This window comes from Empedobacter sp. GD03865 (assembly GCF_029840775.1).
Taxonomy (GTDB): Bacteria; Bacteroidota; Bacteroidia; order Flavobacteriales; family Weeksellaceae; genus Empedobacter; species Empedobacter falsenii_B.
This window is the reverse complement of sequence record NZ_JAOCDF010000023.1, coordinates 1-56,494: the sequence shown is the minus strand read 5'-3', so window position 1 is coordinate 56,494 and position 56,494 is coordinate 1. Positions and strand designations below refer to the sequence as shown.

Sequence of the window (56,494 nt, the reverse complement as noted above, 5' to 3'; positions counted from 1 at the left end):
AACATATATCATATTTAAGCAAATCTAAGTTATGTTTTTTTTAAGAAATATTAACAATTTTATAATATTCGTAGTTAATAATCTATTTTATTAATTTTATCTAAAAAAGACATCAATAAATGTATCAATTAATATGAATTCATAAAAAAAGCTTTCGAAATCCTCGAAAGCTTTTTTGTATTTTGACTTTATATTGTTTTAAACAAAAGGAGTTTTTACAACTTCTGCTAATACATTTTTATCACGAATTTGAATTCTAATTGTTGTTCCAACTTTAGCAAAATCTGTATGAACATATGCTAAACCAATTCCTTGTTTCAACATTGGAGACTGCGTTCCTGAAGTCACAATACCGATTGTATTCTCGTTGTCATCTACAACTTTATAATCGTGGCGAGGAATTCCTCTTTCGATCATTTTGAAACCAACTAATTTCTTCTCAACTCCAGCTTCTTTTTGAGCTTTTAAAATATCAGATGAAATAAAATTTGTGTCCAATTTCGTTACCCAACCAAGACCAGCTTCTAATGGAGTTGTATCATCATTGATATCATTTCCGTATAAGCAGTATCCTTTCTCTAAACGCAATGTGTCACGAGAAGCTAAACCGCAAGGCTCAATATCGAAAGATTTTCCAGCTTCCATTACTTTGTCCCACATTTCGTTTGCTTGCTCATTCGCGAAATAAATCTCGAAACCTCCAGAACCAGTGTAACCTGTTGCAGAAATAATTACATTTTCCATACCTGCAAACGTACCAATTGCGAAATGATAGAACGGAATTTCAGCTAAATTAACATCTGTCAACGCTTGCATTGCTTCAATTGCTTTTGGACCTTGGATTGCTAACAAAGACATCTCATCAGATTTGTTTGTTAATTCTGCACCAAACGTATTATGTTTGTTCATCCATTCCCAATCTTTATCGATGTTAGATGCATTTACAACTGCCATCCATTCATCATCAGAGATTTTATAAATGATTAAATCATCTACAATTCCTCCTTTTTCGTTTGGCATTGCATTATATTGAGCTTGACCAATGGCAACTTTCGTTACATCATTCGTCAATAAGTGTTGTAATAAGTCTGTTGCTTTTTCTCCTTTTACAAAAAATTGTCCCATGTGAGAAACGTCAAAAACACCAACTTTTTCGCGAACAGCAAAGTGTTCTTGGTTAACACCTGCGTATTGCACTGGCATTTCATATCCAGCAAAAGGAACCATTTTCGCACCTAAATCTTTGTGCTTTTGGTTTAATGCAGTTACTTTCATTGTTTGTTTGCTTTGATAAGTTTATAATTCTCCCAAAAATAAGGAATTAATTGTTAGGAAAATTTCTTAAATAGAAGATTATCTAATTTTGTGAATAATTTTTAAATTCCCTTCCGTCGCTTTATACGGCTCGAAACGCATAACCGATTTTCCTTTACCAAATTTGTTCATAAACTTTTCGTTTATTTTTCCTGATAATTTCAACGGTTGACAACCTTCGCAAGGAATAATCAAAATAGTATCGTTTGTTTTACCTTTTACTTTTACAATTTCGTACGAATAATCTGTATCCAAACGAGAATTAATAACATTTTCAATTGGTTTATCAAAGCTCTCAATAAAGAAAACACGTCGATCTTTGTTGCTTCCAATAATAATTGCAGCACCAACTAAAATCAATAAAACGACAATTGATATGGTCAAAATTTTTTTAAAATCCATCTTTTTGGTTAATTCGTGGATTAAAAGTAATAATTCATTCCGAATGAAAAAAATATTCGTTTTATTTCCTATCTTTTTACTTCTATTTACATTGACAATGAATAGTTGTACAAAATCAAAAATATTAAAAGAAAAACATACAATTTCATTACAAAATATTCAAAATGGAGATTTGATTTTTGTTGGTGCGCAAACAGAAGAACTTTCGGGCGCGATAAATAGAGTGACAAAAATAAATGACGAAACCAATTTTGATCATGTTGGATTGATTGAAAAAACGGCTGATTCTATTTTTGTTCTACATGCTGCACCAATGGGTGGATCACAACGAGAGGAAATTCATCATTTTTATATTTCTCAAACCGAAAAGAACAATAAAATTGTTATTTATCGTCTCAAAAAAGAATATCAATCTACGATTCCTCATGCAATTGAAAAAGCTAAAACAATGCTCGGAAAACCTTATAATTGGTTATATATTTTGAATGATGACGAATTATATTGTTCCGATTTTGTGGAAAGAGCCTTTCGTGATGATAACGTTTTTGAACTGATACCGATGAATTTTAAAAACAAAGGAACCGGAATTATTGATGATTTTTGGATTGATTTTTATCGTAAAAAAGGAAAAGAAGTTCCGCAAGATGAACCAGGAACAAATCCAAATCAGTTGGCAACTTCTGAGAAATTAGTTAGGATTGGAGAGTTGACTTTATGAAAAAGAAAAAAATAATAGGAATTGTATTTCTAATTCTATGTTGCATATTTCTCTATTTCAATTCTAACTATTATATAAATAATCAGAATTGGAAATATAGAAATGGATATCATATTGGAGATATCTTGGAAAAATCTAAAGAAGTTTCTAACAATGAAACTCAGTATTGTTTTGGATATATTTTAATTATAAAAAATAATCAAACCAATGAAAAAGGGTATTATATTAGAAAGTAATATGAGGCATTAACAAATATCTAGTTTCTAACCTTTACTTTTCATTAACCGCAAAAGAAACAAGTTTCGAAGTTCGAATTAGAGAGTTGAAGTTTTAAGACAATTTTAAAACAACCCTAAACATTATAAATTAATAAAATGTACATATTTAATATAACATTAATCATTATCATCAATATCTTGATAATACTTTGCTTTAAAAACTCTAAAATGTTTTTAAAAATAGGTTTAATAATTCTTCTAACTCTAATATTTTTAGGAATAAACATTTATCTAAAAACATTCGATAATCCAATCATCTTATTTATTATTCTAATATTTTCAAGTTCAATTATTTTCTTGAATTTATTCCTAAAGCTTAGTCCAATTAATGATAATATTGACAATTTTAAGATGATTAAAACAGTTCGTTTATTCATTTTTAAAATCATTTTTCCTACTTTAATTACTATATTCCAAATTATATTAATGAATGACACGAATCTACAAACTGAAATATTATCAACTAAGAAAAATAATACAATAAAAGCTGTTAACTAACTCTATCAATTATCATCCAATAATCCCTACTTTTACCACATGAAACAAAATATCATTTATAGTATCATTTTCTTTTTCGTGTTGTTTGGACTAAAATATCTGTTTGATAAAAGCGATGTACAAACAATGTTGGTTTATTCGGCAATTGGAACGGTTATCTTTTTTATTTATCGCGTTGTTGTAAGAAAAATGTTATACAAACAAAAAGACCAAGAAAACTAATTTTCTTGGTCTTTTTTTATTGCTTTCATCGCTTCCTCGATGTGCGTTTCGGCAACATTTGAAACAATGTGTTTGATTAATTTTCCTTGTTTATTGAATACAAAAGTTTCTCTCGGGGTGATTAAGCCAAATTTCTTTTTAATTCCTAACAATTTCGACAACTTTGCGCCTTTATCAGAAAGCAACGGAAAGTTTAGTTGATGTTTTGTATAAAACTTTTCGTGAGAAGATGTTGATTGTCCATTTATTCCAACAATCACAGCATCCAAAGCATTAAATTCTGCATTTACATCACGAAATTGACAGACTTCTTTTGTACACATTGGCGTAAAATCCATTGGATAAAAGAATAAAACAAAATATTTTTTGTACAAAAACTCGTCCGAATTAAACCAATTTCCTTTATTATCCTCCAACGAAAAAGTTGGAATGTGATCACCTAATTTCATTCGCCTGCGTATTCTACGAAATTACGTGGAGTTTCGTATAAGGTTACTTTCAATTCTAAATCAGTCGCTAATTTTGCTCTAATTTTATTCCAAATCAAAATCACAATATTTTCGGCAGTTGGATTGATAGTTTTAAATTCTTCAATATCAACATTCAGATTTTTATGATCCAAATAATCTTCAACTTCAACCGCGATAATTTTTCGTAATTCGTCCAAATTCATCACAAAACCTGTTTCTGGATCAACTTCACCTTTCACCGCGACAATAATTTCATAATTGTGTCCGTGATAATTTGGGTAAGAACATTTTCCGAAAACTTCAAAATTCTGTTCATCGCTCCAATTCTTGTTAAACAATCGGTGCGCAGCGTTAAAATGTGCTTTTCTGTTGACAGTAACTTTCATCTGTATAAATTTTTATTCTTCGATATACGAAACGTAATGTTCAAAAATTATTTTGAACCAAGCTGTATAATTCTGAGGATTTTTTTCCATATCTTTTTTCAAATCATCCAATTCTACCCAACGATAAGCCATCACTTCATCAGAATTTAGCTTTGGTTCGTTATCAAATGTTCCGATAAAAACATGGTCTAATTCATGCTCAATCAAATCATTTTCTAAATGCGCTTTGTAAATGAAATTAAATTTATATTCTAATTCGCAATCAAATCCCATTTCTTCTTCCAAACGTCTGTGCGCCGCTTGTTCGTATGTTTCGTTATCGCGCGGATGACTACAACATGTATTCGTCCACAACGTTGGCGAATGGTATTTGCTCGCAGCTCGTTGCTGAATCATCAATTCTCCTTTGGAATTGAATACAAAAACAGAAAATGCACGATGCAACAAACCAGCTACATGAGCCTGTTGCTTCTCCATCAATCCTAATTTTTGATCGTCCTGATCAACTAAAACTACAAATTCTTCCATAAAACAAAAATAACCATTTATGTAGGATTAAAAAAGAAGTTCGATTTCTTTGTGCTTAAATTCTCGCAATGCTTGATTGATTTCGATCAGTAAATTTCCCGCTTCATTTACATCTCTAATAATTCCGTCCACTTCTACTCCATCTAATTTAAATTGTGAGATTTCATCTTTTCTAAAAAGATTATCTAAATAAGTTTGATGAATTTGTTCGAAATTTTTCTGTTCTAAAATTGGATATTCATTTTCGAAATGATGCATTAAATCTGCCAAAATTTCCTCGATGTCATATTCTTTGTCAGTTACTTTATAAATAGATGTTGCTTTTGGTAAGTGATTAAAATCAGCTTGATTGACATTAATTCCAATTCCAATTACAGAATTCATTATTCCATTAGAACGATGATTCTCAATTAAAATTCCGCAAACCTTTTTATCATTTAAAATAATATCATTTGGCCATTTTACGTTAGATTTTGGATGAAATTGTTTTAAAAATAGACAAATAACATTCGAAATCCATTCGTTAAAATAAATTAATTCTTGAAAACTATAATCTGTTTTCAACAAAAAACTAAAGGTTAAATTTTCTCCAGCGACAACTTTCCACTCATTTCCTGCGTAACCTTTTCCTTTTGTTTGATTTTTAGCATGTATGACAGTCCAACTATTGGCATCTTTTTTGGACAAATCCACCAAGAACTCATTCGTATTAGGCAAAGAATCAAAACTAATTAAATACATTTTTTTTACTATTTTTATAGAGTGGTTAAAGTTATTTTAAAAAGTTTAAACTTTAATAAGGATTCACTAAATTTGCGAATTACAAAATAAAAGATGATAGATACTCAATATACAAAAGACTTGCTAGATAGCATTGTTGACGGAATTACAAATGTTAAAGGAGAAGAAATTACAATTCTAGATTTACGCGAAATTGAAAATGCATTTTGTCAATACTTCGTTATTTGTACCGGAAACTCGAATACACAAGTTAGTGCTTTAGCTGGTTCGATTGAAAGAACTGTAAAAACAGAAATGTCAGAAAGACCTTTTCATGTTGAAGGAACGCAAAATAATCAATGGGTTTTGTTGGACTACACTAATGTTATTGTCCATATTTTCCAAAAAGAATACAGAGAATATTACGATATCGAAAGTCTTTGGGGTGATGCCGTAGAGACGCGTATCGAAATGGAATATTAATCATAACTGAAACCAAAAAAAATTGAAAAAAAATAATTTTAAACCTTCGGGGTTTAATCCTACATGGATATATGCCATTATTGGATTATTGCTGATTGCCTTTCTATTATTTTCTGATAACATTGGAGGTGCCGGCGGAACTACTAAAAATATAGACCGTACGACTTTCCTTTCTTATGTAGAAAAAGGTTACGTAAAAGAAGCCAATCTAGAAAAAGAATCAGGACGTGTAAGTGTATATTTAACGGACGCAGCTCTGAATACTGAAGAATTTAAAAAGTTTAAAAAATCAAACGAAACTTTAAATCCTTTTGCTACAGGTACTCCAAACTTTATTTTCAATGTTGCTGATGCAGGAAATTTTGAAAAAGATTTTTATGCTAACGTAGAAAAGAGTCCAAATAAAACTGCCGTTCTTAACACACAAATTTCAAATGGTTTTGGAAGTTTGTTTATGAATCTTTTCATTTCATTAATTTTCTTCGGATTAATCTACTTCTTACTATTTAGACGAATGGGCGGAGGCGGATCTGCTGGAGGTGGCGGAGGAATTTTCTCTGTCGGAAAATCGAAAGCGAAATTATTTGAAGGTGATGATCATATCAAAACAACTTTCAAAGATGTTGCAGGTTTAGAAGGTGCAAAAGAAGAAATCGAAGAAATCGTTGAATTCTTGAAACACCCAGAAAAATTCACAAAATTAGGTGGACGTATCCCAAAAGGAGCCTTATTAGTAGGACCTCCGGGTACAGGTAAAACCTTATTAGCAAAAGCTGTTGCTGGAGAAGCGAAAGTGCCTTTCTTCTCATTATCAGGATCAGATTTCGTAGAAATGTTTGTGGGAGTTGGTGCATCTCGTGTACGTGACTTATTCAAAAATGCAAAAGAAAAATCTCCTTCAATTATCTTTATTGATGAGATTGATGCAATTGGTCGTGCGCGTGGAAAATCTAACTTTACAGGTTCTAATGACGAACGCGAAAATACATTAAACCAATTATTAACAGAAATGGATGGTTTCGGAACAGAATCTAACGTAATTGTGATTGCTGCAACAAACCGTGCTGATGTATTGGATAAAGCATTGATGCGTCCAGGTCGTTTTGACCGTATTATTCATGTTGATTTACCTGAATTAAACGAACGTAAAGAAATCTTCGCGGTTCACTTACGTCCATTAAAATTAGGTGAAGATGTTGAAATCGAATTTTTAGCAAAACAAACTCCAGGTTTCTCTGGTGCAGATATATTCAATGTTTGTAACGAAGCGGCTTTAGTTGCTGCTCGTAAAAACAAAGACGTCGTAGAAAAACAAGACTTTTTAGACGCTGTTGACCGTATTATTGGTGGGTTAGAGAAGAAAAGTAAAGTGATTAAACCTTCTGAGAAAAAACGTATCGCTTATCACGAAGCTGGTCACGCTACAATTGGTTGGTTAACAGAACACGCTGCTCCATTGGTTAAAGTAACTATCGTTCCTCGTGGACGTTCGTTAGGTGCCGCTTGGTATTTGCCAGAAGAAAGACAAATTACAACGACAGAACAATTGTTAGACGAAATGTGTATGACAATGGGTGGTCGTGCTGCTGAGGAAGTTGTTTTCAATAATATTTCTACTGGTGCATTAAGTGATTTGGAAAAAGTTACAAAACAAGCTTCTGCAATGGTTAGTATTTACGGATTGAACAAAGAAGTTGGTAATGTTTCTTATTACGATTCATCTGGACAAAATGAGTATGGCTTCAGCAAGCCTTATTCAGAACAAACTGCTCAGGTAATTGATAAAGAGGTAAAAACAATGATCGAAGCTCAATATGATAGAGCAAAAGATATTTTACGTGAACATCGCGATCAATTAGATGTTTTAGCTCAAAAATTAATTGAAAAAGAGGTGATCTTTAGAGAAGATTTGGAAGAAATTTTCGGTCCAAGAAAATTTGTAAACGAATTAGATCAAATCGAAGAAAAACAAGAAGAAGCTACAGAAGCTGGTTCAGAGCAAGTTGTTCAACCAGAATCTGGAAACGATATTTAATCAAAAAACATATAATTTTTCAAAAAAATCGCCTTAATAAGGCGATTTTTTTTTTACTTCTTATTATATTGTTAAAAATTATTACCTTTAGACTGAAATTGTATTAAACCGTACAAAAATCATAAGTTCCCATGTGGAAAGCAATTAAAAACCTACTTAAAAAAGCAACAGAGAAATCTGAGAATAAAGACGATGATAATCATATTGATTTATTTCATCCAAATTATTCTGAGGATAATATTTCTATGGATGAAGTTTTTGCGACAAACTTCAACGCTGGTGGTGGTCACTTTTTATTCTGCGATAACAATCAAGAAGCTTTTCAGAACTTAAAAGAAATTATCAATTACGAAAATGTGACCGAATTAATTTGTCCTGATCCGAATTTACAACAGGTTCTTAATTCAGTCAATATTCCTTTTGTCGAAAATCCATGCGATTCTCGTTATACGCTTAGTTTCCTTAGTTGCGAATTTCTGATTGCTTTTGATGGTAGTATTATGTTATCTGCACATCAAACTTGTGGAAGAAATATAGATGATTTTCCATCAAATTTTATTATCTATGCACGCCCATCGCAATTAGTAGAAAATGTGAGCGTGGCATTACAGAAATTACGAACATTAAAAAAAGACAACCTTCCATCTAAAATAACTTCTATTCGAGGGAAAAACATGCACAAATTTCCTAATATACAGAATGCGAAGAATATTTATTTGTTATTGGTTGAAGAATAGCTATGAAAAATTTAGCAATTAGAGCATTTTCGGGACTTATTTATGCACTTGTAATATTTTTCGGAACAACAATACATCCAAAAGGTTTAATCGTTTTAATGATGGTTTTTGGACTTTTTTGTTTGTACGAATTCTTTAAAATCACCAATCTTACCAATAAACTTTATCAATTAGGTTCACTTTTAGCTGCTTTAGTTGTATTTGGATATTATGGGAAAGAGTTTTTACAAGCCTTTGAAACTACAAATCACTACTATTTTTATTTACGAAGTTTATATTTCATTATACCTGTTTTATTTATTTTTAGTATTTATGTTATTTTCAAATCAACAAATGAGTTATTGAATGATTTTGGTAAAGCTACTTTAGGTTTAACCTACGTCATCGCTCCTTTCGCTATTGCACTTACTCTACCAAGTTTTGATTATAGTTTAGGTGAAAAAGTAATGCACTACGAAGTATTTTTTGTTTTCTTATTACTTTGGTGCAGCGATACATTTGCTTATTTAACAGGAAACTTAATCGGAAAACACAAATTAGCACCAAAAATTTCTGGAGCTAAAACGTGGGAAGGCTTTTTTGGTGGAATTATTTTCACTTTATTAACTGGATTTTTTATTCAGAAATATTTTGGAGAAAACTTACATGGTAATTGGATGATTATAGGTTTAATCGTTGCTGCATTAGGACCTTTAGGTGACTTAACAGAATCTAAATTGAAACGTTTTTTCAATGTAAAAGACAGCAGCAATTTAATTCCGGGTCATGGTGGTTTTTTAGATCGATTAGATAGTTTTATATTTGTCACACCATTTGTTTATTTATATTATTTATTAGTATATACTTTATGAAACTTCACAGAGAAGGAACTGCAATTTTGATAGGTTGCTTAATTTTATTTGCAATCGCTACAGGAGTATTACATTACTTTTTTCCTGTTTATGGTCTTTTATTCGCTTTACCATTATGGATTCTTTATGGATTTGTCGTTTGGTTTTTTAGAAATCCAATTCGTGAATCAGATTCATCTGAAAATTGTGTTATTGCGCCGGTAGATGGAAAAGTAGTTGTATTAGAAGAAGTATATGAAAGTGAATTTTTGAATCAAAAATGTATTCAATTATCTATTTTCATGACGCCACTTAATGTACACGTAACACGTTATCCTGTGAATGGTAAGGTTATTTATTCTAAATATCATCCAGGGAAATTTTTGGTAGCATTTCATCCTAAATCATCAGAGTTAAACGAAAGAACAACTGTTGTTGTAGAAAATACAGATCATACAAAAGTTCTTTTTAGACAAATTGCTGGTGCTGTTGCGAGAAGAATTGTTTGCTACAGTAAAGAGAATGATACAGCTGTTGCTGGTAAAGAATATGGTTTTATCAAATTCGGATCTCGTGTAGATATCTTTTTACCACTTGATACTGAAATCAATGTAAAGGTTGGAGATAAAACAAAAGGTGGAATTCAGAAAATTGCACAATTGAAATAAATCAGTTAGTTGAACTCAATGTTTTTAACTAATTTTGTCAAAACAATTATAACAATATATTCATACAATAAATTTTGTACGTCATGAAAAAATTAATTCTTTTAGTAGCTGTTGCTGCATTTGCTACATCTTGTAACTCTAAAGCAGGTGTAAACCATGGTGTACTTCCTGTAGTTCACGAACCAGCTACTGCTGAAGAAATGCACCACAAGTCTGAAGCTGCTCACGAAGGTCATGCAAAACATGAAGAAGCTGTTGAAGAAAAACATGAGGAAGTAAAAGATTCTACAAAAACTGTAGAAACTCCGAAAGTTGAGAAAAAAGATACTGTAAAAGCTGGTCATTAAGATTCAGCTTTTTTTGTTTTTATAGATTTATAATCAGTTTATCATCACCTATTAAATAATTTTTATTTTTAGGGCGAATATAAAATGAACGTGAAGAAGAGTTGTTTTCAGAAATGATTGATAATATCTCTTGATAAGTAAAAAAACTTGCATCAATTGCAATTTCATTATTTGATAAAGATTTGAAATCTGATTTCTTATCAATCCAAAATAAATTTTCTGCTTTTACTTCTATTTTAGAAGTATTATTAGGTGAATGTAAAGAAAATTTAAATAATTGAATTAAATATTTAATCAAAATTCCCGAACGTAAAAGTTGATAATGCAACCAATTTTTTTGATAATATTTTGCTAAGAAAATCATCATGGCTTCAAAAAAATGTTTATAATATTTTTTATCTTTTTTCGTACTTTCTCCCTTGTAATGTAAAACCGTTATATCTCCTTTATAATAATTTTTATAACCAGCCAATTCTGCACTAAAAGACAAATCTATATCTTCTCCATACATAAAATAACGTGGATCAAATCCTCCAATTTCCTGATAGATTTTCTTCGTGGTGAACATAAAAGCACCAACTAAAATTTCGCAAGGAGCAATTTCAAATTCATCAACTTCTAATTTGTAATAATTATTTTTCTTTGAATGATTAAATCGACTATACAACTTAGAAAATGAATTTTTAGCTGTCGGAATATTACGTTTTGATTCTGGATGAAAATTTCCGTTTGTATCTATCATTCGTACTCCCACAAAACCTATTTTTTCTTTTGACTGATGAAATTCAATCAAAGATTCGAATAAATTCTCTGGAATAATTGTATCTGGATTAAGAATCAGAATATATTCTCCCAAAGCATTCTCAACCCCAATATTATTCGCTTTTGCAAAACCAAGATTTTCATTCTGAAGTAAAAAATTTACAGTAGGAAAAGTTTTTTTTAGGAATATAAAATCAATTTCCGATGAGTCATTATCAATTACAATTATTTCTCCATCTACATTTTTTAAAGCTTCCTGACACGAATCAAGACAAAGCTCTAAATGTTTTGGCGCATTATAACTAACAATAATTATCGATAATTTCATTTTAAAATTTATTTTCTGAATATGGGATTCGATGTTGTATAGAACGAACCAACGTCGCTTCGTCTGCATATTCTAACTCATCTCCTACACCAAGACCTCGTGCAATGGTCGAAAAAATAATTTCGGCATTCTTTAATTGTCGATACAAGTAAAAAACAGTTGTATCTCCTTCCATTGTAGAACTTAAAGCAAAGATTATTTCCTTTACATTTTCATTTTGAACACGATCTACCAAAGTTTGAATATTCAATTGACCAGGTCCAATGCCTTCCATTGGAGAAATCTTTCCTCCTAAAACGTGATATTGTCCTTTAAATTGTCCTGTGTTTTCAATTGCCATCACATCGCGTACATCTTCTACCACACAAATTATAGTTTCTTCTCGCAATGGATTATTGCAAATATCACAAATCTCATCATCAGAAATCGTATGACAATGTTGACAATATTTAACATCATCCACCAAATGAGAAAGCGCTTCGGACAAAGCCGTCGTTTGAGATTTAGGACGATTTAGCATATGTAAAACAAGTCGCAAAGCTGTTCTCTTTCCTATTCCTGGCAAATTTGACATTTCTTCTACAGCTCGCTCTAAAACCTTGCTTGGGTAATTCATTCGTTCAAAAAATTATAGACAACAAATTTACAATTTTATCTTCGGAAAATTAATCTATCATCATTCACTCAAAAATATTAAATTTGGGCTTATTTACTAAATAAATTATGAACTCAACAATTTTACTACTTTGTGTTATCGTATACTTTGTAGGACTTTTAGTGATCTCTTACTTCACCAGTAGAAATTCTGACAATCAATCTTTTTTTAACGGAAACAAAAAAAGTAAATGGTGGTTGGTGGCTTTCGGAATGATTGGGACAAGCCTTAGTGGCGTTACTTTTATTTCGGTTCCGGGAACGGTCGGAAAATTAACTGGTTCTGAATATATTTATGGAGGATTCGAATACTATATGATGGTGATCGGATTTTTTCTTGGTTATTTTATTGTCGCGGGTGTATTACTTCCGCTCTATTACCGTATGAATCTGACCTCGATTTACACGTATTTAGGAAAACGTTTCAATGTTGAAGCACATAAAATGGGATCGGTTTTCTTTATTATTTCCCGTGGAATTGGCGCAACAGCACGTTTATATTTAGTTGTAAATGTGTTACAAATATTTTTATTAGACAATTTAGGCGTACCATTTTGGGCTACAACATTTGTCTTATTATTGATGATATTATTGTACACGTTTGAAGGTGGAGTAAAAACAATTGTCGTAACAGATACCTTGCAAACATCGTTTATGATCATTAGTTTGATTGCTTGTATTTGGTTTATCCTTTCGCATCTTAATTTATCTGTTGGTGAAGCTTACGATATGATGCAAGCCAAAAATTATACGCATTTCATTAACTTTGATCCAAATTCGAAAACATATTTCTTAAAAACTATTTTAGGCGGAATGTTTATCACAATTGCTATGACTGGTCTTGACCAAGAAATGATGCAAAAAAATATTTCGGTTGATAATCTTCAAAACTCAAAAAAGAATATGTTGACGTTTGCTGGAACATTATTGATTGTTAATTTAGCATTCCTATTTTTGGGTGGATTGCTTTATTTATACGCAATGAGTGAAGGTGGTTTTTATACTGCTGACGGTTTCTTTATGGAACAAGGCGGACAAAATATTATGGGTGATGATATGTTTCCTGCGCTTTCGCTTTTAGGACATCATTTCCCAATGATTATTTCTGTAATTTTTATTATCGGATTAATTTCTGCTTTATTTCCTTCTGCTGACGGAGCTTTAACAGCAGTTACAAGTTCATATTGTGTCGATTTATTAAACATCAACGAAGACAAAGAAAAATCAGAAAAAGAAAAGAAAAAGATTCGTATTCGTGTTCACTTAATTTTCACGGTAGTTTTCTTTATCTTGATTATGGTTTTCAAAGCGATTAACAACAAATCCATTGTTTATCTTGTGATGGAAATTGCAGGTTATACTTATGGACCATTATTGGGATTGTTTGCTTTCGGAATTTTAACGAAACGTAACATTTACAAAAAATATTCAATTATTACAGTTGCGATTTTAGCGCCTATTTTTACCTATATCATCAACGAATTAGTGATTAATTTTACCGATTACAAAATTGGTGTTGAATTAATCATTTTAAATGGTTTATTAACCTTCATCGGTTTATGGTTGGTAAGCTCTAATCGTCAAAAAGAAACAATTATTCATTCATAATCAGAACAATTAACACTCTACAACTATGAAAAAAATCGCCATTATTGGAGCAGGAAATTTAGGAATTTCTATAACAGAGGGTTTAATTAAGAATAAAGCATTCGATCCAAATCAAATTATCGCTACAAGAAATAATTTGAATCAAATTGAACATCTTAAAAAGCTTGGTGTAACGATTACAAATGATAATCATTTTGCTGTAAAAGAAGCTGATTATATTCTGTTGTGTGTAAAACCGTACAAAGTGGAAGAAGTTTTGACGCAATTAAAAGACGATTTTACGACCAATAAAATATTAATTTCAGTTGCAACAGGAATTTCATTGCAAACGTATCAAAATATTTTATCACAAGGTATGTCAATTTTTCGTGCAATGCCTAATACAGCTGCTTCTGTGGAAGAATCGATTACATGTATTTGTGGAAATTCGAAAGATGAAAACATTTTAAATGAAATCAAAACGATTTTCAATCCAATTGGCGAAACAGTTGTTATAAATGAGGAGTTGATGAATGCAGCGACTGTAATTGGCGCTTGCGGAATTGCTTATGTTTTACGATTTATAAGAGCAATGATTCAGGGTGGTATTGAAATTGGATTTGACACACAAACTGCAACAAAAATTGTAACACAAACTGTAAAAGGAGCTGCTGAATTATTAATAGAAAACGGTTTGCACCCAGAACAAGAAATTGATAAAGTGACGACACCAAAAGGTTGTACGATTGCTGGATTAAATGAAATGGAACATCAAGGATTTAGTTCAGCTTTAATAAAAGGAATTAAAACTTCTTTTGATAAAATATAAGTATGGAAAAGAAATTAAAATTAATCTGGGATTTTTATGGTCCCGATGCTATACCAACTGCAAAACATCATGCAATTCACCTGAAACAATACGCAGAAAAAGAAAAGTTACAAAGTACATTTTCTGAATTTGTAGAGGTTGAGCCAGAATATGCAGTTGCTTATTTGGTGGTAGTAGAATCTGAAATGATACAAGTTCGTGACGCTTTGATACCTCACCGTGGCGAATGGCATATGGAAGAAGAATAAATAAAAAAGACGAAGTTAAACTTCGTCTTTTTTATTTTAAATTTTCAAGTAATTTTCTCAATTCTTTATCTGTAACAGAAATCTGCTCGCTTTTATCATAGATTGAAAGTAGATAAACCTTTTCTTCTTCAATAACTACATGCGTAATAATTCTCGCTCCACCACTTTTTCCTTTTCCTTTAGATTTTATTGCAATTCTAATTTTGAAACAATTATTACTCAACAACGTTCCTTGTTCAGGATTTAACTCCAAATTATTTATAAAATCACGAAAATCATCTTTCAAAGAAGGATATTTTTTGATTAATCTTTTCAAAGATTTAACAAAACTTGGAACAGCAACTACATTATAATTCATCCAATAAATCTTTCGCAGAAATACCTTTCAGTTTTTTTTCTTTAATCAATTTATATTCCTCAACAGCTTCTTCCAAATTCAAATAAACTTCTTCTTTTTTTGTCTTAATCATTTTCAACTTCATTGCTTTCACAAAAGCTTTCAGTGCCTTTGCTTCTTCAGAAGTTTCAGTTTCAATAATAAAAATATCTTTTGTTGACATGAATTAAAGTTTGATTTACAACAAATTTAATATTAATACTTTGATTATTAAACTAAACCATAAAAAATTACAACTAAAAAATCTCCTCCCCAATTGTAGTGATTTATGTTCTACGATTTTTTTGCCCTACAAAAAAGGATTATTTTTGTTCAAATTTTTATAAACAAACAATGACACTTCAAGAACTTCAAACACAAGTACAACAAACAAGGAGAGATATTTTGAGAATGGTACATGCCGTAAATAGTGGACACCCAGGTGGATCATTAGGTTGTGCAGAATATTTTGCTGCATTATACGGTAAAATCATGACTTACTCTACTGACTTCTCTATGGACGGAAAAGGAGAAGATTTATTCTTCTTATCAAACGGTCACATTTCACCAGTTTTCTACAGCACATTGGCTCGTTCGGGATTTTTCCCAGTTAGCGAATTAGCTACATTCAGAAAATTAGACTCTCGTTTACAAGGTCACCCAACAACACACGAAGGTTTACCTGGAATTCGTATCGCTTCTGGTTCTTTAGGACAAGGTTTATCTGTTGCTTTAGGTGCTGCGCAAGCAAAAAAATTAAACAACGACGATAAATTAGTTTACACATTACACGGTGATGGTGAATTACAAGAAGGTCAAGTTTGGGAAGCTTTTATGTATGCTGCTGGTAAAAAAGTGGATAATGTAATTGCAACGATTGACTACAATGGTCGTCAAATTGATGGTGATACAGACCACGTTTTACCTTTAGGTGATTTGAAAGCTAAATTAGAAGCTTTTGGATGGATTGTTTTAGAAGAAAAAGATGGAAATAACTTAGAAAAAGTAATTGCTATTTTAGAAGAAGCTAAAACATTAACAGGAAACGGAAAACCAGTTTCAATTTTATTACACACAGAAATGGGTAATGGAGTTGATTACATGATGGGAAGTCACTCTTGGCACGGAAAAGCACCTAACGACGAGCAATTAGCATCTGCATTAGAGCAAAATCCAGAAACTGAATTGACAGATTATTAATAATTTCAATACAACCAAAATACTATGAAAACGTTATTTTATTCTATAATTACGCTTTGTTCTTTGACAGCCTTTGGCCAGGAAAAAACATATTCTTTTGACAAAAAAGTATCGTATAAAATCAATTTACCAGAAGAATATCAGACTTATTTAGATGGTCAAAAAGATTTATTTTTTGTAACCTATATTTCTAAAGACGCTGTTTTAGGAACTTCGGAAGGAGGTCCTTACACTTCAGGAAGCTTTAATAAAGATGCTTTCTTTATCAACAACAGCAAGTTTTTCGAAGTCTATGCCAATTCATTAGAAAATCAATTATCGATAAAAGCACCTTATTATTATGAAGGCATGTCGGATGATAGTTTAAAACCTTATTCGGATAATTTGTTCGAGAAATTTATTTCAGTTAAAAATCTAAATTCATCTACAACTATCAATGGATACAAGTGTAATGAATACGAATTAACATCTAAAACAGATTTCGAAACAAAATCTTCTACATTATGTGTTGATGAAAAAAATGCAATTAATAACGTTGCGATTATGTTTCCTCAAACAAAATTGAAAGGGCTTTTAATTAGATATGACGCAGGAGATTTTAATGGATTAACGATTCAAAATATTGCAAATTCTAACGTAAAAGTAACTTTTGATGAGAAAAAAGAAATCGAAAGTTTTACTAACGAATTGGCAAAAAAGAAACAAGAATACGATAACATGATGTCGTCTGTAGATACGGCTTATGCAGCCGAAGCAGTAGCTTATTCACCAGACAATCGTTACGAGGATCCTATTATTAATTATTACAATTATCAAACATCAGAAAGTGATAACGTAAATAGTCTTTTTGGAACTGTTGCTTCATTAAATTATAGCTTGATTTATAATGATAGTGATTATGATGGAAATCCTGATATAGAGCGTTCTAAAGCTTTGGCAACTGCGCAAGGTTCTACAAATCAATTGGTAAAACAATTCAAAAAGAATAAATTAGCAAACAAAAGCGAAGTAAAAGAATTAAATAACCTTTTCAAAACGTATTTCGATGATGCTAAAAAGTTTAAATTAACAGAAGTTTCAACAGATTATGATGAAGCGGCTGTAGCAGTAGATTCTGCTGTTGCTGCAACAGAAGTTAGTTTAGCCGAATATTATGATCCTTATACATCTGCTTACAAAACGACAGATATTAGCAAAATCGATTTGGCAATCGACAATCCAGACATTCAAGATTTCATGAAAGTTGCACCAGAACATTGCAAAAATTTGAAAGCTAAAATTCCGACTTTTACAGATAAAGATTTAGGAAATTTGGTTTACAATTACGCAGGACAAGTGTGCGATATGTACATTTATCAAAGCGGAAGTGTTGCTCTTTCGGGAACAATTGATGCAATAAGAAAAAGTGTTTTAGAAATCAATAACAAATATGATAAACTGAAAAAAGAAGACAAAGATAAGTTAACTACTTTCTTAAATTCTTTGGATTAATACTTATCAAATCAATTCGATAATGAAAAAATCAATCAGTTTTATATTAACGCTTTTTACAAGTTTAACTTTCGCTCAAATGCAATCGTATAAATTCGAAAACGTTATTCAATATCGTATCAAAAGTGATTTCTATTCAGATTTTTTGGACATTTTATCAACCAAAGATTACAAAGCGCATTTAATGATTACGCGAACACCGCTGGGAAACTTCGCTTCATTAAAAGTAAACGACAATATGTATTCTGTTTACAGCGAAGAAGAAAATCCGAAGGTTTTTAAAATTGATTTCGAAGGCACAAAAGATTTATTAGGAAATTCTTTTTTAGCGACTAATAATCCAAGTTTAACAAATTCAGAAATCGGAAATAGTTATGTTGCGATTAGAACTGGTCAAAAAGAAACAATTCTGAATAAACAATGTGAAGTGTATAACATTTTCAGAAAAGATAATGACAACGACAATGGTACAGAAATTTGCATCGATACAAATTCTAACATCAACACCGTTCCATTTATCAATTCTGAACTAAATTTGAAAGGCTTGATTTATCGAGTTGGACATAATATTGTGTTAGAAAATGTTGAAATCTTAGAAAATTGGATAAAAAAGAGCGCCGAAGAGGAAGAAGAAATTAATGTTTCGCCAAATGATTTTATTTATCAATTTGATGAAAAAACAGAAGTAGAAAAATACAAAAACGAATACAAAAAACAAAAACAATGATAGACTTAACATACACAGAAAAAAAAGATACACGTAGTGGATTCGGAGACGGATTGACAGAGTTAGGAAGAACAAATCCTAACGTTGTTGCATTGTGTGCTGACTTGATTGGTTCATTGAAAATGGATCAATTTATCAAAGAAAACCCAGAGCGTTTTTTCCAAATTGGTATTGCTGAAGCAAACATGATGGGAATTGCTGCAGGTTTGACAATTGGAGGTAAAATTCCTTTCACAGGAACTTTCGCTGAGTTTTCTACAGCTCGTGTATACGATCAAATTCGTCAATCTATCGCTTACTCTAACAAAAATGTAAAAATCGCTGCATCGCACGCTGGTTTAACATTAGGAGAAGATGGTGCAACTCACCAAACATTAGAAGATATTGGTTTGATGAAAATGTTACCAGGAATGGTGGTTATCAATCCTTGTGATTACAATCAAACTAAAGCGGCTACAATTGCAGTAGCTGAATATGAAGGTCCTGTTTACTTACGTTTCGGACGTCCTGCTGTTCCAGTTTTCACACCAGCTGACCAAAAATTTGAAATTGGTAAAGGTATCTTAATGAACGAAGGTTCTGATGTAACAATTGTTGCGACAGGTCATTTAGTTTGGGAATCTTTGGTTGCTGCTGCTGAGTTAGAAAAAGAAGGAATTTCTTGTGAGGTAATCAATATTCATACAATCAAACCATTGGATGAAGAAATTATCTTAAACTCTGTAAAGAAAACAGGAAAAATTGTAACAGCTGAAGAACACAATATTTTAGGTGGTTTAGGAGAATCTGTTGCAAGAGTTTTAGCACAAAAATTACCAACAAAACAAGCTTTTGTTGCGGTTAATGATAAATTTGGTGAATCTGGAACACCTTCAGATTTAATGAAAAAATATGGAATCGATTCTACTGCTGTAATCGAGAAAGTAAAATCTTTACTTTAATTCCATTATAATATTAAAAAGAGGCTGTCTCAAAAGGGCAGTCTCTTTTCTTATTTATTATAAGATTTTATTTTTTGAGGGGTTACATTTTTAAAATCTTGAAAAAAGAGAGAAAAAAGTTAAAAAAGCAGTCTGTTTTAGGCTGCTTTTGCCATTTTCTTTAGATTGTGAGCAATAGCAAGTATGCCAATTTCTACTTCGACTTTGTTTTTTCCTCGAAGCATGAAACGTTTAAAATTTTTGTTGTGTTTGAGTTCTGCAAAAACCGGCTCTACATCGTGGCAGCGTTGTTTTCGGAGTTTGATGCCTTTCTTGGTTTGGAGAAGTTTGAATGTTTTTTCTCTGATTCTTGCCAATTTACGATTGCTTTGTGAAGTGGTTATTTGTCCCGATTTTTGGTCTTTTCTGAAATAATTATATTTAACATAAGCCTTTATTTTCTTTGATTGTAGAAGATTATAATTTTCTTCCGAGCCATAACCTGCATCGGCAACAAGTTCTTTGGGAACTTTGTCATAGCTTTCTTCAAAGCCTTTCAGGTGAGATTCTAAAGTTTTAGTGTCGGTTGGATTGGGGTGAATGGAATAATGCAAAATAAATTGCTTATTAGTAGAAATCTGTAGATTGTAAGCGGGTTTGAGTTGCCCGTTCCTCATGTAATCCTCCTTCATTCTCATAAAAGTAGCATCTGTATCTGTCTTGGAATAGGAATTTCTGCCCGCTAATATTTCTTGCTGTTTTTTGTATTTTTCTAAATTCGTAGCCCAGTTTTTCTTTGCATAATTCAGCTTTTGACGAATCTTTGAAGGTACTTTTCTATTCTTCAAAACCTCATTAATCTTCTCAATAGTTTGAGTTACCTTTTCTGCATCTACTTCCTTAAAATCCAGATTTTCTGGGTTTTGAAGTTCATTTTTTGCCACTTCTTCTGCGTAGTTCCAGAGTTCTTCAAGTTGCTCTGCAATCCTTGCTTTATGCTTTTTGATGGCTCTTCCCCACACGAAAGTATAGCGATTGGCATTAGCTTCTATCTTGGTTCCGTCCACAAAAGTGGTTGCCAAACTCACCAAACCTTCTTTCTCTAAAAGCAAAACAATTTGAGTGAAAATAGATTTAATTTCACCTTTTAATCTCTCACTACGAAACCTGTTTAATGTATTATGATCGGGACGGCTCATCCCAGAAAGCCACATGAAATGAATGTTTTCTTTCAAGGCTTGTTCCATTTTACGGCTCGAGTAAATATTACTTAAGTAGCCATAAACTAAGACTTTCAACAGCATTTTAGGATGGTAACACGAAGTTCCACCCGGTTTATAATTTTTGATTAATGTTTTAATATCCAAGCCATCAATAATGCTGGAAACTATTCTCACAAGATGCTTCTGATCTATCAACTCCGATAAATTGGGAGGAAAAAGCAAATTTTCTTTGGGTTTGTAATCTTTAAAGACTACCTTTGATTTTATTGACACACAGCAAATTAATCAATTTGCACCAATTAGGAAAGCTTTTGCTTTCCTTTTTTTATGAAAAACATAAAAAAAAGCTGCCTCACTTTTGAGACAGCTTCTTTTTTTATAGGTTAAATATAAATAGGTTGGTTGAAAAAAGCAAAACTGCTTTAATCCTATAGATATTTTGCAAAATTAGTTTATATTGCTAATTCAAAAAATACTCATTTAATGGTATTTTATTAATCTTTTACTTGTAAGCATATGAAAAAAGCAAATCAAAAATCTATAACTGAATATGCAAGTATTGTAAAAAAATTATGGAGTGAAAATACAGATAGTAGAACCTTTAACGAAAAAGATGAGAGTTTTCAATCGATTAATGATTATTTACAAACTTTAGGAAGTCTTGCTCTTGGTGAATCTTTCATGTATTTTATCAGTCCTAATTCTGCAACTTTCGAATATGTATCTCCTCAATGCGAGGATATTTTGGGTTATCTACCTAACGAATACACTGCTGAATTATGCGTAGAAATCGTACATCCAGATGATTTGCAACATGTAATTGATATTCAGCAACGAATTTCAAATTTCAGTATGGAAATTGTTCCAGAAGAAAGAATCAATTATAAATTCACCTATGATTTTCGTGTGATAGATAAAAAAGGTGAAATTCATCAAATTCATTTGCAACATTTCTTTTACGAATTAAGTAAGAATTTTTTACCAAATCGAGTTTTTTGCTTAGCGACTGACATCACACAAATAAAGGTTGGAGGGAAACCGACCATGCATATTTACAACATCAAAGATGGATTGAATAATCTTCTTAATTCAAAAACAAATTCATCTTTACAACTTACAAAAAAAGAAACGGAGATTATAGAATTTCTGATCAAAGGTTACACAAGTCAGGATATTGCTGATGCAATTGGCTTAAGTAAACATACTATTGATACACATCGAAGAAATATTTTGAAGAAAAATGATTGTTCTAATACTTCAGAATTATTTAGTCTTTACTTCAAAAAATAGAAAAAAAGCAAGCCGATAAGCCGGGTTCTGTCATCTTAATAAATTAAGACGCTTTGTCATTTATCTAGTATTTTAGTTACCTAAAACATCAATCTGCCTACCCCCCAGCAACGAACGAGTAGCTCTTAACTGCTGGTATACATGGCATTGCTCCGCATAGAGTTTACCTGGTTTCACTACAGCCGAACTGTACATACTTTCTGTTGCACTTGTCCTCGCCTCTCGACGGACGGGCGTTACCCGCTATGCTTACTCTTTGGAGCCCGGACTTTCCTCTTCACATACATGAAGCGACAAAGTGGCTTGCTGAGCGCAAATGTACGGCAAAAGTTACCGAAATAAAAAAGGCTTGAACATTTTTGTTCAAGCCTTTCTATTATAGAAACTTAGAAATTATTCTGATTTTTCTTCTTTCGTTTTTCCTTTTACAGAAATTTTAACGCCATCTTTTGCTTCATTTAAATCAAGGATTAATTCATCTCCTTCACTAATTACAGCATTGATGATTTCTTCTGCCATCGGATCTTCGATGTATTTCTGAATCGCACGTTTCAACGGACGAGCTCCATAATCTTTATCAAATCCTTTGTCTGCGATAAAATTCTTTGCTTCCTCAGTTAATTCAATATGATAATTTAAAGCTGTTAAACGCTCTATTAAACTTGCCAATTCAATATCGATGATTTTCATGATATCTTCTTTTGTTAATGAATTAAAGAAGATAATATCATCAATACGATTCAAAAATTCTGGAGCAAAAGCACGTTTTAAAGCTGTTTCAATTGTTGATTTTGCGCGTTCATCAGCAGAATCTTTCTTAGATGAAGTTCCAAATCCAACACCATCTCCAAACTCTTTCAATTGTCTTGTACCAATGTTAGACGTTAAAATGATAATCGTATTACGGAAATCAACTTTACGACCTAAACTATCAGTTACATGACCATCATCCAAAATTTGTAATAAAATATTGAATACATCTGGATGCGCTTTCTCAATCTCATCTAATAAGATTACTGCATATGGTTTACGGCGAACTGCTTCTGTTAATTGTCCACCTTCTTCGTAACCAACGTAGCCCGGAGGTGCTCCAACTAAGCGAGAAACGGCAAATTTCTCCATGTATTCTGACATATCGATACGAATTAATGCATCGTTAGAATCAAAGATTTCTTTCGCCAAAACTTTCGCTAATTGTGTTTTACCAACACCCGTAGTACCTAAGAAAATGAATGAACCAATTGGTTTATTTGGATCTTTCAATCCTGCACGATTACGCTGAATTGCTTTCACAACTTTCGTTACCGCTTCATCTTGACCAATTACTTTTCCTTTCATTAACTCATTCATCTGAGCTAACTTTTTCAATTCCTTTTCAGCTACACGATGTACAGGAACGCCAGACATCAACGAAACAACTTCCGCTACATTTTCTTCTGTAACCGTTTCACGATTCTCTTTCGATTCTTGTACCCATTTTGCTTGCTCACGTTTCAAATCACTTTCTATTTGTTTCTCTGAATCACGTAAACGAGCTGCTTCTTCGTATTTTTGAGATTTTACAACTTTCGTTTTCTCTTCACGAACTTCTTCTAATTTTGCTTCAAGGTCTAAAATTTCTTGAGGAACTTTTATATTCTTGATATGCACACGAGAACCCGCTTCATCTAAAGCATCAATTGCTTTATCTGGCAAGAAACGATCTGTAATATAACGTGTTGTCAAATTAACACAAGCTTGTAACGCTTCATCTGTATAATTTACATTGTGATGCGCTTCATACTTATCTTTGATGTTATGTAAAATCTGTAATGTTTCTTCTGGAGTTGTTGGCTCAACCATCACATTTTGAAAACGACGAACTAATGCGCCATCTTTTTCAATATATTGACGATATTCGTCCAACGTTGTTGCTCCAATACATTGTAATTCTCCACGCGCCAAAGCAGGTTTGAACATGTTAGAAGCATCTAAAGAACCTGTAGCTCCTCCTGCTCCAACAATTGTATGTAACTCATCAATGAAAAGAATAATGTCATCATTTTTCTCTAATTCATTCATAATAGCTTTCATACGCTCTTCAAATTGTCCACGATATTTAGTTCCAGCAACTAGTGATGCTAAATCTAATGTTACTACACGTTTGTTAAACAAAACGCGCGAAACTTTACGTTGTACAATTCTTAAAGCTAAACCTTCTGCAATTGCAGATTTACCAACACCTGGTTCTCCAATTAACAATGGATTGTTCTTTTTACGACGAGAAAGAATTTGAGAAACACGTTCTATTTCTTTTTCACGTCCAACTACAGGATCCAATTTTCCTTCTTGCGCAATTGCTGTTAAATCTCTTCCAAAATTATCTAAAACTGGCGTTTTACTTTTTGAAGTTGATTTACTTGTTGATGCACGCTCAAAATCGTTATCAGAATCACCTCCATCAAAAGATGGATTTTCTGCACGAGGAGATTGAATTTCCTCATCTTGAAATTGAAATTTGAATTCTTCCTTTACTGTATTGTAATCAATATCCAACTTATTCATCAATTTTGTAATCGGATCGTTTTCATTACGAAGGATACACAATAATAAGTGAATTGTATTTACAGTCGGACTTTTAAACAATTTCGCTTCTAAGAACGTTGTTTTCAACGCTCTTTCAGCTTGTTTTGTCAAACTCAAATTTTTTATATTATTACCAGGAGTTTCTTTTGCTGGGTTTAGGTTTTCTATTTTTTGACGCATTTCATCTAAATCGACATTCAATGCTTCTAAGACAGAAATGGCTTTCCCTTCACCGTCGCGAATAATCCCCAACAGAAGGTGTTCCGTTCCTATTTGGTCGTGGCCTAATCTCAACGCTTCTTCCTTACTGTAAGAAATAACGTCTTTTACTTGTTGTGAGAAATTATCGTTCATTTTACTATTTAAGCTGTCTTTAACAAATATAATTATTCTGATAGACTATAGCATAAATTATGCCTATGTCCGAAATGATTTGATGATTCCTTAAAATAACGAATTATTGTCTATTAATTTCAAAATAGCTGACAATATTTCATATCAATTCTTAAAGAATTCATAATAATTTGAGAGATAGATGTCGTTGCTAAAAAATCGTACAAATCGCCTTTATTCATTTTCAAATCATCGTGAAGTTCTAAAATTTCTTCGGAATTTAACTCATTATTTTGGTTAAAAATTTCATCAATTTCATTTCTTCTTTCAGGACTATACAATGTCGACGAACACCATGTCACAATTTTTTCTTGCGAAACATCTTTTACGCTCAGTTTATTTTCATTCCAAAACAAAAGGTAAGCATTTTTAGTTGTTCTTTCAAAAACAAAAATTGTAAAAGGTGCGATTTCTGACAAATTTTCCGAATTAATAAACTCATTTACAGAATTATATTTCAATAAATCTAACAAGATAATTCCTCTACTTTCTCTGTATTTCTCTTTGAAATGCGTTGGTTTTTCTATTCCTCCATTCAAAATACACGCAACATATTGCTCCGAATAAAAAATCCAAGTCCCATTCGCACGCTCATCTACAGGCGAAAAATAGGTTTTATCAAAACGCTTTTGCTCCACAATCTCTTTAGAAGAAGAACGATTAATTTCCTCATCTCGGTTGTGTGTCAACACAAATTCATCCTCATTTCTGTAAAAACTGATTATACACATCTCATTTTTCAATTTAGTTCAAATGTAAAAATTTATCTTTGCAAAGAATTATGAGTATTCAGAAAACTATAGCGCATTCTTTTGATGAAATGAAATCGATTCTTTTGCAATTTGACGATATGTCTTTTCAAAAGGAATTAGAAATCATTTCTGATGCTTCTGTTGGTCAACATTTTCGACATATTATCGAGTTTTATTCGTGCTTTTTACAAGCGCAAAAAAACAATTGTATTTGTTATGATGATAGAGAGCGAAATCGTGCTTTAGAAAATTCGGTTGTTGAAAGTTTGAATACGCTGAATCATCTAAAATCACAAATAGAACGTTTAGATTTAGAAAAAACAATTCAGCTAAAACAGAATTATTACGGAGAGAATTTCACAATTAATACCACAAATTATCGCGAATTAATGTATTGTTTTGATCATAGCATTCATCATTTTGCGTTGATTAAAATTGCGATCGAAACTCATTTTTCAACGATTAAAATTCCACAAAATTTTGGAATTGCATCTTCTACAATTGCTTTTCAAAATCAAGAAAAATGAATCCGAAAATAACAAAATGGACACGATACGAATTTTGGCCATTCTGGTTATTTTATGCGCCATTGACACCTTGGTACATTTATAAAATCTTTCAAACAGGCGCTCCAGCTTACTTTTGCTCGGCAAATCCTACAATGAAATGGGGCGGATTTATTGATTATTCTAAAATTGATTTACTCAATCAAATTGATAAAAATTATAAGCCAAAAACCATTTTTTTTGATGAATTTACAACACAAGAAATTCCGTTTAATTTTCCCTTTATTGCAAAACCAAATCTTGGTGAACGTGGAATTGGTGTAGAATTAATCAGAAATGAAATTGATTGGAAAAATTATTTAGAGCAAAATAATCGAGATTTAATTTTACAAGAATATATTCAATCAAACTTTGAGTTTGGTGTTTTCTATGTTAGATTACCAAAAGAAAAAAATGGTAAAATACTGTCGATAACAGCAAAAGATTTTTTGACGTTTACGGGTGATGGAAAATCAACTTTGAAAGAATTAATCGAACAAAATTTAAGAGCTTTTTACCGAAAAGAGTATTTGTTTAAACGTTTACAAAACGAACTAAATTCAGTTCTTCAAAAAGATGAAAAATTATTGGTTGAACCAATAGGAAATCATAGTCGAGGAACAACTTTTTTAGATGGATCTTCTCTAAAAACGTCTAAATTAGAAGAAACTATAGATCAAATCGCACAAAAAATTGATGGTTTTTATTATGGTCGTATCGATTTGAAAGCAAAAAGTTTAGAAGATTTTCAGAACGGAAATTTTGTCATACTTGAAATTAATGGTGCAAATTCTGAAGCAACTCATATTTATGATCCGAATTTTAATTTGATAAAAGCTTATAAGGAAGTGATTAAGCATTTGAATTACCAACATAAAATTGCTGTTCAAAATCATCAATTAGGCGTGAAATGGACAGATTGGAAATTGCTTGCGAGAGAATTAATAAAACGCTATTAAACTTAATTTGACCAAAATTGGCAGATTTTCTGGAAAGGAATAAAGATTGAATGATGTTTTCAAAACCAATTTTATGAGTTATCCTTTTCCGAAGAAAACTATTATAATTCCTCTGCTACTGCTTATACCAATGTGGATTATCTTTTTGTTCCAACAAAACGGATACAATTTAAACGGTTGTTACGGCGTTATTCCGAGAACTTTCGTAGGATTGAAAGGAATTCTGCTCTCACCTTTATTTCATTCGGGTTGGAAACACATTATCAGTAATACCTTTCCGTTAGCATTTCTTAGCTTTATCGCACTATTGATGTACGATAGATTAGCTTATTATGTTATTTTTTTTGGTTGGATTTTATCAGGAATTATTCTTTGGATGATTGGAAATCCTCCTTTTTTAGATGATAATGTAAGTTGCCATATCGGAGCAAGTTCTATCGTTTATTTATTGGCTTCGTTCATATTTTTCAGTGGAATTATTAGAAAAGAACGCGGTTTAATGGCGATTTCATTAATCATTATTTTATTATACGGCGGAATGATTTGGGGAATGGTTCCTCAAGAAATTTTACCACAATTAAAAACAGATACAAGTAGTAATTCTATTTCTTGGGAAGGACATTTAAGTGGATTTATTTCGGGTGCATTTTTTGCTTATTTGTTTAGAAATATTGGTCCACAAAAAGAAGTTCCGAAATGGGATCAAGAAAATTATTATGATCCACAAGCCGAGCGTTTATGGGATATTTACCAAGAACAAGAACGTTTGAAAGCAGAATATCTTGAATCTTTGGATGAGAAAGATGATAAAAATATTGAACCAAATTATCAAACAAAAACCCCTGAAAATTAATTTTCAGGGGTTTTTATTTTTTCAAATTCTTCTTAGAAAGGCATTCCAGGAATGTTTGGTAAATTTTCTTGAGCTGTTTTTTTCGCTCTGTCAATTGCTTCTGTTTTTACTTGTTCCAACGCTTTGTTTAACGTCATCACTAACAAATCTTCAATTTCTTCTTTTTCCATTCCTTCAGCAAGTTCAATATCTTTTACTGTTGCCAATTTAGACATTGTAATTTTTACTTTTCCATCGTTAGAAGTCGTTGTAAATATTTCTCCATCTAATTCATTTTTCAAATCAGAAAATTTATCTTTAAATGAATTGATTTTTCCCATCATTCCCATGATGTCTCCAAAATTTCCAAACATTTGTCTTTATCTTTAATAATTAGTTATTCGTGTAGTTTTTTCCACAATAAATCTTTCAATTCTGTGATTCCTTTTCCAGAAACAGACGAAATAAATATCGTATCAATATCAGTTGGTAATTGTGCTTTAATCTCAGCTTCCAATTCATCATCTAACATATCTGACTTAGAAATAGCTAAAATTCGTTCTTTATCTAACAATTCAGGATTGAATTTTTTCAATTCATTCAACAGAATTTCATATTCTTTTTTATAATCTTCTGTATCGGCAGGAATTAAAAATAATAAGTTAGAATTACGCTCAATATGACGCAAGAAACGATGTCCAAGACCTTTTCCTTCTGCCGCACCTTCGATAATTCCAGGAATATCTGCCATAATAAATGACTGATGATTACGGTATTCTACAATTCCCAAGTTAGGTGTTAACGTTGTAAATGCGTAATCTGCAATTTTTGGTTTAGCAGCCGAAACAGCTGATAATAAAGTAGATTTTCCTGCATTTGGAAAACCAACTAAACCAACATCTGCCAAAATTTTCAACTCCAATGTAACTTGACGCTCGTCACCATCCAAACCTGGCTGTGCATAACGAGGCGTTTGACGCGTTGCAGAACGGAAATGCCAGTTTCCTAGCCCCCCTTTTCCTCCTTGCGCAATAATTAATTCTTGCCCATTTTCTGTTACTTCGCCAATAATATTTCCTTCGTCATCTTTGGCAATTGTTCCGATCGGAACTTCCAAAATAATATCTTCACCGTCAGCACCAGTAGAACGAGATTTACCTCCACGTCCACCGTTTTGCGCACGGAAATGTCTTTTGAATCGAAATTCTAACAAGGTCCAAAGATTTGAGTTTCCAAGAAGCGTGATATTTCCTCCACGTCCACCATCTCCACCATCTGGTCCACCTTTGTCAATATATTTTTCGCGATGCAAACTTGCTGAACCCGCACCTCCATGTCCGGCTCTACAATTTATTTTTACGTAGTCAACAAAATTTGATTGCATAATTTTTCTCTTTTAATTAGTCTGCAAAAGTACAATTTCTAATTTGTTTATTAAAATCTTGTATTATCTATTTTGAATGAATAATTTATAATGACTCAGATTTTTATTTATATTTATTCAATTAATTAACACACTATCATGAATACTAAAAAAATTTGTCCGAATATACTGATGACTAACTTCTGAAAAAGCAAAAACAAACCAAAACAATGGTAATTACTTTTGGATGTTTGATGTTTTTGATTTCTATCTTCTTGGTATATTCAGCAATAAAATCAAAAAATTATGCATTAATTGCCGTTGCTTGCAGAACTTCAACTACTTTGATGCCTTTGGTCATAAGGCTTTCTATGATTAACAAAGAAATAAAATCGCGCCAAAAATAGATTCAATAGTATGAATAACGAACATTTACAACGATTACTTCCTTTTGGTTATATTTATTTAGTCTTCATGGGAATTATTAAAGAATCTATTTTTTATTATCAATTGGATATTAATATTCTGAAATTTTCGAGCATTATGGATATCTTAATTAGTCCAATAGCCGAAATCACCGCACATCCTTTCTTACTAATCTTTTTTATTCTTCTTATTTTTCTACTTTATAGTTTTAAACAGTATTCATTGAAACATCCAGAGAAAAAATTCATTAAGAAATATTACAAGATTAAAGAAACTGATAACCTCACGAATGAAGAATTCACTAAGAAAATTAATCAAAATTTAATTGGATTCTTTTTTGTTATGCTGATTTGTTTCTTTTTAGGATTTGGAGTTGGTGGTGGTAATTTTTTATCAAAACGAATAAAAAATGGAGATTTAAAATTCGAAAAATATGGACAGACCTTAACTTTCAATTCTGGTGAGAAAAAAGAAATTTATTTAGTCAATACGAATAGTCTTTATTATTTTTATGTTGTGAAAGGTCAAAAAACTGTTGAAATTTCTCCAATTAGCACAATACAATCAATCACGAAAAATAAGTAATCAAAACATATTTTTATAATGAATAGGATTGATTAATTTTGCAGCATGTACAAACAATTCAAAAACATTTTATTTCAATTACAACCCGAAGAAGCACATCATTTCGTTACACGAAATCTAAAAAATTATGCTGCATTTCCTGGAGTTGGAAAATTATTAGATAAATTTTATCAATACAATCAACCAAGTTTAGAACGAGAAGTTTTTGGAATTAAATTCAAAAATCCAATTGGTTTGGCTGCAGGTTTTGATAAAAATGCTGAATATATTGAAGAATTGAACCACTTCGGATTTGGCTTTATCGAAATTGGAACCGTTACACCAAAACCTCAACCGGGAAATGATGCACCACGTATGTTTCGTTTGATGGAAGATGAGGCGATTATTAACCGAATGGGATTTAATAACAAAGGTGTTGATTTTGTTGTTTCGAAAATTAGAGAATTAAAAAATCGTGAAAACTATATCATTGGCGGAAATATTGGTAAAAACAAATTGACACCAAATGAAGATGCTGTTGACGATTACATCAAATGTTTCAATGCATTGTTTGATTATGTTGATTATTTTGTAGTCAATGTAAGTTCTCCAAACACACCTGGATTACGCGATTTACAAGAAAAAGAACCTTTATTGTACATTCTTAATTATTTGCAACAATACAATAATCAAAACGAAAAACCGAAACCAATTTTACTTAAAATCGCACCAGATTTAACAGATTCTCAATTGGACGATATTATAGATATTGTATTAGAATCTAAAATTGCTGGAGTGATTGCTACAAATACAACCATTTCAAGAGAAGGATTAAAATCTGATCCAGAAATTGTAAAAGAAACTGGTGGAGTTTCGGGAAAACCACTTAAAAATCGTTCAACAGAAGTGATTCGTTATCTTTCTGAAAAATCGAACAAAGCATTTCCTATCATTGGAGTTGGTGGAATTCATACCGCTGAAGATGCTAAAGAAAAACTGGAAGCTGGTGCAAGTTTGTTACAAGTTTATACAGGTTTTATTTATGAAGGCCCTGCTGTTGTAAAAAACATTTGCAAAGGCTTGGTTGAAGGAAAAAAGTAAAGTCATTCTGAACTCGTTTCAGAATCACATGATATAAATTGATGAGAAGCTGAAATAAATTCAACTTGACATAATTGTCATTCCGAGCTTGTCGAGGAATCTCAGATTCTTCATTTCGCAAAAGATACATTCAGAATGACATTATACTAAAAATGCTCCTTTAATTAAAAGGAGCATTTTTAATATAATGTAAAAGTTGTTCTTATAAAACTTCTTTAATTGCTGCGTTCAATTTTTCGGTAATATCTTCAATAGAACCTACTCCATCAATCTCAACCCATTTTCCTTGCGCTTTGTAGTGCTCTGCTACAATTGCAGTTTTCTCGTAATATTCTGTAATACGATCACGGATAATTTTTTCGTCCACATCATCTGCACGACCAGAAGTTTTTCCGCGCTCTAATAAACGTTGAACCAAAATTTCGTCATCCACAACTAATGCTAATGTAATCGAAACTTCGCTTTCGTATTTATCTGCTAAGATTTTATCTAAAGCCTCTGCCTGAGATGTTGTACGTGGATATCCATCAAAAATATATCCTTGCGCATTTGGATTGTTATCTAAATGATCAACCAACATATTTGTTGTTACCTCATCTGGAACTAATTGTCCCTTGTCCATGTAAGATTTCACAAGAGCGCCTAATTCTGTTTCATTTTTAAGGTTGAAACGAAATAAGTCTCCAGTAGAAATTTGAGGAGTTTGGTACTTTTCTTCTAAAAATTTAGCTTGTGTTCCTTTACCACTGCCAGGAGGTCCGAACAATACAATGTTTAGCATTTTGTTTTAATGTTTTATTTGATAAATATCTGGTAAATTTCTTCCTAATCCGTCAAAATCTAATCCATAACCTACTACAAATTTATCAGGAATAGAAATTCCTACTAAATCTACCTTTAAATCTTTTTTGTAAGCATCTGGCTTAAATAATAAAGTTGCTACTTTTAATGATTTTACCTTTTTCTCTTTCAAGATTCGGTGCAACTCTACTAACGTATTACCTGTATCTACAATATCTTCTAAAATAATTACGTGACGTCCTTCAACATTCATCGGAATATCCATCTCAATAGTAATTTTCCCTGTTGATTCTGTTCCTTCGTAAGATTTTAATTTCAAGAATGAAATCTCACATTCTCCTTGATATTGTTTTAAGAAATCGCTGAAGAACATTACAACTCCGTTTAATACACCAACAAAAATCGGTCTTTCGTCTTTGTATTCTTCGTAAACTTCGTTTGCCATATTTTTGATGGCGTGTTCTATTTCTTCAAAAGCGATGTACGGAATAAATTTTTTACCGTGAATTTCTATTTCTTTCATTGTTTGAGATATTCAAATATATACTTTTTTTGATAAAGTTTAAAACATTTATCTATTTTATTAGATTGTCATTGAGAAAATGCGTGTTTCTGGCTCGTTATCTATCATTCTCTTATCGAATGTCATACACACATTTCGAACGTATGGACGTCCTTCTTCTTTTACGATCAAACCATTTTCTACAAATTCAATCAAATTATCGTCAACCATATCTTGTAACATAGTTTTGATACGATCTACATCATCAAATTTCATGTTATCATCAGCCCAAGAAGTTTCTAAATTACACATTAAATTTAGAATATGACGACGCATAATCAAATCTTCTTCTGATAATATATGTCCTTTGAAAACGGATAATTCTCCGTTATTGATTGATTTTTCGTACTCTTCTACTGTCTTCTCGTTTTGTGCAAAACTATACCAAGAATCACTGATAGAAGAAACTCCTAAACCAACCATTAATTGTGTTTTCGAAGAAGAATATCCCATAAAATTACGATGTAATGTATGGTTTTTCATCGATTGATACATCGAGTCTTGTTCTAAGGCAAAATGATCCATTCCAACTTCGAAATAGTTCATTTCCTCGAACATTTTCTTTCCTTCTTCATATAATGCACGTTTCAATTCTGGTGAAGGCAAATCATCGTCCTGAAAACCACGTTGTCCAACACCTTTTATCCACGGCACATGCGCATAACTGTAAAACGAAATACGATCTGGATTTAATTCTTTTGTCAAATTAATAGTTTCCATCATTCCTTCCATTGTTTGATGTGGAAGACCAAAAATCAAATCGTGAGAAATCGATGTAAAACCAATTTCGCGCGCTTCTTCGGTTGCTCTTTTCACATTCTCGAAAGGTTGAACACGATTGATCGCTTCCTGAACTTTCAGATCATAATCTTGTACACCATACGAAATACGTCTAAAACCTAAATCGTATAAAGCCTGTAAATGTTCTCTTGTTGTGTTATTTGGATGACCTTCTAAACTAAATTCGTGTCCTTCAGCTACATCCGCATATTCAAAAATACCATCAATTAATTTCTTCAAATTTTCTGGAGAAAAAAACGTTGGTGTTCCTCCTCCTAAATGAATTTCTTTAATTTTTGGTCGAGATGAAAATAAATCCACATATAATCTCCATTCTTTCAAAACTGTATCAATATACGGAACTTCTACCGAATGTTGTTTCGTAATACGTTTGTTACATGCACAAAACGTACACAACGACTCGCAATAAGGTAAATGAATATAAATTGATATTCCTTCTTCTACATTACTTTCATCGAAAGATCGTTGAAAAGTTTCAATCCAACCTTGTTTAGTAAAATCATCATTGTCCCAAAACGGAACAGTTGGATAACTTGTGTAACGAGGTCCTGGAATATTATATTTCTGAATTAAATTATCCATTATCTAAAAAAATTAAAAATACTTAATCAACTTGACTAAGTATTATTTAATAAATTTTCTTTAAAAATTATTTTTATAGAATTGCCTGACGAACTCTAACTAATTTAGTTAATAAGTCTTCTAACAAATCTAATTGTAACATGTTTGCACCGTCACTTTTTGCATTTTTAGGATCTGGATGCGTTTCGATAAAAATACCATCAGCACCAACAGCAATTCCAGCTTTAGCAATCGTTTCGATTAATTCTGGCTTTCCTCCTGTTACACCTGAAGCCTGATTTGGTTGTTGTAAAGAATGTGTGATATCTAAAATAACTGGTGCATAATTTTGCATCACAGGAATTCCACGATAATCTACCACTAAATCTCCGTAACCTAACATTGTTCCACGCTCGATAATTGCTACATTATTATTACCAGAATCTGTTACTTTTTCTACAGGAAATTTCATTGCTTCTGGCGAAAGAAATTGACCTTTTTTCAACGTAACATGTTTTCCAGTTTGTGCAGCTGCAACCACTAAATCGGTTTGACGAACCAAGAAAGCAGGAATTTGTAGCACATCTACATAAGCCGCCGCCATTTCTGCATGAAAAGGTTCGTGAATATCTGTAGTTGTTGGAACATCAAAAGTTTCTCCAACTTTTTGAATAATTTTCAATGCTTTTTCATCTCCAATCCCTGTAAAACTATCAATACGAGAACGATTTGCTTTTTTGAAAGATCCTTTAAAAACATAAGGAATCTCTAATTTATCAGTAATTGTTACTACTTTTTCAGCAATTCTCAAAGCCATATCTTCACTTTCGATGGCACATGGACCAGCAAGTAAAAAGAAGTTTGGCGAATCTTTGTGTTTTATCTTTGATAAAGTTTCTATCATTGTGCAAATTTACACAAAGTTATCGACTTATTTTTCATAATTTTGCCTATACTTTATCATTCTTATTTATCGTTTTATGGATTTTTTATCTAACATTGGTATAGCTGATATTTTTGGCTATCTTGCTTCAGTCTTTATTGTACTAGCATTCTTTTTTTCGAAGATTACAATTATCCGCATTATCAATGCAATTGGTTGTGTATGTTTTGTAATTTATGCTGCTATGATCGAGGCTTGGCCAGTCCTTATTCCAAATGCGATTTTATTTTTAGTTCAGGCGTATTATATCATCTTCAAACCTGGAAAATAATCTTCAAAAACCATAAAATTGAAAATCCTATCTGCTGTACTAAATAATATTGAAACGGATCAAAGATTAGATAAAGTTTGCCATTCTTTGTTAAAATTTGGATACGATGTAGAATTGATTGGCGCGACTATAAACGGTAGACCGAAATTGAATAAACCGTACAAGACATTTTTGATGGAACAAAAGAATCAATCAACAATGAAAAAGTATGCTGAATTCAATTACAAATTATTTTTCACTTTACTTAAAAAAGCGGATAAACAAACTATTTTACTAGCGAATGATTTAGATAGCTTACTTCCTTTTTATTTGGTAAGTAAAATCAAAAAAATTCCTTTAGTTTTTGATAGTCACGAAATTTATTCAGAATTGCCATCATTACACAATCGTCCTAAAACAAAAAAAGTTTGGAAAACTTTAGAACGTTCTCTTGTTCCAAAAATCAAGTATTTTTATACCGTAAGTGATGGATATGCCAATTGGTTTCGCAAGGAATATGGTGCTAATCCGGCTGTGATTAGAAATGTTCCCAACCGAACAAAACTTAACGATAAACAAGATTTAATTTTCTTTCGCTTACCCGAAAATCCAACAAACGATAAAATATTATTGTATCAAGGCGCAATTAACATGAGTCGAGGAATTGACAGAATGATTGAAGCGTTCAAACACATTGATAATTGTCAATTTTGGATTGCTGGCGAAGGGCCTAAAAAAACTGAATACGAACAATTGGTAAAAGATTTAGACTTAACTAATCGCATTCATTTTTTAGGAAATATTCCCCCAAAAACTTTAAAAACTATAACACCTTTAGCTGATGTAGGAATGAGTATGGAAGAAGATTTAGGATTAAGCTATCGCTACGCTCTACCGAATAAATTATTTGACTTTATTCAAGCTAGAGTACCAATTTTAGCAACAAATTTACCAGAAATAAAAAAAATAGTCGAAGAGTATAAAGTTGGAAAAGTGATTGACAACCACTATCCAAAACATTTGGCTGAAAAACTACAAGAAATCTTAGACGAAGGAAAAAGAAGTTACCAAGAAAATCTTGCAAATGCTGCAAACGAACTTTGTTGGGAAAATGAAGAATTGAAATTGAAGGAGATTTTTGAAAAAATAAAAAAGTAGATTAAAATTTAATCTACTTTTTTATTTTTTATAAATATGCGGATTTTCCACTACTCCTTTTTTAAATACTTTTCTAACGCCCATTCTTAGTACATTATCAACTTGCAAAACTTGATCCAAAACCTTTTGCTCTGGGCGACCTCTAAACGAAGTCACATGAAAAGAATCTGTTTCCCTTAAAGGTTCTTTAGAAAAATAATAATTTGAAACACATTTTCTAAAACCTTCAAACTTTATTGGAGAAACCGAATGCAAAGAATCATTATGCGTTGCCATTACTGCTAATCGATTGAATTTACTAAAAATTGTAATTTGATCATTTTTCAATCCATTTGGCCAAACTTCTAAATTACCACCATATTCTTCTTTCCAATCTGGCGTTACATAATACAATAAATTCAACACACGCCACAATTCTCTTTTCGCATCGTGAGAATTATCCAAATGAGGCTGTAAAAATTGACGATTTCCCATCATAGACAAACCTCCAGCATACAAAGATGAATCTGGAATAGGTTGTTTTATTTCGCAAATCTCAGCAATCAAATTTACGATTCTTTCATCTTGAAAAGCGTAAATAATTTCTTCTAAAATAGGATGATATTGATCCATTTGAACAGCAATATATTTATCTTCTTTCAAACTTTTTTTCAACACCATTTCTTTTTCTTGTGGAAAAACTTGATTTATCTCCAAAACTAATTCTTCTGGCAATAGATCATCAACCCAAAAATAACCGATCTTATCTTTGCTACTATTATATTGTTGACTTATTTCTTCCTTTTGATCAATTAATCGTTGTAAAATTATATCTGCATATTGATTTCTGTTCATAATCATAAAGTTAATTAAAAATTTGTTTCAAAATAATTTCGGCATTCAATTTATCATTCAAATCATATTCAAGCGTATCTATATATTTTTTTGACGCTAAAAAAGGTTGATTTTTCAAATAATTAATAGCTTTTATCAGCTCTGATTTATTCGAAACTTGAACACAAAGTCCACTAATTTTCTCATCATCTATCACATTTTCATTTATTATCGAAAAACGACTATTAAATAATGCATTTATCACTTTGAGTTTTGTTCCAGATTCCTGAAAAGACCATGCTATATTAAGATGTGCTTTTTCGAAAAGATTTTTCAAATGATTAAAATCTTTCAATTTAACAAATTGTATATGTGGATGATTTTTAATTTTTCCTTTTACCCAATCCTCTCTAGAGCCTGAAGCAACAACGAAAGGAAAATCAATTTCTTTAAAAACTTCTATCAAGAAATCGACTGCTTTACAATTGTCCGAAGCTCTCAAATCTCCATGATATAAAGCAAATTTTCCTTTTTCACTTAGTGATTGAAAAGTTTCATTTCCATGAAAAACAGGTACAAATTTTCCTTTATTATATTTTTCTTGAATATAATTTTGTTCAAATTTAGAGAGTGTAAAAACTTCATCAAACTGATGGATGATATTTTCGTATTGAATATATTTTTTTGCCTCAATATAAAACAATGCTTTTTTTACCAGATTCTTCTCGCTTTCAGCTAATCCAGAAAAATAATTTTGTTCAATATTATGTAATCGCAAATATTTAGAATAACCTTCAAGGTTATATTTATTCAAAATAAATGTTGTTTTTAGACTTTCAAAAAATATAGGTGCTTTCAACGATTTAATTCGTTCATACAATAATTTGCTATCCCTCGATTTTACTGAAATAGGATATTTCTGAAAAATATAAAAAGGCTTTTGATGTATTGGATAAAAATAAACTTCTTTAGCATATTTTCTTAAAACATCGCTTTCTATTTCATTAAACCCAAACAGATGTAAATGAATCTCAACCCCAAGTTGATGAAATGCTTTCAATTTATAAAAAACATCTATAACACCTCCATAATTGGGAGGAAATGGAACATCCATACTTATAAAATGAAGCTTATTACCTTGATACATTAGTCAGTTAATTATTTAACAAAAAAAAGAGTCTACAACTAAGTAAACTCTTTCTTCAAAATTATATTGTGTAATTTATCTTATTCTGATATCGCTTCCGCAACTTCAAATAATCTTCCGTCTTCACAACGCACTTTACGCGCAGGATAGCGACGAATAATTTCATAATCGTGTGTAGCCATCAAAACTGCACAATTATTATCTTTCGATACCGACAACAACAAATCCATAATATCATTTGACGTTTCTGGATCTAGGTTTCCTGTAGGCTCATCTGCTAAAATTAATTCAGGATGATTTAATAAAGCACGAGCAATAGAAACACGCTGTTGTTCTCCTCCAGAAAGACGGAAAGGCATCATTTTCTTTTTTGACAACATCCCTACCGAATCTAAAACCTCATCAATACGTTTATCGATTGTAGCCTTATCTTTCCAACCTGTTGCTTTCAAAACGAACGTTAAATTTTGCTCAACAGTACGATCTGTTAACAATTGGAAATCCTGGAAAACAATTCCTAAATGTCTTCTAAGATCAGGAATTTTACTTGTTTTCAATGATTTCAAATCCATTCCAACTACATAACCTTGTCCCGATTGAAGTGGTAAATCACCATAAAGCACTTTCAACAAACTACTTTTTCCACTTCCTGTTTTTCCGATAAGGTAGACAAATTCTCCTTCATTAAGTGTAAAATTAACGTCAGATAATACTAAATGATTTCTTTGATATATAGATGATTGACTTAACTCAATTACATTTTTAGCTTCCATACTTTTCTACAGTCTTTAAAACAAATGTAAAAAAAAAAGCTTGAAAGAACGACCTTCAAGCTTATTTTTTATGAATTGTAGCGATTATCTTTTAGCTCTTACTTCACTAACAGTTAATGCTTTTCTTCCTTTCTTTCTACGAGCAGCTAATACTTTGCGCCCGTTTTTAGAAGCCATACGCTCACGGAATCCGTGTTTGTTTCTTTTTTTTCTGTTACTTGGTTGAAATGTTCTTTTACTCATCTTTACTAAGTTTCTAATCCATTACTCGAATGGGTTGCAAATATACAGTTATTATTATTAATTCAAAAATCAAATTGATAGAAAATTACAAAAAAGCTGAATTAATAGTAAACCGCGTTCCGTTCCACACTTTGTAATTTTCGAAGTGCAAATATAAAAACATTTTTTTGTTAAGCAAGAGAAAATTAAAACAATAACAATTAAAACTTATCAACAATATCATTTGCGAAGATCAAACGAAGCTATTTTTAGAAGGATTAGAAAAGTTTCCTTAAAACTTTCATAAAACATCAAATATCTTGTTTTTATCAGTCTTTTTTTAGCTTAAAATTCGTATATTAGCCACCTTATATAACAAAACAATATGACTGAAGGAGAAAGACTAATCCCAATTAATATTGAGGATGAAATGAAATCCGCTTACATCGATTATTCGATGTCGGTAATCGTATCTCGTGCGCTTCCGGATGTGCGTGATGGCTTAAAACCTGTACACCGTAGAGTATTATTCGGAATGTATGAATTAGGTGTTTTTTCTAATCGTTCTTACAAAAAGTCGGCACGTATTGTAGGGGAAGTTTTAGGTAAATTTCACCCACACGGCGACAGTTCTGTTTACGACACAATGGTACGTATGGCGCAACCTTGGTCTTTGCGTTACTTATTAGTTGACGGACAAGGTAACTACGGTTCTGTAGATGGTGATCCACCTGCTGCAATGCGTTATACTGAAGCAAGACTTCAAAAAATTTCAGACGAATTATTAGCTGATTTAGATAAAGAGACAGTTGACTTTCAACTAAACTTTGACGATACTATCCAAGAACCTACTGTATTACCTACTCGTGTTCCAAACTTATTAGTAAATGGTGCATCTGGTATTGCGGTTGGTATGGCAACAAATATGGCGCCACATAACTTAACAGAAGTTATTGACGGAACAATTGCTTACATCGACAATCGTGAGATTACAATTGACGAATTAACACAATACATCAAAGCACCAGACTTCCCAACAGGAGGTACAATCTATGGTTATGATGGTGTAAAACAAGCTTTCGAAACTGGACGTGGACGTGTTGTTTTACGTGCAAAAACTAATTTCGAAGAAGTACATGGTCGCGATTGTATTATTGCTACAGAAATTCCTTACCAAGTTAACAAAGCAGACATGATTGCAAAAACTGCTGAGTTAGTAAAAGATGGTAAATTAGATGGTATTTCTGAGATTCGTGACGAATCTGACCGTAAAGGTATGCGTATCGTTTATGTCCTTAAAATGGATGCGGTTCCTAACGTTGTTTTAAATAAACTATATAAATTTACTCAATTACAATCATCTTTCAGTGTAAATAATATTGCCTTGGTAAAAGGTAGACCAGAGCAATTGAATTTGAAAGACATGATTTATCATTTCGTAGAACATCGTCACGAAGTGATTGTTCGTCGTACGGAATACGAATTGAGAAAAGCGCAAGAAAGAGCTCATATCTTAGAAGGTTACATGAAAGTAATCGGAACACAAGATGATCTTGATCGTGCAATTAAAATCATTCGCGAATCTGCAACACCAGACGAAGCGCGCACAGGATTAATGGAAGCTTTCGAGTTATCAGAAATTCAAGCACGTGCAATCTTAGATTTACGTTTACGTACATTGACTGGTCTTGAGATTGATAAAATTCGTGAAGAGTACGAAGAAATCATGAAAATGATTAACCATTTGAAAGATATTTTAGCAAACGAAGATTTACGTATGCAAATTATCAAAGATGAGTTATTAGAAATTCGTAAAAAATATGGTGACGAACGTCGTACAGATATCGATTACGCAGGTGGAGACTTAAATATCGAAGATTTAATTCCTGATGAGCAAGTTGTTTTAACGATTTCTCACATGGGTTACATCAAACGTACACCACTTTCTGAATACCGCAAACAATCTCGTGGAGGAGTTGGTAATAGAGCCGCTACAACACGTGACGAAGATTTCTTAGAGTATATGGTTTCGGCATCTAACCACCAATACATGTTATTCTTTACAGAAAAAGGAAAATGTTATTGGATGCGTGTGTACGAAATTCCAGAAGGTTCTAAAACATCTAAAGGTCGTGCAATTCAGAATTTGATTAACATCGAGCCAGATGATAAAGTAAAAGCATATATCCTTACACATGATTTAATGAACGAAGAATACGTAAATAATAATTACGTAATCATGGTAACTAAAAATGGTATCATCAAGAAAACATCTTTAGAAGCTTATTCTCGTCCACGTGTTAATGGTATCAACGCAATTACTGTTCGCGAAGGTGACACATTATTAGAAGCTTTATTAACAGATGGTAAATCTCAAATTATGATCGCTTCTAAATATGGTAAAGCTATCCGTTTCGAAGATGAGAAAGTTCGTCCAATGGGTCGTACTGCTTCTGGTGTTCGCGGAATCAACTTAGGAGATCAACCAGATAATGAGGTTATCGGGATGATTGTTGTGACTGATGTAGAAAAAGAAACTGTATTAGTTGTTTCTGAACAAGGTTACGGAAAACGTTCTTCTATCGAAGATTATCGTGAAACGAATCGTGGCGGTAAAGGTGTAACAACTCTTAATATTACTGATAAAACTGGAAAATTAATCGCGATTGAAGCTGTTACAGACGAAGATGATTTAATGATTATTAATAAATCTGGAGTTGCTATTAGAACTGGTTTAGATGAAATTCGTGTAATGGGTCGTGCAACACAAGGTGTTCGATTGATTAACTTGAAAAAGAACGACGAAATTGCAGCAATTGCAAAAGTACAAGTTGAAGAAGAATTGGAAAACGAAGTAGAACTTGATGAAGAAGGAAATCCAATTGTTGTAGAAAACACAAACGAAAACAACGAAACTCAAGCAGAAGAAACGCCTGCTGAGGATCCAAATAATGAATAATCAATGAAAAAATTATTATTTAGTTTAGGATTAGTTTTAGCAATGTCGACATCATTCGCTCAAACTAACACAGAAGAATTAACGACAGAACCTACAGTTTTAGCTGAAAAATATAATAAATCAGCAAAAGAAAACTTAGCAAAAGGTGACGTTACAAAAGCAAGTCAAGATTTAGCAAAATTATCTAAATACGAAAACGGTAAAGTTTGGCAAGTCAAAAATAAAGACTCTAAAAAAGACGAATTTTACTATTCTCAAGCCGATTTAGATAAAGCTACAGCTAGTGGTAATTACGCAAAAGCGAAAGAAGTTGCTTTACAACCAAAATATGGTTTCTTGTTGCAATCTGAAGTTTCTAATTTAGCAAACAAAGAATTAGACGCTGCAAACAAAGCAATGGACGCAAAACAATTTACTGAGGCTGGAACAAAATTCTTAAATGTTTTCAACTTAGTTGAAGCTTTAGGTACAAAAGAAGATATCTATAAATATCAAGCTGCAATCTGTTTTTACAACGCAGCTGATTATGATAAATCGTTAACGATTTTGAAAGAATTAGCGGCAAAAGGATTCACTGGTAAATCAGCTAATCAAACAAAAGATTACAACCGTGACATGTATGTTTTAGCACTTAATGGATTGTACAATGCGAAAAAATACGATACTATCGTAGAAGAAGCAACTACAAAATATCCAAAAGATGCTGACATCAACAATATCGCAACTGGAATTTACCAAGTTTCTGGAAACTCTGATAAAATGACAAAACGTATCGAAGAAGCGATTAAAATTAATCCAAACGATGCACAAAATTATTACAACTTAGGAGTTTTATATTTAGATGACGCTTCTAAAGCAGAAGAATCTAAAAACTTGTTCAAAAAAGCGATTGAATTAAATCCTAAACATTTCGAGTCTTACAACAATTTAGTTTTAGCTATTTTGCAACCAGACAAAGAAATTGTTGAAACAATGAACAACAATTTAGGAACATCTAAAAAAGAGAAAGAAATTTATAATGCAAACGAAGTAAAACGCAAAGCTTTGTTTACAGAAGCAGCTCCTTATCTTGAAAAAATGTACGAAATTCAACCAGAAAATCGTCAAGTTATTCGTAACTTAATTCAAGCTTACAAAACGTTAGGAAACGATCAAAAAGAAAATTTCTATCGTGACGCTGAGAAAAAATTAGTAAAATAATTATTTCAATATAACACAAAAAAGGACTTCAATTGAAGTCCTTTTTTGTGCTTTATCATTCTGAATGTAGCTTAAGTAAAACTTAAAACAAATCCCAATTTCTTAAATCTGGTAAAAAATGATGGGCTGTCAAATCATAACGAACTGGCACAACAGAAACATAACCTTCCTCTAAAGCACGTTCGTCTGTATCTTCACCTTTGTCAAGATTTTTAAACTCTCCACTCATCCAATAATACGTTCTTCCACGAGGATCTTCACGTTTATCAAATTTTTCTTCCCATTTTGCATCAGCTTGGCGACAAACTTTAATTCCTTTTATTTCATGTCCTTTCAACTTCGGAATATTAACGTTCAACACTACACCTTTTGGTAATTTATGTTTTAAAACTTGATCAATAATTGTTTTAATAAATTCTTCTCCAGCTTTAAAATCTGCATTGTAAGCAAAATCACACAACGAAAAACCTATCGCAGGAATCCCTTCTATACCAGCTTCTACAGCAGCAGACATTGTTCCCGAATAAATCACATTCACCGACGAATTTGATCCGTGATTAATTCCCGAAATACACAAATCTGGTTTACGAGGCAAAATTTGCGAAACAGCCAATTTCACACAATCCACTGGCGTTCCAGAACACGCATACTCTTTTACATCTTCATCAACTTCTATTTCATCGCAAAACAATGTCGAATTTATTGTCACCGCATGCCCCATTCCACTTTGCGGACTATCTGGCGCAACAACATAAACTTCTCCAAATCCTTTTGCAATCTCTATCAACGCTCTTATTCCAGGCGCAGTTACTCCATCATCATTTGTAACTAAAATTAGCGGTCTTTCCATATTTTATTCTTACTTTTATTCATCATTTTTACAAATGTAAAAAACTTCCTTCTAATTTCTTTTTTGTTTTATATTTGAAGGAGTCTTAAATTATTAATTTATATAATACCAACGCAATATGTTAATTAAAAAAACGTATGTATTACTATCGTTTTTATCAATGAGTTTGCTTGCTTTTTGCTTTTGCAAACCCATGTTAGACACAGATGAAGAAAGAGAAAAGTTAATCGTAAAAAATACACGAAACACCCTAACTTACCTACATTACAAACCTGCTACTGTAGATGATAAATTTTCGGAAAATGTTTTCAATAAATATTTAGAATACATTGATCCAAGCAAACGTTTTTTATTGCAATCTGATTATGATCTATTCAAAAAAGATTATCACAATTTAGATGATTATTACAAATCAGAAAACTTAGGTTTCTACAATTCTACCGTTGATACAATCTACAAACGTATTGCTGAAGCTGAAAAATATTCGATGGATGCCTTGTCAAAACCTTTTGATTTTAATCAAAAAGAGAATTTCAATATCGATTATAAAACATCAAAATTCGCGAAAGATAAAACCGAAGCGAAAGATTTGTGGCGCAAATATTTGAAATATAACGTGATGTTAGAAATCATTTCAATGCAAGACGAATTAAAAGGTCAAAAGAAAGATACATTAGACAACTCTTCTTCTATAAAACCTGTAAAAGATCCTTTGGCAGATGAGAAAAAGAAAATCACAAAAGATACTCCTTTTGCAGAAGTAGAAAAGATGGCGCGTGAAGAAGTTAAAGACTTGATTTCTGACTATTTTCGTCGTATAAAACAGACAAAACGCGAGAATTATTTTTCTATTTACATGAACTCGTTCACAGAACAATACGATCCGCACACAACATACTTCTCTCCAACAAGTAAAGAGGATTTCGAATTCGAAATGTCTGGACAAATGGAAGGAATTGGAGCCAAAATACAAGACAAAAGAGGTTACGCTACAATTGCTGAATTAATTGTTGGCGGACCAGCTTGGAAGAGCAATAAATTAGAAGTAGGTGACAAGATCATTAAAGTTGCACAAGGGAAAAATGGTGAAGCTAAAAACATCGTTGGGATGATTTTGAGCGATGCTATTCGCCTAATTAAAGGGAAGAAAGGAACAGAAGTTGTCTTGACTATTCAGAAAAAAGACGGTTCTCAACAAACAATCTCTTTGATTCGTGAGGTGATTGAATCGGAGGAAGTGTTTGCTCGCTCATCTGTTATTACGGACGAGAAAGGAGATAAATACGGAATCATCTATTTACCTGAGTTCTACACTCCAATGGGAAAAGAAGGCGGACGTTATCCTTCGGATGATATCAAGAAAGAAATTGATATATTGAAGAAAGAAAACATCAAAGGTCTTGTCTTCGATGTTAGAAATAATGGAGGAGGTTCTCTTGAAGAGGTAGTTAAAATCTCTGGATTGTTCATCAATCAAGGACCAATTGTTCAGGTGAGACGTTCAGACGGAATGCTTAAAATTCACGAAGACAAAGATAATTCTATCGCATACGACGGGCCTTTAGTAGTAATGGTTAACGAGCTTTCTGCATCTGCGTCAGAGATTTTTGCTGCAGCAATGCAAGACTATGGCCGTGCTGTTATTGTGGGTTCTCCGCAAACCTTTGGTAAAGGTACTGTACAAACAATCTTGCCTTTAGATCGTCAGTCAGGAAGTGATGAGTTAGGCGCTATTAAGTTAACAATACAAAAATTCTACCGAGTAAACGGAGGTTCTACACAATTGAAAGGAGTTCAATCGGACATTGCATTAGTTGATCAATTTACTTACGAAGATATCAGCGAAGCTTCTCGTCCAGAAGCCTTGAACTGGGATCAAATCAAACCATTGGTTATTGCAAAATGGCCTTCTGCTTTCGATTTAGCGAAGATTAAAGCGAACAGTAAAGCTCGTTTGGCAAACAATGCACACTTAGCATTAATGAACGAAAGTTTCAAGTTCATTAAATCAATGGAAGATGTAAAAGAGATTCCTTTGAACTTAGAAGATTACAAAACGTACCGTAAAACTCGCGAAGATAAAATCAAGAAATTCGAAGCTTTAGACAAGTATAAAAACAATTTCAAATTTACAATGAATCAAAACGATTTGGCAACTACAAAAACAGATACTGTGCTGAAAGCTAAACGTAACAATTGGTTCAAAGGAATGCAAAAAGACTTTTATTTAAACGAAGCTGTTAACGTTTTAAGAGACATTAAATAATGGAACAAGAAAACGGTTCATTTTCTCATATCGTATTCAATAAATTAAGAAAGAACACCCTTGGTGTTCTTTCTTTTAGTGTAATAGTATTAGCTGCAATCATTTCTATTTTTGCTTATGTCTTTGCGTCCGACAAAACAGAAAATGCAAACAGACAGGACCTAACCATTGCATATTCACCTATAGGTTATCAGCAAAAAACAATCGAAATCCCTTTACCTAATTATTCAGGAAAAACGAACTTTTCTGATTTTATATTCGGGAAAGAGATCGATACCGAACAAATAAGTATCACATCTTACAAAAGAGATGGACAAAGCATTACTTATGTTCCATATATAGGGAACGGACTAAGTGGTGAAGCAGTAAAGATAGATTTGTCAACTTGGACAAAGCATAACATCAAAACGCAAGATATAGAGAAGGATTTTATCTACACAAAAACCTATTTACTTGGAACAGATTCTTACGGAAGAGACTTTTATTCGAGGTTAATTATCGGGACAAGAATTTCTTTTCTTATCGGGTTTATCGCTGTTTTCATTTCATTAGTTGTCGGAATCTCCTTGGGTGCTCTTGCAGGTTATTACAAGGGACGAACAGATAACATTATAATGTGGTTGATAAATGTTGTGTGGTCTATCCCAACTTTACTATTGGTTATTGCAATTACCTTAGCTATTGGAAAAGGATTTTGGCAGATATTTATCGCAGTTGGACTAACGATGTGGGTAGAAGTTGCACGTGTAGTTCGTGGACAATTCCTATCGTACAGAGAAAAAGAATTCGTAGAAGCGGCAAAAGCTTTAGGTTTTTCAGACGCAAGAATTATCTTCAACCAAATATTACCTAATGTCATTGCTCCTATTATCGTTATATCTGCTGCCAATTTTGCTTCGGCAATTTTAGTAGAAAGCGGTCTTAGTTTTCTTGGAATTGGCGCACAACCTCCTACTCCGTCTTGGGGAAATATCATAAAAGAACATTATAATCATATTATTTTAGGAAAACAACATTTGGCAATTCTACCGGGATTAGCTATTATGTTATTGGTTCTTGGGTTTAATATCTTTGGGAATGTATTGCGAGATATTATGGATATTAAGCAGTAAGAAGCTTATAAAGTTTTATACTTTTCTTTTTTTAATACTTTAAAACACAAGTTATATCTTTATCTATGTCTTTATGTGGTTAATATTTTATCTTTTTTAACCACATAGAGACATAGGTTAAATATTGATAAAGATTTGAATAGACTTATAGTTTTCACAGTAACTTTACTTAAGTTAATAACTGAAAGTTTATAAATAAATCACAATTAATCAATTTCTATGTTTCTATGTGGTTAATATTTTACCAAAACAAAATTAAAAATCTATCTATTCTAATAATATAAATACATGGGTTTAATAATTTGGAAGATGAGTAAAAAACTCATTAACATACGTTTTTTATCCTTCATTAAATATGTTAAAACAATTGAAGTTGATTAGTATTCCTTTTGGACATTTCAGTAGTTTCATATAAGTTAATAATTGAGCTTCATAAGTAGGAAAAATATCTTGCACAGCTTTTAACTCAACAACTATACTATTTTCTACATAGAGATCACAACGAAAATCAAGATCAAGCAGTTTTTCTTTATAGACAACTGGAACCTTCATTTCTGTGAGAAAATTTATTTTCCTATGATTTAATTCTTCTTTTAAGCATTGATGATAAACACTTTCTAATAATCCTCTACCCATTATTTTATGAACTTCTATAGCAGAACCTATTATTTCATAAGTTAATTCATCTAAATATTTTTTAGTTTTCATAGTCTATGTTTCTATGTTGTTAATGATTATTCAATTGAGATATAAATAAACTTTTTATAAAACCTCCTTATCTTTTATATAAAACATAAGGAGGTTTTAAACAAAACGTCAAGTGGTTTTAATGAAAACCACTTGACGTTTTTTATTTACTTCAATTAGAAGTTAGAAAAATTATCTTAACTATTTCTTTTTCTCATACTTTAAAGTAGCTAAAGTATCTCGTAAGTCGAGACCAGGTCTAAAAAGTATTTTAGCACTTTTTATAGAAGCAGAATTTACTTTGTTCATTACATCCATTCCTTCGCTACTAATACTTATTTGAAAAGAACCAAAATCTCCCAAGCGAACAATCTTTCCATCAGACAAATGTTTCGATAACATTTTAGCCAAATCAATTAATGTTGCATATACATCACTCTCACTAATAGATGAGGTTTGCGCAATTTCTTTACTCAAATTTCGAAGTGATACTTCACCATCTGCAATAGAATTTGCGTAGAACTTTTTAGGCCCCGTAGGATCTCCTGGGTAAGCCTTCTGAATAACGTTGTATTTTACAGCCATAATTAAAAGTATTTATAAATTAAGAGTTAATTAACTCTAATTTAATACTTTATATTTAATTAACAAAATAAAACTATTGATTATCAATAAAATACATTATAACACAAAAATAAAAAAGGCTTCCATATATAAGGAAGCCTTGCTATTATCTTGAAACTTTGGTCGAAAGTTTTGCTGTTGTTTTTGGTACAATTGGTTGTTTATGCAACCTCATCGAGTCTTTATTAGGTGCTTTTAACGGATAAGTTCCTGTAAGTCCAGCCAATTTGAATGCACTATATATATTCTTATTCTGCTTGTTTCCTAATGCAATTACCGTAAATTGATTGTTAACATCGTGTACAAAAACGGTGTTATTCCCGTGCCACCAACCATTGTGATACAATAATTTTTTACCATTGTCATATTCTAACAAACGCATTCCAAGCCCATAATTTTTGAAACCTTTCTGCTCATAACTATATCCTTTGAAAGCTTCTTTCTTGATCTTCTTCGGTAAGAAATCATCTGAATACATGGCAACATCTAACTTGTACAAATCTCTTGGCGTTGAGTAGATATTTTTGTCTCCATACGTGCGGTCAAAATCATCCCAAGCCCACTCGTAACCATTGTATTTATAGGAACGTGCTACTGTATCTTTATCGCGATCATACTCAAAAACAAAGGTATGATTCATCTCAAGAGGGTCAAAAACCATGTATTTCATTGCTTTCGGATAAGGTATTTTCATAATCTTTTCGATTACTAAAGCAAGGAAAGCGAAGTTGGTGTTCGAGTAATAAAACCCTTTGTCTGCGGGACGAATTTGTTTAACGTCAAATTCTCTAAAGATATCTAACACATCTTGATTAGAAATTGGTTTCTCGCGATCCATCATTACCTTCTTGTTATTCCACAAAACGTTGGCATAATTTGGCAAACCGCTGCGGTGATTTAGCAAATTACGAACCGTGATATCATCGTAAGGAAAACCTTCTAATATTGTATTTACTTTTTGATCTAATTTGATTTTACCTTTCTCGACCAGCTTAAGTATCGCCATAGATGTAAAAACTTTCGAGATAGATGCTATGTGAATAGGCGTTTCGGCAGTGATTGGACGCTTATGTCTTTCGTCTGCCATCCCTTGATATTGCTCTAAAAGTACTTGCCCATTCTTCACAACCAACAAACCTCCGCTCACTTTCCCGTCAACCCAAAAGTCTTTATAATAGGTGTTTAGTTTATTTCTGTAATCATTAAGTTCTGCTTGTGTGTACTTCATTGGCTTGAAATCTGCTTTCCAATCCAACGAATCATAGCGCAAAGTATGAGGATCCTTCTTTCTAACTTCTTCTTTTTGTTCGTTTTTCTTGCTACAGCTTCCCATAAACAGCATTGCAGAAGCAAGAACAACCGCTACATATTTCATGTGTTTTTTCTTAATCTTATTGTTTGTTTCTACTAAAGTATATATTTATTTGTGGAATAGTTACCCGTTTAGAAACATTAAGTTTTTTTTATGATTTGTGCGAAAGTTGAGACTTAAACTCGCCTAAGATGACACTTGTTGCAACAGCTACGTTGAGACTTTCGGTAGAACCATTTTTCCCAAAGAACGGAATACTTAGTTTATTTGTCGTTAACTTCTCGATTTCTGGAGAAATTCCATTCGCTTCGTTCCCCATTACCAAGATACCTTCTTGTGGAAGTGTTTGTTCATAAATAGATTCTCCTTCCATAAAAGTCCCGAAAATGTTTCCTTTATAGTCAGACAAGTATTTCTCCAAATCGATATAATGAACTTTCACTCGTGTAAAAGAGCCCATTGTCGACATCACAACTTTTGGGTTGTACATATCAACAGATTCTTTGGTACACAAAATATCCTCTACACCAAACCAATCAGCCAAGCGGATAATTGTTCCTAAATTACCTGGATCTCGAATATCATCCAAAGCAATACTTAAACCATTCAACTTGATGTTTTCGTTATAATTAGGTAATTCACAAAGTGCTAAACCTACATTTGGAGTGGTTAAGAAACTGATCTTTTTCAAGTCTTTTTCTTCAATAAAAGTCTTTTTGATGTGTGTAGCTTCTGGCCAAAAGTCTTCAGTTATAAATAATTCTTTAATATTTATAGAACTTTTTATAACTTCCCCAATATTTTTAACACCTTCTACGACAAACAAATTATATTTTTGTCTATATTTTTTAGAACCCAGAGAAGTTATTATCTTAATAACGTTATTTGATAACATATTTATGCAAAAAAAAATTACAACAAATATAACACTTATCTCTTGTTTAGGTTTACTTTTTTATAGCTGTAGTACAACTAAAAAAGTACCTGAAGGAGAATATTTGTTTGTAAAGAACAAATTTATCTACGATAAAGAAGATCCCGATATTAAGAAGAAAAAAACTATAATCAACAAAGATTTAAGTGATTATGTGAAACAAAAACCAGCTGGTAAGTTCCTTGGTTTTTTCCCTCTTTGGCAATGGGTTTACAATTGGTCTCCTGCGAAATTTGATGAAACTTTTCAGGAATATTATAGACAAGATGCTTCGGTTCGTAACCAAAAATTATTGGACAGTTTACTAACGAAGAATAATCTGAGCGAATATGTTGGGCAAAGTTTATGGAAAGAACGTCTTTATTATAATCAAGGTGAAGCGCCAGTTTTGTTGGATGAACAACAATCAGAATTTTCTGCAAAGAACTTAAATAGATTATTTCATGATAAAGGTTATTTCGATTCGAAAGTAGCTGTTTCCTATGATAAAGATTCTGTTGCAAAAAAAGCAGAAACGATTTATGATATTAAGTTAGGCGAACCTTCTTATATCGAAACATATGATCAAAAAATAGCTGATCAAAAAATAGAAGAATATCTTAATTCTCCTCTTGGAAAACAAACTGTTTTGCATGCTGGAGATCAATATAATTTTGACAAATTTGAAGAAGAACGCGATCGTATCATCGATTTGTTAAAGAATAGAGGTTACTATGATTTTAATGATTTGGGCGAAGATTTATATTTTGAAGCGGATACATTAAAAAGTAATAAACGCCTTGATGTGACGATGTTTATTGATAAATATATTCAAGATTCGTTGAAAACGGATAGTATTACACCTTTTACACAATATCGTTTTGGAAAGATAAATATTTATGCAGATTCTCGCAGTTTTGTTGATGATGAAAGTAAATTAATCAAAGAAGAATATAAAGATTATAACGTTTTATATACAAAAGAGCCAGAATATCGACCAAGATATTTTACAGATGCATTTGTAATTCGTCCTGGTCAACTGTATCGTCAACGACAAGAAATTCAGACAAAACGTAATATTTTCAAGAAAGAGAACATTAACTTACATGGATTTCGAATTAATAAACAAGATTCTATACTAAATGTAGACGTTTTCTTTACGCCAAAAAAGAAATATGACTTGAATCTCTTTGTCGAAAGTTATGCTTCTCGCTACATGAACTTTGCAATTTCTCCCGGGATGACTTTAACTTCGAGAAATTTATTTGGAGGAGGAGAAAATTTAGAAACAACTTTGAAAGGAACTTTAGGTTCTGTCAACAAAGATTTCTCAATGAATAAAGCATTCTTAAATGCATATGAAATCGCAATCGAAACAAAGTTGAAATTTCCTTATTTATTAACACCAATTAATCTTGATAATATTTTACCAAAACGTTTTACTGCCGAATCTGCTATTCGAATGAATGCAAGTACGCAGAAAAATGTAGGTTTAGACAAAACGACTTATGGTTTTGGTTTTGATATGGATATTTCGAGTTCGGAGTTTCAACACAAAGTTTCTTTGTTTAACACAGAATTTATTAGTAACCGAAAAAAAGATCGCTATTATGAAGTGTTTACAAAAGATAATAATACAAAAAACGAAGTAAAAGATTTATACTACGCATACAATCCTAATGCACCAATTTATCTAACGGACGATGAATTAACAGACGCAATCGAGGCTGACAAAGGATTCCAAAGTTCATTAACTGGAGAAAACGCAAAGTTGTATGTTGATTTTGAGAATATGTTATATAGAAAAGCTAATATTTCCCAAAATGTATTAATCAACTCTTTTATCTATCAATTTACATTTAATCAAGAAAATTCATTTCGACCAAAAAGTAATCCTTGGTTTATTCAAGCGAGAATTGAATTAGCCGGAAATGTATTAAGAGGTTTAGACAAGGCTTTTGGTTTTAATAAAGCAGAACCAGATCGAGATGGAAATCAAGCAGGTTTGATCTTTGGAATTCCTTATTCACAATTCGTAAAATTTGATGTGGATGTTAGACGAAAATTCAAATTAAATTCAAATTCTAGCGTAGCAGGACGTTTCTTATTCGGAATCATTCAACCATATGGAAACTCAGATGTTGCACCCTTTGTAAGAAGTTATTCGGCTGGAGGAGCAAATGATGTTCGTGGTTGGGCACCTTTAACATTGGGGCCTGGAAGTAAACCACGTATCGATTCTAAAAATCAAAGTTTAGAATTTGAAAGCATGAAATTATTATTCAATGCTGAATATCGCTTCAATCTTTTTGGAAGTTTGGAAGGTGCTTATTTTCTTGATGCTGGTAATATTTGGGGTGTTAATAAAAATCGACCAGAAACATTATTTAAGTTCAAAGATTTTTACAAAGAATTCGGAATTGGTTCTGGATTAGGTTTCCGTTATCACATTGGTACGTTTGCAATTGTAAGATTTGATTTGGGTTACAAAATTTATGACCCTTCTTATGAATTAGGTGATCGCTGGCAATTTGACAATTTTAATTTGCTTAAACCAAGAATCCACTTCGGAATTAATTATCCTTTCTAAAAAAACATCTATATTTGTTTCACAAAATACTAACATAATGAGCAGAAAATTTCCTGCCGGTGTTGCTACCGGTTCATTAGTTCAAGACATTATCAATGATGCAAAAGCAAATCAATACGCTTTACCAGCGTGTAATGTCATCGGTTCAGATACTATTAACGCTGCAATGGAAGCTGCAGTTGAAGTAAACTCTCCGGTTATTATTCAATTTTCTAACGGAGGTGCTGCTTTTAATGCCGGAAAAGGATTAAAAGGAGAAAATCAACTTTCTGCTATCAAAGGTGCTATTGCGGGAGCAAAACATATTCACACTTTAGCTGAGTCTTACGGAGCTACTGTAATTTTACATACAGACCACTGTGCAAAAAAATTATTGCCTTGGATTGATGGAATTATGGACGCTAACGAAGAACATTTTAATAAATTCGGAAAGACTTTATTTAGTTCTCACATGTTAGATTTATCTGAAGAGCCTTTAGAAGAAAACGTAGAAACGTGCAAAAGATACTTAGAAAGAATGTCTAAAGTTGGAATGACTTTGGAGATGGAATTAGGTATTACAGGTGGAGAAGAAGATGGTGTTGACAATTCTAATGTTGACAATTCTTTATTATACACTCAACCAGAAGAAGTTGCTTACGTTTACGAAAACTTAAAATCTATTTCTGATAATTTCTGGATTGCAGCAGCATTTGGTAATGTACACGGTGTTTACAAACCAGGAAATGTTGTATTGACTCCAAAAATTTTAGATAACTCTCAAAAATACATCAACGAAAAGTATGGTGTAGACAACGCTGTAAACTTCGTATTCCACGGAGGTTCTGGTTCTACGTTAGAAGAAATTAGAGAAGCAATTAGCTACGGAGTTATCAAAATGAACATTGATACAGATTTACAATATGCATTTATGGAAGGAATTCGTAAATATTTTGACGAAAATGCAGCTTATTTACAAGGACAAATTGGAAATCCTGAAGGTCCAGAATCTCCTAACAAAAAATATTATGATCCACGCGTGTGGTTAAGAGCTGGAGAAGTTACTTTCAAAGACAGATTAATTCAAGCTTTTCACGATTTAAATAATGTTAATACTTTAGGATAATCTTTTCACTAAGATTATTCTTACCCAAATAAAAACAGAGAATATGCCTTGGTTTATTAGAAGCAAGAAAAATATTACAACGCCTACAGAGTCTAAAAAAGACGTTAAAAAAGGCTTATGGTACAAAACACCATCAGGAAAAATTATTGAAACTGAAGAACTAAAAGCAAATGCGTATGTAAGTCCAGAGGATGATCATCACGTACAAATTGGTTCTCAAGAATACTTCGATATCTTATTTGATGATAGTAAATTCACAGAATTAGATACAAAAGTAGAAAGTAAAGACCCATTAAATTGGACAGATACAAAACCTTATAAAGATCGTTTAAAAGAGATTAAAAAGAAAACGGGAATGACAGATTCTATTCGCAATGCGACTGGAAAAATTCATGGACGTGACATTACAATTTCTTGTATGGACTTCAAATTTATTGGAGGTTCTTTAGGATCTGTAATGGGAGAAAAAATTGCACGTGCAATTGATTATTCTATCAAAAACAAAACTCCATTCGTAATTATTACACAATCTGGTGGTGCACGTATGATGGAAGCTGCAATTTCGTTGATGCAATTAGCTAAAGTAGAAGCTAAATTAATTCAATTAGCAGATAACAACATTCCTTATATTACAATCTTAACAAATCCATCTTTTGGAGGAATTACAGCTTCTTTCGGATCAATTGGTGACATTATCATGGCAGAACCAGGAGCATTAATTGGATTCGCTGGACCACGTGTTATCAAAGAAACTATTGGTAGAGATTTACCAGAAGGATTCCAAACTTCTGAGTTTTTATTAGAAAAAGGCTTCGTTGATATGATCGTTCACCGTAAAAAGATGAAAGATAAAATAAAAGAAGTAGCTGATATGTTAATGCCTATCAACTAATTAAAATAAGTGCAAATATATTTTTAAAATTTTATTCAAATTTGATTTGGATTATTAGAAATTGATTTTATATATTTGCACTCCAATCGCGAGAATAGCTCAGCTGGTAGAGCGCAACCTTGCCAAGGTTGAGGTCGCGGGTTCGAGCCCCGTTTCCCGCTCTTTGAAATATAAAAATTCAT

General features: G+C 32.0%; 58 protein-coding genes, 1 tRNA gene and 1 other RNA gene. 31 read left to right on the top strand and 29 right to left on the bottom strand.

The annotated features are described in order from the left end of the window. Positions 1 to 198 precede the first annotated feature (198 nt). Both gcvT and N5D46_RS09805 read right to left on the bottom strand, forming a co-directional pair. On the bottom strand, positions 199 to 1,275 hold the full coding sequence (gcvT, locus tag N5D46_RS09810; RefSeq protein ID WP_280049860.1) for a glycine cleavage system aminomethyltransferase GcvT: 1,077 nt from the start codon (positions 1,273 to 1,275) through the stop codon (positions 199 to 201). Positions 1,276 to 1,353: 78 nt separating this feature from the next. Then, positions 1,354 to 1,716: a hypothetical protein gene (locus N5D46_RS09805; RefSeq protein WP_115001578.1), complete on the bottom strand. Its 363-nt coding sequence runs from the start codon at positions 1,714 to 1,716 to the stop codon at positions 1,354 to 1,356. Between the two features lie 43 nt (positions 1,717 to 1,759). Between N5D46_RS09805 and N5D46_RS09800 the strand changes: the two genes are divergently transcribed. Next, positions 1,760 to 2,434 carry a YiiX/YebB-like N1pC/P60 family cysteine hydrolase gene (locus N5D46_RS09800; RefSeq protein WP_280049859.1) on the top strand — a complete coding sequence of 225 codons (675 nt, stop codon included), beginning with the start codon at positions 1,760 to 1,762 and terminating at the stop codon, positions 2,432 to 2,434. Between the two features lie 815 nt (positions 2,435 to 3,249). Beyond that, positions 3,250 to 3,432 carry a hypothetical protein gene (locus N5D46_RS09795; protein WP_038331833.1) on the top strand — a complete coding sequence of 61 codons (183 nt, stop codon included), beginning with the start codon at positions 3,250 to 3,252 and terminating at the stop codon, positions 3,430 to 3,432. On the opposite strand, the gene N5D46_RS09790 is transcribed toward N5D46_RS09795, so the two are convergent. From N5D46_RS09790 to N5D46_RS09775, 4 genes are read right to left on the bottom strand one after another with little or no spacing between them, the layout of a single operon-like run. Continuing rightward, on the bottom strand, positions 3,429 to 3,881 hold the full coding sequence (locus tag N5D46_RS09790) for a peroxiredoxin (protein WP_038331831.1): 453 nt from the start codon (positions 3,879 to 3,881) through the stop codon (positions 3,429 to 3,431). The two genes, N5D46_RS09795 and N5D46_RS09790, sit on opposite strands and share 4 nt — an antisense overlap. After that, positions 3,878 to 4,288 (bottom strand): 6-carboxytetrahydropterin synthase, encoded by a 411-nt coding sequence (locus N5D46_RS09785; RefSeq protein ID WP_038331829.1) that lies wholly within the window; start codon positions 4,286 to 4,288, stop codon positions 3,878 to 3,880. Before N5D46_RS09785 ends, N5D46_RS09790 begins: the two co-directional genes overlap by 4 nt. Positions 4,289 to 4,300: 12 nt before the next feature. Then, positions 4,301 to 4,816 carry an isopentenyl-diphosphate Delta-isomerase gene (idi, locus tag N5D46_RS09780; RefSeq protein WP_280049858.1) on the bottom strand — a complete coding sequence of 172 codons (516 nt, stop codon included), beginning with the start codon at positions 4,814 to 4,816 and terminating at the stop codon, positions 4,301 to 4,303. A gap of 27 nt (positions 4,817 to 4,843) precedes the next feature. Then, positions 4,844 to 5,557 (bottom strand): biotin--[acetyl-CoA-carboxylase] ligase, encoded by a 714-nt coding sequence (locus N5D46_RS09775; protein WP_280049857.1) that lies wholly within the window; start codon positions 5,555 to 5,557, stop codon positions 4,844 to 4,846. Positions 5,558 to 5,650: 93 nt separating this feature from the next. Here N5D46_RS09775 and rsfS point away from each other — a divergent pair, with 93 nt between their 5' ends. The 6 genes from rsfS (at position 5,651) to N5D46_RS09745 (ending at position 10,636) form a co-directional block, all read left to right on the top strand. Further along, positions 5,651 to 6,019, top strand: coding sequence for a ribosome silencing factor (gene rsfS / locus N5D46_RS09770; protein ID WP_038331822.1), 369 nt, complete (start codon positions 5,651 to 5,653; stop codon positions 6,017 to 6,019). A 22-nt stretch (positions 6,020 to 6,041) separates the two neighbouring features. Further along, the gene (gene ftsH / locus N5D46_RS09765) at positions 6,042 to 8,054 is read left to right on the top strand and encodes an ATP-dependent zinc metalloprotease FtsH (protein WP_280049856.1); all 2,013 of its coding nucleotides are present in this window, start codon (positions 6,042 to 6,044) and stop codon (positions 8,052 to 8,054) included. 131 nt (positions 8,055 to 8,185) lie between these two features. Next, a complete protein-coding gene (locus tag N5D46_RS09760; RefSeq protein WP_280049855.1) occupies positions 8,186 to 8,791 on the top strand; it encodes a hypothetical protein in 606 nt (201 codons plus the stop codon). A 2-nt stretch (positions 8,792 to 8,793) separates the two neighbouring features. Then, positions 8,794 to 9,642 (top strand): phosphatidate cytidylyltransferase, encoded by an 849-nt coding sequence (locus tag N5D46_RS09755; protein ID WP_125350512.1) that lies wholly within the window; start codon positions 8,794 to 8,796, stop codon positions 9,640 to 9,642. Then, entirely contained in the window at positions 9,639 to 10,289 is a 651-nt protein-coding gene (locus tag N5D46_RS09750) for a phosphatidylserine decarboxylase family protein (protein WP_125350513.1), read from the top strand. Before N5D46_RS09755 ends, N5D46_RS09750 begins: the two co-directional genes overlap by 4 nt. Before the next feature lie 83 nt (positions 10,290 to 10,372). Beyond that, on the top strand, positions 10,373 to 10,636 hold the full coding sequence (locus N5D46_RS09745; RefSeq protein ID WP_115001599.1) for a hypothetical protein: 264 nt from the start codon (positions 10,373 to 10,375) through the stop codon (positions 10,634 to 10,636). A 19-nt stretch (positions 10,637 to 10,655) separates the two neighbouring features. Here the strand turns inward: N5D46_RS09745 and N5D46_RS09740 are convergent, their stop codons facing one another. Together N5D46_RS09740 and recR are read right to left on the bottom strand one after the other, a co-directional pair. Continuing rightward, the gene (locus N5D46_RS09740; protein WP_181816328.1) at positions 10,656 to 11,726 is read right to left on the bottom strand and encodes a glycosyltransferase family 2 protein; all 1,071 of its coding nucleotides are present in this window, start codon (positions 11,724 to 11,726) and stop codon (positions 10,656 to 10,658) included. 1 nt (position 11,727) lies between these two features. Continuing rightward, complete coding sequence (gene recR, locus N5D46_RS09735; RefSeq protein WP_115001603.1) at positions 11,728 to 12,342, bottom strand: recombination mediator RecR; 615 nt, start codon at positions 12,340 to 12,342, stop codon at positions 11,728 to 11,730. Positions 12,343 to 12,449: 107 nt separating this feature from the next. Between recR and N5D46_RS09730 the strand changes: the two genes are divergently transcribed. Genes N5D46_RS09730 through N5D46_RS09720 form a run of 3 tightly spaced genes read left to right on the top strand, consistent with a single transcriptional unit; the run spans position 12,450 to position 15,044 of the window. Further along, entirely contained in the window at positions 12,450 to 13,988 is a 1,539-nt protein-coding gene (locus N5D46_RS09730) for a sodium:solute symporter (protein WP_280049854.1), read from the top strand. Between the two features lie 25 nt (positions 13,989 to 14,013). Further along, the gene (gene proC, locus N5D46_RS09725) at positions 14,014 to 14,796 is read left to right on the top strand and encodes a pyrroline-5-carboxylate reductase (RefSeq protein ID WP_115001606.1); all 783 of its coding nucleotides are present in this window, start codon (positions 14,014 to 14,016) and stop codon (positions 14,794 to 14,796) included. Positions 14,797 to 14,798: 2 nt separating this feature from the next. Further along, the gene (locus tag N5D46_RS09720) at positions 14,799 to 15,044 is read left to right on the top strand and encodes a hypothetical protein (protein ID WP_280049853.1); all 246 of its coding nucleotides are present in this window, start codon (positions 14,799 to 14,801) and stop codon (positions 15,042 to 15,044) included. 31 nt (positions 15,045 to 15,075) lie between these two features. Here N5D46_RS09720 and N5D46_RS09715 read toward each other — a convergent pair whose 3' ends face one another. Both N5D46_RS09715 and N5D46_RS09710 read right to left on the bottom strand, forming a co-directional pair. Beyond that, positions 15,076 to 15,402 (bottom strand): hypothetical protein, encoded by a 327-nt coding sequence (locus N5D46_RS09715; RefSeq protein ID WP_280049852.1) that lies wholly within the window; start codon positions 15,400 to 15,402, stop codon positions 15,076 to 15,078. Further along, positions 15,392 to 15,604 (bottom strand): hypothetical protein, encoded by a 213-nt coding sequence (locus N5D46_RS09710; RefSeq protein ID WP_280049851.1) that lies wholly within the window; start codon positions 15,602 to 15,604, stop codon positions 15,392 to 15,394. Before N5D46_RS09710 ends, N5D46_RS09715 begins: the two co-directional genes overlap by 11 nt. Before the next feature lie 170 nt (positions 15,605 to 15,774). Between N5D46_RS09710 and N5D46_RS09705 the strand changes: the two genes are divergently transcribed. The 4 genes from N5D46_RS09705 to N5D46_RS09690 are packed head-to-tail and all read left to right on the top strand — an operon-like array spanning position 15,775 to position 19,779. Beyond that, positions 15,775 to 16,620 carry a transketolase gene (locus N5D46_RS09705; RefSeq protein WP_125350518.1) on the top strand — a complete coding sequence of 282 codons (846 nt, stop codon included), beginning with the start codon at positions 15,775 to 15,777 and terminating at the stop codon, positions 16,618 to 16,620. Between the two features lie 24 nt (positions 16,621 to 16,644). Further along, positions 16,645 to 18,111, top strand: a complete 1,467-nt coding sequence (locus tag N5D46_RS09700) for a hypothetical protein (protein ID WP_280049850.1) — start codon at positions 16,645 to 16,647, stop codon at positions 18,109 to 18,111. Between the two features lie 22 nt (positions 18,112 to 18,133). Next, a complete protein-coding gene (locus N5D46_RS09695; protein WP_280049849.1) occupies positions 18,134 to 18,838 on the top strand; it encodes a hypothetical protein in 705 nt (234 codons plus the stop codon). Beyond that, a complete protein-coding gene (locus tag N5D46_RS09690) occupies positions 18,838 to 19,779 on the top strand; it encodes a transketolase family protein (protein ID WP_185144213.1) in 942 nt (313 codons plus the stop codon). The genes N5D46_RS09695 and N5D46_RS09690 overlap by 1 nt, the downstream gene beginning before the upstream one ends. 137 nt (positions 19,780 to 19,916) lie before the next feature. Here N5D46_RS09690 and N5D46_RS09685 read toward each other — a convergent pair whose 3' ends face one another. Continuing rightward, positions 19,917 to 21,248, bottom strand: coding sequence for an IS1182 family transposase (locus N5D46_RS09685; RefSeq protein ID WP_280049861.1), 1,332 nt, complete (start codon positions 21,246 to 21,248; stop codon positions 19,917 to 19,919). Between the two features lie 249 nt (positions 21,249 to 21,497). On the opposite strand from N5D46_RS09685, the gene N5D46_RS09680 reads away from it, so the two are divergent. Beyond that, positions 21,498 to 22,271 (top strand): LuxR C-terminal-related transcriptional regulator, encoded by a 774-nt coding sequence (locus N5D46_RS09680; protein WP_180905075.1) that lies wholly within the window; start codon positions 21,498 to 21,500, stop codon positions 22,269 to 22,271. Here N5D46_RS09680 and rnpB read toward each other — a convergent pair. From rnpB to N5D46_RS09665, 3 genes are all read right to left on the bottom strand, one after another. Next, an RNA gene (rnpB, locus tag N5D46_RS09675) (RNase P RNA component class A) lies at positions 22,272 to 22,581 on the bottom strand. Positions 22,582 to 22,664: 83 nt separating this feature from the next. Next, positions 22,665 to 25,190 carry an ATP-dependent Clp protease ATP-binding subunit gene (locus tag N5D46_RS09670; RefSeq protein WP_280049848.1) on the bottom strand — a complete coding sequence of 842 codons (2,526 nt, stop codon included), beginning with the start codon at positions 25,188 to 25,190 and terminating at the stop codon, positions 22,665 to 22,667. Positions 25,191 to 25,309: 119 nt separating this feature from the next. Beyond that, a complete protein-coding gene (locus N5D46_RS09665) occupies positions 25,310 to 25,960 on the bottom strand; it encodes an NRDE family protein (RefSeq protein ID WP_152606108.1) in 651 nt (216 codons plus the stop codon). A gap of 50 nt (positions 25,961 to 26,010) precedes the next feature. Between N5D46_RS09665 and N5D46_RS09660 the strand changes: the two genes are divergently transcribed. The 3 genes from N5D46_RS09660 (at position 26,011) to N5D46_RS09650 (ending at position 28,338) form a co-directional block, all read left to right on the top strand. After that, positions 26,011 to 26,508, top strand: coding sequence for a hypothetical protein (locus N5D46_RS09660; protein ID WP_280049847.1), 498 nt, complete (start codon positions 26,011 to 26,013; stop codon positions 26,506 to 26,508). After that, the gene (locus N5D46_RS09655; RefSeq protein WP_280049846.1) at positions 26,505 to 27,485 is read left to right on the top strand and encodes a D-alanine--D-alanine ligase; all 981 of its coding nucleotides are present in this window, start codon (positions 26,505 to 26,507) and stop codon (positions 27,483 to 27,485) included. Before N5D46_RS09660 ends, N5D46_RS09655 begins: the two co-directional genes overlap by 4 nt. A 73-nt stretch (positions 27,486 to 27,558) precedes the next feature. Further along, the gene (locus N5D46_RS09650; protein ID WP_260392035.1) at positions 27,559 to 28,338 is read left to right on the top strand and encodes a rhomboid family intramembrane serine protease; all 780 of its coding nucleotides are present in this window, start codon (positions 27,559 to 27,561) and stop codon (positions 28,336 to 28,338) included. Between the two features lie 32 nt (positions 28,339 to 28,370). Here N5D46_RS09650 and N5D46_RS09645 read toward each other — a convergent pair whose 3' ends face one another. Further along, positions 28,371 to 28,691, bottom strand: coding sequence for a YbaB/EbfC family nucleoid-associated protein (locus tag N5D46_RS09645; protein ID WP_038333099.1), 321 nt, complete (start codon positions 28,689 to 28,691; stop codon positions 28,371 to 28,373). Between the two features lie 23 nt (positions 28,692 to 28,714). Continuing rightward, on the bottom strand, positions 28,715 to 29,701 hold the full coding sequence (obgE, locus tag N5D46_RS09640) for a GTPase ObgE (protein ID WP_115001628.1): 987 nt from the start codon (positions 29,699 to 29,701) through the stop codon (positions 28,715 to 28,717). A gap of 396 nt (positions 29,702 to 30,097) precedes the next feature. On the opposite strand from obgE, the gene N5D46_RS09635 reads away from it, so the two are divergent. After that, a complete protein-coding gene (locus N5D46_RS09635; RefSeq protein ID WP_147280019.1) occupies positions 30,098 to 30,691 on the top strand; it encodes a hypothetical protein in 594 nt (197 codons plus the stop codon). Positions 30,692 to 30,736: 45 nt separating this feature from the next. Further along, a complete protein-coding gene (locus tag N5D46_RS09630) occupies positions 30,737 to 31,771 on the top strand; it encodes a quinone-dependent dihydroorotate dehydrogenase (RefSeq protein ID WP_115001632.1) in 1,035 nt (344 codons plus the stop codon). 202 nt (positions 31,772 to 31,973) lie between these two features. On the opposite strand, the gene N5D46_RS09625 is transcribed toward N5D46_RS09630, so the two are convergent. The 4 genes from N5D46_RS09625 to kdsA all read right to left on the bottom strand — a co-directional run bounded on the left by N5D46_RS09625 (position 31,974) and on the right by kdsA (position 35,400). After that, complete coding sequence (locus N5D46_RS09625) at positions 31,974 to 32,552, bottom strand: adenylate kinase (RefSeq protein ID WP_125350758.1); 579 nt, start codon at positions 32,550 to 32,552, stop codon at positions 31,974 to 31,976. Between the two features lie 6 nt (positions 32,553 to 32,558). After that, complete coding sequence (hpt, locus tag N5D46_RS09620; RefSeq protein ID WP_038333090.1) at positions 32,559 to 33,095, bottom strand: hypoxanthine phosphoribosyltransferase; 537 nt, start codon at positions 33,093 to 33,095, stop codon at positions 32,559 to 32,561. Between the two features lie 60 nt (positions 33,096 to 33,155). Continuing rightward, positions 33,156 to 34,517: an oxygen-independent coproporphyrinogen III oxidase gene (hemN, locus tag N5D46_RS09615; RefSeq protein ID WP_115001634.1), complete on the bottom strand. Its 1,362-nt coding sequence runs from the start codon at positions 34,515 to 34,517 to the stop codon at positions 33,156 to 33,158. A gap of 73 nt (positions 34,518 to 34,590) precedes the next feature. Further along, positions 34,591 to 35,400: a 3-deoxy-8-phosphooctulonate synthase gene (gene kdsA, locus N5D46_RS09610; RefSeq protein ID WP_115001635.1), complete on the bottom strand. Its 810-nt coding sequence runs from the start codon at positions 35,398 to 35,400 to the stop codon at positions 34,591 to 34,593. 76 nt (positions 35,401 to 35,476) lie between these two features. Here kdsA and N5D46_RS09605 point away from each other — a divergent pair, with 76 nt between their 5' ends. Together N5D46_RS09605 and N5D46_RS09600 are read left to right on the top strand one after the other, a co-directional pair. Then, positions 35,477 to 35,710, top strand: a complete 234-nt coding sequence (locus N5D46_RS09605; protein ID WP_115001637.1) for a uroporphyrinogen decarboxylase — start codon at positions 35,477 to 35,479, stop codon at positions 35,708 to 35,710. A gap of 18 nt (positions 35,711 to 35,728) precedes the next feature. Next, entirely contained in the window at positions 35,729 to 36,847 is a 1,119-nt protein-coding gene (locus tag N5D46_RS09600; RefSeq protein ID WP_115001639.1) for a glycosyltransferase, read from the top strand. A 21-nt stretch (positions 36,848 to 36,868) separates the two neighbouring features. Here N5D46_RS09600 and N5D46_RS09595 read toward each other — a convergent pair whose 3' ends face one another. The 4 genes from N5D46_RS09595 to rpmH all read right to left on the bottom strand — a co-directional run bounded on the left by N5D46_RS09595 (position 36,869) and on the right by rpmH (position 39,823). Continuing rightward, positions 36,869 to 37,681, bottom strand: a complete 813-nt coding sequence (locus N5D46_RS09595; protein WP_280036736.1) for a 2OG-Fe(II) oxygenase — start codon at positions 37,679 to 37,681, stop codon at positions 36,869 to 36,871. A 10-nt stretch (positions 37,682 to 37,691) separates the two neighbouring features. Then, entirely contained in the window at positions 37,692 to 38,774 is a 1,083-nt protein-coding gene (locus tag N5D46_RS09590) for a glycosyltransferase (protein ID WP_280049845.1), read from the bottom strand. A gap of 113 nt (positions 38,775 to 38,887) precedes the next feature. Next, complete coding sequence (locus N5D46_RS09585; protein WP_280049844.1) at positions 38,888 to 39,580, bottom strand: ATP-binding cassette domain-containing protein; 693 nt, start codon at positions 39,578 to 39,580, stop codon at positions 38,888 to 38,890. A gap of 84 nt (positions 39,581 to 39,664) precedes the next feature. Further along, on the bottom strand, positions 39,665 to 39,823 hold the full coding sequence (gene rpmH, locus N5D46_RS09580) for a 50S ribosomal protein L34 (RefSeq protein WP_019974979.1): 159 nt from the start codon (positions 39,821 to 39,823) through the stop codon (positions 39,665 to 39,667). Positions 39,824 to 40,187: 364 nt separating this feature from the next. On the opposite strand from rpmH, the gene gyrA reads away from it, so the two are divergent. Both gyrA and N5D46_RS09570 read left to right on the top strand, forming a co-directional pair. Beyond that, a complete protein-coding gene (gyrA, locus tag N5D46_RS09575) occupies positions 40,188 to 42,761 on the top strand; it encodes a DNA gyrase subunit A (protein WP_219033702.1) in 2,574 nt (857 codons plus the stop codon). A 3-nt stretch (positions 42,762 to 42,764) separates the two neighbouring features. Further along, complete coding sequence (locus N5D46_RS09570; protein WP_115001643.1) at positions 42,765 to 43,961, top strand: tetratricopeptide repeat protein; 1,197 nt, start codon at positions 42,765 to 42,767, stop codon at positions 43,959 to 43,961. Positions 43,962 to 44,043: 82 nt separating this feature from the next. On the opposite strand, the gene surE is transcribed toward N5D46_RS09570, so the two are convergent. Continuing rightward, positions 44,044 to 44,811, bottom strand: a complete 768-nt coding sequence (gene surE / locus N5D46_RS09565; RefSeq protein WP_115001644.1) for a 5'/3'-nucleotidase SurE — start codon at positions 44,809 to 44,811, stop codon at positions 44,044 to 44,046. A gap of 193 nt (positions 44,812 to 45,004) precedes the next feature. On the opposite strand from surE, the gene N5D46_RS09560 reads away from it, so the two are divergent. Together N5D46_RS09560 and N5D46_RS09555 are read left to right on the top strand one after the other, a co-directional pair. Next, positions 45,005 to 47,077 (top strand): carboxy terminal-processing peptidase, encoded by a 2,073-nt coding sequence (locus N5D46_RS09560; RefSeq protein ID WP_280049843.1) that lies wholly within the window; start codon positions 45,005 to 45,007, stop codon positions 47,075 to 47,077. Further along, positions 47,077 to 48,189, top strand: coding sequence for an ABC transporter permease (locus N5D46_RS09555; protein WP_280049842.1), 1,113 nt, complete (start codon positions 47,077 to 47,079; stop codon positions 48,187 to 48,189). The genes N5D46_RS09560 and N5D46_RS09555 overlap by 1 nt, the downstream gene beginning before the upstream one ends. A 339-nt stretch (positions 48,190 to 48,528) precedes the next feature. Here N5D46_RS09555 and N5D46_RS09550 read toward each other — a convergent pair whose 3' ends face one another. From N5D46_RS09550 to N5D46_RS09535, 4 genes are all read right to left on the bottom strand, one after another. Further along, on the bottom strand, positions 48,529 to 48,897 hold the full coding sequence (locus tag N5D46_RS09550) for a GxxExxY protein (RefSeq protein ID WP_219033707.1): 369 nt from the start codon (positions 48,895 to 48,897) through the stop codon (positions 48,529 to 48,531). A gap of 180 nt (positions 48,898 to 49,077) precedes the next feature. Continuing rightward, positions 49,078 to 49,461: an HU family DNA-binding protein gene (locus N5D46_RS09545; RefSeq protein ID WP_038333067.1), complete on the bottom strand. Its 384-nt coding sequence runs from the start codon at positions 49,459 to 49,461 to the stop codon at positions 49,078 to 49,080. A 145-nt stretch (positions 49,462 to 49,606) separates the two neighbouring features. Beyond that, positions 49,607 to 50,875: a serine hydrolase gene (locus N5D46_RS09540; RefSeq protein ID WP_280049841.1), complete on the bottom strand. Its 1,269-nt coding sequence runs from the start codon at positions 50,873 to 50,875 to the stop codon at positions 49,607 to 49,609. Between the two features lie 88 nt (positions 50,876 to 50,963). Next, on the bottom strand, positions 50,964 to 51,707 hold the full coding sequence (locus N5D46_RS09535) for an RNA methyltransferase (protein WP_115001648.1): 744 nt from the start codon (positions 51,705 to 51,707) through the stop codon (positions 50,964 to 50,966). 4 nt (positions 51,708 to 51,711) lie between these two features. On the opposite strand from N5D46_RS09535, the gene N5D46_RS09530 reads away from it, so the two are divergent. From N5D46_RS09530 to N5D46_RS09515, 4 genes are all read left to right on the top strand, one after another. Continuing rightward, positions 51,712 to 54,315: a BamA/TamA family outer membrane protein gene (locus N5D46_RS09530; RefSeq protein WP_280049840.1), complete on the top strand. Its 2,604-nt coding sequence runs from the start codon at positions 51,712 to 51,714 to the stop codon at positions 54,313 to 54,315. Positions 54,316 to 54,352: 37 nt separating this feature from the next. Further along, positions 54,353 to 55,420, top strand: a complete 1,068-nt coding sequence (gene fbaA / locus N5D46_RS09525; protein WP_115001650.1) for a class II fructose-bisphosphate aldolase — start codon at positions 54,353 to 54,355, stop codon at positions 55,418 to 55,420. 43 nt (positions 55,421 to 55,463) lie between these two features. Then, complete coding sequence (gene accD / locus N5D46_RS09520) at positions 55,464 to 56,312, top strand: acetyl-CoA carboxylase, carboxyltransferase subunit beta (protein WP_280049839.1); 849 nt, start codon at positions 55,464 to 55,466, stop codon at positions 56,310 to 56,312. Positions 56,313 to 56,400: 88 nt separating this feature from the next. Then, positions 56,401 to 56,473, top strand: a tRNA-Gly gene (locus N5D46_RS09515). The last annotated feature ends 21 nt before the right edge of the window (positions 56,474 to 56,494 follow it).

What these genes read in the sequence shown, in the direction of transcription:
- gcvT (WP_280049860.1), bottom strand. Translation starts at nt 1,275, where the DNA reads ATGAAAGTAACTGCATTAAACCAAAAGCACAAAGATTTAGGTGCGAAA.
- N5D46_RS09805 (WP_115001578.1), bottom strand. Translation starts at nt 1,716, where the DNA reads ATGGATTTTAAAAAAATTTTGACCATATCAATTGTCGTTTTATTGATT.
- N5D46_RS09800 (WP_280049859.1), top strand. Translation starts at nt 1,760, where the DNA reads ATGAAAAAAATATTCGTTTTATTTCCTATCTTTTTACTTCTATTTACA.
- N5D46_RS09795 (WP_038331833.1), top strand. Translation starts at nt 3,250, where the DNA reads ATGAAACAAAATATCATTTATAGTATCATTTTCTTTTTCGTGTTGTTT.
- N5D46_RS09790 (WP_038331831.1), bottom strand. Translation starts at nt 3,881, where the DNA reads ATGAAATTAGGTGATCACATTCCAACTTTTTCGTTGGAGGATAATAAA.
- N5D46_RS09785 (WP_038331829.1), bottom strand. Translation starts at nt 4,288, where the DNA reads ATGAAAGTTACTGTCAACAGAAAAGCACATTTTAACGCTGCGCACCGA.
- idi (WP_280049858.1), bottom strand. Translation starts at nt 4,816, where the DNA reads ATGGAAGAATTTGTAGTTTTAGTTGATCAGGACGATCAAAAATTAGGA.
- N5D46_RS09775 (WP_280049857.1), bottom strand. Translation starts at nt 5,557, where the DNA reads ATGTATTTAATTAGTTTTGATTCTTTGCCTAATACGAATGAGTTCTTG.
- rsfS (WP_038331822.1), top strand. Translation starts at nt 5,651, where the DNA reads ATGATAGATACTCAATATACAAAAGACTTGCTAGATAGCATTGTTGAC.
- N5D46_RS09760 (WP_280049855.1), top strand. Translation starts at nt 8,186, where the DNA reads ATGTGGAAAGCAATTAAAAACCTACTTAAAAAAGCAACAGAGAAATCT.
- N5D46_RS09755 (WP_125350512.1), top strand. Translation starts at nt 8,794, where the DNA reads ATGAAAAATTTAGCAATTAGAGCATTTTCGGGACTTATTTATGCACTT.
- N5D46_RS09750 (WP_125350513.1), top strand. Translation starts at nt 9,639, where the DNA reads ATGAAACTTCACAGAGAAGGAACTGCAATTTTGATAGGTTGCTTAATT.
- N5D46_RS09745 (WP_115001599.1), top strand. Translation starts at nt 10,373, where the DNA reads ATGAAAAAATTAATTCTTTTAGTAGCTGTTGCTGCATTTGCTACATCT.
- N5D46_RS09740 (WP_181816328.1), bottom strand. Translation starts at nt 11,726, where the DNA reads ATGAAATTATCGATAATTATTGTTAGTTATAATGCGCCAAAACATTTA.
- recR (WP_115001603.1), bottom strand. Translation starts at nt 12,342, where the DNA reads ATGAATTACCCAAGCAAGGTTTTAGAGCGAGCTGTAGAAGAAATGTCA.
- N5D46_RS09730 (WP_280049854.1), top strand. Translation starts at nt 12,450, where the DNA reads ATGAACTCAACAATTTTACTACTTTGTGTTATCGTATACTTTGTAGGA.
- proC (WP_115001606.1), top strand. Translation starts at nt 14,014, where the DNA reads ATGAAAAAAATCGCCATTATTGGAGCAGGAAATTTAGGAATTTCTATA.
- N5D46_RS09720 (WP_280049853.1), top strand. Translation starts at nt 14,799, where the DNA reads ATGGAAAAGAAATTAAAATTAATCTGGGATTTTTATGGTCCCGATGCT.
- N5D46_RS09715 (WP_280049852.1), bottom strand. Translation starts at nt 15,402, where the DNA reads ATGAATTATAATGTAGTTGCTGTTCCAAGTTTTGTTAAATCTTTGAAA.
- N5D46_RS09710 (WP_280049851.1), bottom strand. Translation starts at nt 15,604, where the DNA reads ATGTCAACAAAAGATATTTTTATTATTGAAACTGAAACTTCTGAAGAA.
- N5D46_RS09705 (WP_125350518.1), top strand. Translation starts at nt 15,775, where the DNA reads ATGACACTTCAAGAACTTCAAACACAAGTACAACAAACAAGGAGAGAT.
- N5D46_RS09700 (WP_280049850.1), top strand. Translation starts at nt 16,645, where the DNA reads ATGAAAACGTTATTTTATTCTATAATTACGCTTTGTTCTTTGACAGCC.
- N5D46_RS09695 (WP_280049849.1), top strand. Translation starts at nt 18,134, where the DNA reads ATGAAAAAATCAATCAGTTTTATATTAACGCTTTTTACAAGTTTAACT.
- N5D46_RS09680 (WP_180905075.1), top strand. Translation starts at nt 21,498, where the DNA reads ATGAAAAAAGCAAATCAAAAATCTATAACTGAATATGCAAGTATTGTA.
- N5D46_RS09670 (WP_280049848.1), bottom strand. Translation starts at nt 25,190, where the DNA reads ATGAACGATAATTTCTCACAACAAGTAAAAGACGTTATTTCTTACAGT.
- N5D46_RS09665 (WP_152606108.1), bottom strand. Translation starts at nt 25,960, where the DNA reads ATGTGTATAATCAGTTTTTACAGAAATGAGGATGAATTTGTGTTGACA.
- N5D46_RS09660 (WP_280049847.1), top strand. Translation starts at nt 26,011, where the DNA reads ATGAGTATTCAGAAAACTATAGCGCATTCTTTTGATGAAATGAAATCG.
- N5D46_RS09655 (WP_280049846.1), top strand. Translation starts at nt 26,505, where the DNA reads ATGAATCCGAAAATAACAAAATGGACACGATACGAATTTTGGCCATTC.
- N5D46_RS09650 (WP_260392035.1), top strand. Translation starts at nt 27,559, where the DNA reads ATGAGTTATCCTTTTCCGAAGAAAACTATTATAATTCCTCTGCTACTG.
- N5D46_RS09645 (WP_038333099.1), bottom strand. Translation starts at nt 28,691, where the DNA reads ATGTTTGGAAATTTTGGAGACATCATGGGAATGATGGGAAAAATCAAT.
- obgE (WP_115001628.1), bottom strand. Translation starts at nt 29,701, where the DNA reads ATGCAATCAAATTTTGTTGACTACGTAAAAATAAATTGTAGAGCCGGA.
- N5D46_RS09635 (WP_147280019.1), top strand. Translation starts at nt 30,098, where the DNA reads ATGAATAACGAACATTTACAACGATTACTTCCTTTTGGTTATATTTAT.
- N5D46_RS09630 (WP_115001632.1), top strand. Translation starts at nt 30,737, where the DNA reads ATGTACAAACAATTCAAAAACATTTTATTTCAATTACAACCCGAAGAA.
- N5D46_RS09625 (WP_125350758.1), bottom strand. Translation starts at nt 32,552, where the DNA reads ATGCTAAACATTGTATTGTTCGGACCTCCTGGCAGTGGTAAAGGAACA.
- hpt (WP_038333090.1), bottom strand. Translation starts at nt 33,095, where the DNA reads ATGAAAGAAATAGAAATTCACGGTAAAAAATTTATTCCGTACATCGCT.
- hemN (WP_115001634.1), bottom strand. Translation starts at nt 34,517, where the DNA reads ATGGATAATTTAATTCAGAAATATAATATTCCAGGACCTCGTTACACA.
- kdsA (WP_115001635.1), bottom strand. Translation starts at nt 35,400, where the DNA reads ATGATAGAAACTTTATCAAAGATAAAACACAAAGATTCGCCAAACTTC.
- N5D46_RS09605 (WP_115001637.1), top strand. Translation starts at nt 35,477, where the DNA reads ATGGATTTTTTATCTAACATTGGTATAGCTGATATTTTTGGCTATCTT.
- N5D46_RS09595 (WP_280036736.1), bottom strand. Translation starts at nt 37,681, where the DNA reads ATGAACAGAAATCAATATGCAGATATAATTTTACAACGATTAATTGAT.
- N5D46_RS09590 (WP_280049845.1), bottom strand. Translation starts at nt 38,774, where the DNA reads ATGGATGTTCCATTTCCTCCCAATTATGGAGGTGTTATAGATGTTTTT.
- N5D46_RS09585 (WP_280049844.1), bottom strand. Translation starts at nt 39,580, where the DNA reads ATGGAAGCTAAAAATGTAATTGAGTTAAGTCAATCATCTATATATCAA.
- rpmH (WP_019974979.1), bottom strand. Translation starts at nt 39,823, where the DNA reads ATGAGTAAAAGAACATTTCAACCAAGTAACAGAAAAAAAAGAAACAAA.
- gyrA (WP_219033702.1), top strand. Translation starts at nt 40,188, where the DNA reads ATGACTGAAGGAGAAAGACTAATCCCAATTAATATTGAGGATGAAATG.
- N5D46_RS09570 (WP_115001643.1), top strand. Translation starts at nt 42,765, where the DNA reads ATGAAAAAATTATTATTTAGTTTAGGATTAGTTTTAGCAATGTCGACA.
- surE (WP_115001644.1), bottom strand. Translation starts at nt 44,811, where the DNA reads ATGGAAAGACCGCTAATTTTAGTTACAAATGATGATGGAGTAACTGCG.
- N5D46_RS09560 (WP_280049843.1), top strand. Translation starts at nt 45,005, where the DNA reads ATGTTAGACACAGATGAAGAAAGAGAAAAGTTAATCGTAAAAAATACA.
- N5D46_RS09555 (WP_280049842.1), top strand. Translation starts at nt 47,077, where the DNA reads ATGGAACAAGAAAACGGTTCATTTTCTCATATCGTATTCAATAAATTA.
- N5D46_RS09550 (WP_219033707.1), bottom strand. Translation starts at nt 48,897, where the DNA reads ATGAAAACTAAAAAATATTTAGATGAATTAACTTATGAAATAATAGGT.
- N5D46_RS09545 (WP_038333067.1), bottom strand. Translation starts at nt 49,461, where the DNA reads ATGGCTGTAAAATACAACGTTATTCAGAAGGCTTACCCAGGAGATCCT.
- N5D46_RS09540 (WP_280049841.1), bottom strand. Translation starts at nt 50,875, where the DNA reads ATGAAATATGTAGCGGTTGTTCTTGCTTCTGCAATGCTGTTTATGGGA.
- N5D46_RS09535 (WP_115001648.1), bottom strand. Translation starts at nt 51,707, where the DNA reads ATGTTATCAAATAACGTTATTAAGATAATAACTTCTCTGGGTTCTAAA.
- N5D46_RS09530 (WP_280049840.1), top strand. Translation starts at nt 51,712, where the DNA reads ATGCAAAAAAAAATTACAACAAATATAACACTTATCTCTTGTTTAGGT.
- fbaA (WP_115001650.1), top strand. Translation starts at nt 54,353, where the DNA reads ATGAGCAGAAAATTTCCTGCCGGTGTTGCTACCGGTTCATTAGTTCAA.
- accD (WP_280049839.1), top strand. Translation starts at nt 55,464, where the DNA reads ATGCCTTGGTTTATTAGAAGCAAGAAAAATATTACAACGCCTACAGAG.